General features: G+C 47.5%; 56 protein-coding genes, 1 tRNA gene and 3 pseudogenes (2 of these 60 running past the window's edge). 39 read left to right on the forward strand and 21 right to left on the reverse strand.

Annotated elements, in window-relative coordinates; genetic code table 11:
• Both fabF and H8S52_RS04410 read right to left on the reverse strand, forming a co-directional pair.
• Positions 1–287 carry the start of a beta-ketoacyl-ACP synthase II gene (gene fabF, locus H8S52_RS04405; RefSeq protein WP_117906511.1) on the reverse strand. It extends 976 nt beyond the left edge of the window, so 287 of the gene's 1,263 nt are visible here — the first part of the coding sequence; the start codon lies at positions 285–287; the stop codon falls past the left edge of the window.
• A 23-nt stretch (positions 288–310) separates the two neighbouring features.
• A complete protein-coding gene (locus H8S52_RS04410; RefSeq protein WP_004291965.1) occupies positions 311–547 on the reverse strand; it encodes an acyl carrier protein in 237 nt (78 codons plus the stop codon).
• A gap of 98 nt (positions 548–645) precedes the next feature.
• Between H8S52_RS04410 and H8S52_RS04415 the strand changes: the two genes are divergently transcribed.
• Positions 646–1,272: a phosphoribosylglycinamide formyltransferase gene (locus tag H8S52_RS04415; protein WP_186909368.1), complete on the forward strand. Its 627-nt coding sequence runs from the start codon at positions 646–648 to the stop codon at positions 1,270–1,272.
• Positions 1,273–1,314: 42 nt separating this feature from the next.
• Here the strand turns inward: H8S52_RS04415 and pdxB are convergent, their stop codons facing one another.
• Entirely contained in the window at positions 1,315–2,364 is a 1,050-nt protein-coding gene (gene pdxB / locus H8S52_RS04420; protein ID WP_186909369.1) for a 4-phosphoerythronate dehydrogenase PdxB, read from the reverse strand.
• Positions 2,365–2,476: 112 nt separating this feature from the next.
• Between pdxB and H8S52_RS04425 the strand changes: the two genes are divergently transcribed.
• The 6 genes from H8S52_RS04425 (at position 2,477) to H8S52_RS04450 (ending at position 8,313) form a co-directional block, all read left to right on the forward strand.
• Positions 2,477–3,028, forward strand: a complete 552-nt coding sequence (locus tag H8S52_RS04425) for an ORF6N domain-containing protein (protein WP_118206863.1) — start codon at positions 2,477–2,479, stop codon at positions 3,026–3,028.
• A gap of 99 nt (positions 3,029–3,127) precedes the next feature.
• Positions 3,128–3,844 (forward strand): hypothetical protein, encoded by a 717-nt coding sequence (locus tag H8S52_RS04430; protein WP_022103949.1) that lies wholly within the window; start codon positions 3,128–3,130, stop codon positions 3,842–3,844.
• A gap of 7 nt (positions 3,845–3,851) precedes the next feature.
• Positions 3,852–5,309, forward strand: a complete 1,458-nt coding sequence (locus H8S52_RS04435) for a glycosyltransferase (protein WP_118206876.1) — start codon at positions 3,852–3,854, stop codon at positions 5,307–5,309.
• Between the two features lie 93 nt (positions 5,310–5,402).
• Positions 5,403–6,422: a glycosyl transferase family 90 gene (locus H8S52_RS04440; protein WP_117985552.1), complete on the forward strand. Its 1,020-nt coding sequence runs from the start codon at positions 5,403–5,405 to the stop codon at positions 6,420–6,422.
• A 9-nt stretch (positions 6,423–6,431) separates the two neighbouring features.
• Entirely contained in the window at positions 6,432–7,352 is a 921-nt protein-coding gene (locus H8S52_RS04445; RefSeq protein ID WP_118939859.1) for a glycosyltransferase family 8 protein, read from the forward strand.
• A 55-nt stretch (positions 7,353–7,407) separates the two neighbouring features.
• Positions 7,408–8,313, forward strand: coding sequence for a glycosyltransferase family 2 protein (locus H8S52_RS04450; RefSeq protein WP_186909370.1), 906 nt, complete (start codon positions 7,408–7,410; stop codon positions 8,311–8,313).
• A gap of 7 nt (positions 8,314–8,320) precedes the next feature.
• On the opposite strand, the pseudogene H8S52_RS04455 reads toward H8S52_RS04450, so the two are convergent.
• Positions 8,321–8,718: pseudogene (locus H8S52_RS04455) on the reverse strand (UDP-galactopyranose mutase); the annotation flags it as partial.
• A 17-nt stretch (positions 8,719–8,735) separates the two neighbouring features.
• Positions 8,736–8,798 (reverse strand): annotated as a pseudogene (locus tag H8S52_RS20150) (hypothetical protein); the annotation flags it as partial.
• Here H8S52_RS20150 and H8S52_RS04465 point away from each other — a divergent pair.
• Positions 8,789–9,016: a hypothetical protein gene (locus H8S52_RS04465; protein WP_147341830.1), complete on the forward strand. Its 228-nt coding sequence runs from the start codon at positions 8,789–8,791 to the stop codon at positions 9,014–9,016. The pseudogene H8S52_RS20150 and the gene H8S52_RS04465 overlap by 10 nt on opposite strands.
• Before the next feature lie 12 nt (positions 9,017–9,028).
• Positions 9,029–10,867 carry an ABC transporter ATP-binding protein gene (locus H8S52_RS04470; RefSeq protein WP_117740659.1) on the forward strand — a complete coding sequence of 613 codons (1,839 nt, stop codon included), beginning with the start codon at positions 9,029–9,031 and terminating at the stop codon, positions 10,865–10,867.
• Positions 10,868–11,393: 526 nt separating this feature from the next.
• Here H8S52_RS04470 and H8S52_RS04475 read toward each other — a convergent pair.
• On the reverse strand, positions 11,394–12,038 hold the full coding sequence (locus H8S52_RS04475) for a viroplasmin family protein (protein ID WP_117917152.1): 645 nt from the start codon (positions 12,036–12,038) through the stop codon (positions 11,394–11,396).
• Positions 12,039–12,216: 178 nt separating this feature from the next.
• On the opposite strand from H8S52_RS04475, the gene H8S52_RS04480 reads away from it, so the two are divergent.
• The 6 genes from H8S52_RS04480 to H8S52_RS04505 all read left to right on the forward strand — a co-directional run bounded on the left by H8S52_RS04480 (position 12,217) and on the right by H8S52_RS04505 (position 17,224).
• On the forward strand, positions 12,217–12,819 hold the full coding sequence (locus H8S52_RS04480; protein ID WP_117985988.1) for a nitroreductase family protein: 603 nt from the start codon (positions 12,217–12,219) through the stop codon (positions 12,817–12,819).
• A 57-nt stretch (positions 12,820–12,876) separates the two neighbouring features.
• Positions 12,877–13,404 carry a shikimate kinase gene (locus tag H8S52_RS04485; protein ID WP_060385533.1) on the forward strand — a complete coding sequence of 176 codons (528 nt, stop codon included), beginning with the start codon at positions 12,877–12,879 and terminating at the stop codon, positions 13,402–13,404.
• Between the two features lie 111 nt (positions 13,405–13,515).
• Positions 13,516–15,408: a biosynthetic arginine decarboxylase gene (speA, locus tag H8S52_RS04490; protein ID WP_016661064.1), complete on the forward strand. Its 1,893-nt coding sequence runs from the start codon at positions 13,516–13,518 to the stop codon at positions 15,406–15,408.
• Positions 15,408–16,181, forward strand: a complete 774-nt coding sequence (argB, locus tag H8S52_RS04495) for an acetylglutamate kinase (RefSeq protein ID WP_186909371.1) — start codon at positions 15,408–15,410, stop codon at positions 16,179–16,181. The genes speA and argB overlap by 1 nt, the downstream gene beginning before the upstream one ends.
• Before the next feature lie 61 nt (positions 16,182–16,242).
• A complete protein-coding gene (locus H8S52_RS04500; RefSeq protein ID WP_186909372.1) occupies positions 16,243–16,752 on the forward strand; it encodes an RNA polymerase sigma factor in 510 nt (169 codons plus the stop codon).
• Positions 16,742–17,224, forward strand: coding sequence for a hypothetical protein (locus H8S52_RS04505; protein WP_186909373.1), 483 nt, complete (start codon positions 16,742–16,744; stop codon positions 17,222–17,224). The genes H8S52_RS04500 and H8S52_RS04505 overlap by 11 nt, the downstream gene beginning before the upstream one ends.
• 215 nt (positions 17,225–17,439) lie before the next feature.
• Here H8S52_RS04505 and H8S52_RS04510 read toward each other — a convergent pair whose 3' ends face one another.
• Entirely contained in the window at positions 17,440–18,297 is an 858-nt protein-coding gene (locus H8S52_RS04510; protein WP_118939856.1) for a head GIN domain-containing protein, read from the reverse strand.
• 264 nt (positions 18,298–18,561) lie between these two features.
• On the opposite strand from H8S52_RS04510, the gene H8S52_RS04515 reads away from it, so the two are divergent.
• Entirely contained in the window at positions 18,562–19,266 is a 705-nt protein-coding gene (locus H8S52_RS04515) for a SprT family zinc-dependent metalloprotease (protein WP_186909374.1), read from the forward strand.
• Positions 19,267–19,303: 37 nt separating this feature from the next.
• Here the strand turns inward: H8S52_RS04515 and H8S52_RS04520 are convergent, their stop codons facing one another.
• The gene (locus H8S52_RS04520; protein WP_005656036.1) at positions 19,304–19,699 is read right to left on the reverse strand and encodes a hypothetical protein; all 396 of its coding nucleotides are present in this window, start codon (positions 19,697–19,699) and stop codon (positions 19,304–19,306) included.
• 196 nt (positions 19,700–19,895) lie between these two features.
• Between H8S52_RS04520 and rimP the strand changes: the two genes are divergently transcribed.
• The 10 genes from rimP (at position 19,896) to H8S52_RS04570 (ending at position 33,218) form a co-directional block, all read left to right on the forward strand.
• Positions 19,896–20,363 carry a ribosome assembly cofactor RimP gene (rimP, locus tag H8S52_RS04525; protein ID WP_005656038.1) on the forward strand — a complete coding sequence of 156 codons (468 nt, stop codon included), beginning with the start codon at positions 19,896–19,898 and terminating at the stop codon, positions 20,361–20,363.
• 4 nt (positions 20,364–20,367) lie between these two features.
• A complete protein-coding gene (gene nusA, locus H8S52_RS04530; protein WP_005656040.1) occupies positions 20,368–21,633 on the forward strand; it encodes a transcription termination factor NusA in 1,266 nt (421 codons plus the stop codon).
• A gap of 127 nt (positions 21,634–21,760) precedes the next feature.
• A complete protein-coding gene (gene infB / locus H8S52_RS04535) occupies positions 21,761–24,718 on the forward strand; it encodes a translation initiation factor IF-2 (RefSeq protein WP_186909375.1) in 2,958 nt (985 codons plus the stop codon).
• Between the two features lie 99 nt (positions 24,719–24,817).
• Positions 24,818–25,330 (forward strand): CvpA family protein, encoded by a 513-nt coding sequence (locus H8S52_RS04540; protein ID WP_022103962.1) that lies wholly within the window; start codon positions 24,818–24,820, stop codon positions 25,328–25,330.
• A 33-nt stretch (positions 25,331–25,363) separates the two neighbouring features.
• Positions 25,364–26,818, forward strand: a complete 1,455-nt coding sequence (sufB, locus tag H8S52_RS04545; RefSeq protein ID WP_117858102.1) for a Fe-S cluster assembly protein SufB — start codon at positions 25,364–25,366, stop codon at positions 26,816–26,818.
• A 32-nt stretch (positions 26,819–26,850) separates the two neighbouring features.
• Positions 26,851–27,606, forward strand: coding sequence for a Fe-S cluster assembly ATPase SufC (sufC, locus tag H8S52_RS04550; protein WP_117858104.1), 756 nt, complete (start codon positions 26,851–26,853; stop codon positions 27,604–27,606).
• Positions 27,607–27,694: 88 nt separating this feature from the next.
• Positions 27,695–29,038 (forward strand): Fe-S cluster assembly protein SufD, encoded by a 1,344-nt coding sequence (gene sufD, locus H8S52_RS04555; RefSeq protein ID WP_186909376.1) that lies wholly within the window; start codon positions 27,695–27,697, stop codon positions 29,036–29,038.
• Positions 29,039–29,122: 84 nt separating this feature from the next.
• Positions 29,123–30,334, forward strand: a complete 1,212-nt coding sequence (locus H8S52_RS04560) for an aminotransferase class V-fold PLP-dependent enzyme (RefSeq protein ID WP_117858105.1) — start codon at positions 29,123–29,125, stop codon at positions 30,332–30,334.
• Positions 30,335–30,442: 108 nt separating this feature from the next.
• Positions 30,443–30,763 (forward strand): heavy metal-binding domain-containing protein, encoded by a 321-nt coding sequence (locus tag H8S52_RS04565; RefSeq protein ID WP_005656053.1) that lies wholly within the window; start codon positions 30,443–30,445, stop codon positions 30,761–30,763.
• A gap of 253 nt (positions 30,764–31,016) precedes the next feature.
• On the forward strand, positions 31,017–33,218 hold the full coding sequence (locus H8S52_RS04570; protein WP_060385539.1) for a sodium-translocating pyrophosphatase: 2,202 nt from the start codon (positions 31,017–31,019) through the stop codon (positions 33,216–33,218).
• A gap of 173 nt (positions 33,219–33,391) precedes the next feature.
• Here the strand turns inward: H8S52_RS04570 and H8S52_RS04575 are convergent, their stop codons facing one another.
• Positions 33,392–33,997 carry a lysine exporter LysO family protein gene (locus H8S52_RS04575; protein ID WP_117858107.1) on the reverse strand — a complete coding sequence of 202 codons (606 nt, stop codon included), beginning with the start codon at positions 33,995–33,997 and terminating at the stop codon, positions 33,392–33,394.
• On the reverse strand, positions 33,994–34,272 hold the full coding sequence (locus H8S52_RS04580) for a LysO family transporter (protein WP_117985982.1): 279 nt from the start codon (positions 34,270–34,272) through the stop codon (positions 33,994–33,996). The genes H8S52_RS04575 and H8S52_RS04580 overlap by 4 nt, the downstream gene beginning before the upstream one ends.
• 107 nt (positions 34,273–34,379) lie before the next feature.
• Between H8S52_RS04580 and H8S52_RS04585 the strand changes: the two genes are divergently transcribed.
• Positions 34,380–34,985 carry a ribonuclease HII gene (locus tag H8S52_RS04585; protein WP_005656061.1) on the forward strand — a complete coding sequence of 202 codons (606 nt, stop codon included), beginning with the start codon at positions 34,380–34,382 and terminating at the stop codon, positions 34,983–34,985.
• Here H8S52_RS04585 and H8S52_RS04590 read toward each other — a convergent pair.
• Entirely contained in the window at positions 34,980–35,348 is a 369-nt protein-coding gene (locus H8S52_RS04590) for a helix-turn-helix domain-containing protein (RefSeq protein ID WP_117858111.1), read from the reverse strand. The two genes, H8S52_RS04585 and H8S52_RS04590, sit on opposite strands and share 6 nt — an antisense overlap.
• 302 nt (positions 35,349–35,650) lie before the next feature.
• Here H8S52_RS04590 and H8S52_RS04595 point away from each other — a divergent pair, with 302 nt between their 5' ends.
• The 8 genes from H8S52_RS04595 (at position 35,651) to H8S52_RS04630 (ending at position 43,623) form a co-directional block, all read left to right on the forward strand.
• The gene (locus H8S52_RS04595) at positions 35,651–36,349 is read left to right on the forward strand and encodes a hypothetical protein (protein WP_022103968.1); all 699 of its coding nucleotides are present in this window, start codon (positions 35,651–35,653) and stop codon (positions 36,347–36,349) included.
• Positions 36,350–36,370: 21 nt separating this feature from the next.
• Positions 36,371–37,258 carry a hypothetical protein gene (locus tag H8S52_RS04600; protein WP_005656067.1) on the forward strand — a complete coding sequence of 296 codons (888 nt, stop codon included), beginning with the start codon at positions 36,371–36,373 and terminating at the stop codon, positions 37,256–37,258.
• A gap of 3 nt (positions 37,259–37,261) precedes the next feature.
• Positions 37,262–37,738 (forward strand): hypothetical protein, encoded by a 477-nt coding sequence (locus H8S52_RS04605; RefSeq protein ID WP_186909377.1) that lies wholly within the window; start codon positions 37,262–37,264, stop codon positions 37,736–37,738.
• 15 nt (positions 37,739–37,753) lie between these two features.
• Positions 37,754–38,662 carry a DUF6175 family protein gene (locus tag H8S52_RS04610; protein WP_255469967.1) on the forward strand — a complete coding sequence of 303 codons (909 nt, stop codon included), beginning with the start codon at positions 37,754–37,756 and terminating at the stop codon, positions 38,660–38,662.
• 76 nt (positions 38,663–38,738) lie between these two features.
• Positions 38,739–39,884 (forward strand): inner membrane complex domain-containing protein, encoded by a 1,146-nt coding sequence (locus H8S52_RS04615; RefSeq protein WP_117858118.1) that lies wholly within the window; start codon positions 38,739–38,741, stop codon positions 39,882–39,884.
• 15 nt (positions 39,885–39,899) lie between these two features.
• Positions 39,900–41,201, forward strand: a complete 1,302-nt coding sequence (locus tag H8S52_RS04620; RefSeq protein ID WP_117899448.1) for a plethodontid receptivity factor PRF — start codon at positions 39,900–39,902, stop codon at positions 41,199–41,201.
• Between the two features lie 31 nt (positions 41,202–41,232).
• Positions 41,233–41,862, forward strand: coding sequence for a hypothetical protein (locus tag H8S52_RS04625; RefSeq protein ID WP_022103970.1), 630 nt, complete (start codon positions 41,233–41,235; stop codon positions 41,860–41,862).
• Between the two features lie 81 nt (positions 41,863–41,943).
• Positions 41,944–43,623, forward strand: coding sequence for a hypothetical protein (locus H8S52_RS04630; protein ID WP_186909379.1), 1,680 nt, complete (start codon positions 41,944–41,946; stop codon positions 43,621–43,623).
• Positions 43,624–43,645: 22 nt separating this feature from the next.
• Here H8S52_RS04630 and H8S52_RS04635 read toward each other — a convergent pair whose 3' ends face one another.
• A complete protein-coding gene (locus H8S52_RS04635) occupies positions 43,646–44,572 on the reverse strand; it encodes a magnesium transporter CorA family protein (protein ID WP_060385621.1) in 927 nt (308 codons plus the stop codon).
• Positions 44,573–44,925: 353 nt separating this feature from the next.
• Between H8S52_RS04635 and gpmI the strand changes: the two genes are divergently transcribed.
• The 3 genes and pseudogenes from gpmI to H8S52_RS04645 all read left to right on the forward strand — a co-directional run bounded on the left by gpmI (position 44,926) and on the right by H8S52_RS04645 (position 47,236).
• On the forward strand, positions 44,926–46,443 hold the full coding sequence (gene gpmI, locus H8S52_RS04640) for a 2,3-bisphosphoglycerate-independent phosphoglycerate mutase (RefSeq protein ID WP_016661081.1): 1,518 nt from the start codon (positions 44,926–44,928) through the stop codon (positions 46,441–46,443).
• Positions 46,444–46,467: 24 nt separating this feature from the next.
• Positions 46,468–46,575 (forward strand): annotated as a pseudogene (locus H8S52_RS19900) (four helix bundle protein); the annotation flags it as partial.
• A gap of 79 nt (positions 46,576–46,654) precedes the next feature.
• Positions 46,655–47,236, forward strand: a complete 582-nt coding sequence (locus tag H8S52_RS04645) for a DUF3109 family protein (protein ID WP_005656080.1) — start codon at positions 46,655–46,657, stop codon at positions 47,234–47,236.
• A 156-nt stretch (positions 47,237–47,392) separates the two neighbouring features.
• Here H8S52_RS04645 and gyrB read toward each other — a convergent pair whose 3' ends face one another.
• From gyrB to H8S52_RS04660, 3 genes are all read right to left on the reverse strand, one after another.
• Positions 47,393–49,354 carry a DNA topoisomerase (ATP-hydrolyzing) subunit B gene (gene gyrB / locus H8S52_RS04650; protein WP_005656081.1) on the reverse strand — a complete coding sequence of 654 codons (1,962 nt, stop codon included), beginning with the start codon at positions 49,352–49,354 and terminating at the stop codon, positions 47,393–47,395.
• Positions 49,355–49,564: 210 nt separating this feature from the next.
• On the reverse strand, positions 49,565–49,819 hold the full coding sequence (gene rpsT, locus H8S52_RS04655) for a 30S ribosomal protein S20 (RefSeq protein ID WP_005656082.1): 255 nt from the start codon (positions 49,817–49,819) through the stop codon (positions 49,565–49,567).
• Positions 49,820–49,858: 39 nt separating this feature from the next.
• Positions 49,859–49,930: transfer RNA gene (locus H8S52_RS04660), tRNA-Glu, on the reverse strand.
• 286 nt (positions 49,931–50,216) lie between these two features.
• Between H8S52_RS04660 and recO the strand changes: the two genes are divergently transcribed.
• On the forward strand, positions 50,217–50,945 hold the full coding sequence (gene recO, locus H8S52_RS04665) for a DNA repair protein RecO (RefSeq protein ID WP_005656084.1): 729 nt from the start codon (positions 50,217–50,219) through the stop codon (positions 50,943–50,945).
• Between the two features lie 256 nt (positions 50,946–51,201).
• On the opposite strand, the gene H8S52_RS04670 is transcribed toward recO, so the two are convergent.
• The 6 genes from H8S52_RS04670 to murG form a co-directional block, all read right to left on the reverse strand.
• The gene (locus tag H8S52_RS04670; protein ID WP_005656086.1) at positions 51,202–51,651 is read right to left on the reverse strand and encodes a GatB/YqeY domain-containing protein; all 450 of its coding nucleotides are present in this window, start codon (positions 51,649–51,651) and stop codon (positions 51,202–51,204) included.
• A gap of 67 nt (positions 51,652–51,718) precedes the next feature.
• On the reverse strand, positions 51,719–53,032 hold the full coding sequence (gene ftsZ, locus H8S52_RS04675) for a cell division protein FtsZ (protein WP_118086345.1): 1,314 nt from the start codon (positions 53,030–53,032) through the stop codon (positions 51,719–51,721).
• A 33-nt stretch (positions 53,033–53,065) separates the two neighbouring features.
• A complete protein-coding gene (gene ftsA, locus H8S52_RS04680; protein ID WP_186909380.1) occupies positions 53,066–54,457 on the reverse strand; it encodes a cell division protein FtsA in 1,392 nt (463 codons plus the stop codon).
• Between the two features lie 54 nt (positions 54,458–54,511).
• Positions 54,512–55,249 carry a cell division protein FtsQ/DivIB gene (locus H8S52_RS04685; protein ID WP_186909381.1) on the reverse strand — a complete coding sequence of 246 codons (738 nt, stop codon included), beginning with the start codon at positions 55,247–55,249 and terminating at the stop codon, positions 54,512–54,514.
• Between the two features lie 30 nt (positions 55,250–55,279).
• Entirely contained in the window at positions 55,280–56,665 is a 1,386-nt protein-coding gene (gene murC, locus H8S52_RS04690) for a UDP-N-acetylmuramate--L-alanine ligase (protein WP_186909382.1), read from the reverse strand.
• Between the two features lie 7 nt (positions 56,666–56,672).
• Positions 56,673–57,108 carry the end of an undecaprenyldiphospho-muramoylpentapeptide beta-N-acetylglucosaminyltransferase gene (murG, locus tag H8S52_RS04695; RefSeq protein WP_186909383.1) on the reverse strand. The gene runs 713 nt beyond the window's last position, so the window shows 436 of its 1,149 coding nt (coding positions 714–1,149); its start codon lies beyond the right edge, outside the window — the gene reads right to left on this strand; it ends in the stop codon at positions 56,673–56,675.

Genomic DNA, 57,108 nt, shown 5'->3' on the forward strand with positions numbered 1-57,108 from the left:
TCATTTTCGACATCAAGACCGGAATCTTCTACCGCTTGCTTGGCTACACCGATGGCATATTGGGTATACAAGTCCATCTTGCGTGCCTCTTTGCGGTCGATATATTGATTGGCATCAAAGTTTTTCACCTCGCATGCGAATTGGGTCTTGAAAAGTGATGCGTCGAAATGAGTAATAGGTCCTGCTCCACTAACCCCATTCACGAGATTTTCCCAGAATTCGGGTACTGTGTTGCCAATGGGAGTAATGGCGCCAAGACCTGTTACTACAACTCTTTTTAATTCCATACTAAGATATGAATGGATTAAGATTACTTAGCGTGTTCTTCGATGTAAGATACAGCATCACCTACAGTACCAATCTTCTCAGCTTGGTCATCAGGAATAGAGATACCGAATTCTTTTTCGAATTCCATGATAAGTTCTACAGTGTCAAGAGAATCTGCTCCCAAATCGTTAGTGAAGCTAGCTTCGTTAGTAACTTCTGATTCTTCAACGCCTAATTTGTCGACGATAATCGCTTTCACTCTTGATGCAATTTCAGACATAACTTTAAGTTTTTAATTAATAATTAGTTTTATTTCTTTAAATTTGCGGTGCAAAGGAATGAATATTTATCGTTCCTCGCAAATATTTGATGAATTAAATGCACCTTTTTGCACATTTTTCACGATTTTGTGCAGGATTTGGAGGGTTTATGAGTAAAAACATTGCTATTTTCGCTTCCGGCAACGGGACAAATGCAGAGAATATCATCCGTTATTTCCAAAATAGCGAATTGGTGAACGTAAAGCTGGTTTTGGCTGATAGGGAGACTGCCTTTGTTTTGGAACGTGCACGTAGACTGAATGTTCCGTTTGCCTGTTTGGGTAAGGCCGCATGGGCGGATGGTACGGCTGTCTTGTCTTTGTTGGAAGACGAAGGAGTCGATTTTATTGTCCTTGCCGGTTTCCTTGCACGTGTGCCGGACTGTATCTTGCATGCTTATCCTAATAAAATTATAAATATTCACCCTTCCTTATTGCCTAAATTTGGTGGTAAGGGAATGTATGGCGGGCATGTGCATGAAGCTGTGGTGGCTGCCGGTGAAACGGAGACCGGTATTACCATACATTATTTGAATGAGCATTTCGATGAGGGCGAAATTATAGTGCAGTACAAATGCCCTGTCCTGCCGCAGGATACGGCAGAAGACGTGGCGAAGAAGGTGCATGCGCTGGAATATGAATATTACCCGAAAGTTATCGGCGGTTTGTTGTCGGAAGTGTGCTGATAACCTTTCGGGATATTATCTTTTGCGGAAAGAAGCGGCATGCTATTCCGGATGATTCAAAATTACGTATGCTTCTTTCTCTCTTCTTAAAGGATAGTCTCCCCGTAACTTCTCAAATAGCTCCGGATGCGTTTTGAGTGCATTGCTGTCTTGTCGGGGATCGTACATTTGTAAATAGGCGGCCGATAGGGTATCTGCTGTAATGCGCGGTTGGCTTGGGGCAGGAGGAATAATCTGATAGTCTGCCTGTATATTGAAATACCGGCATAGGGCATCCAGTGACATGCGGGTTGCATTGGCTTTGCCGTCTGCCGAATAGCCGGCGATGTGTGGCGTGCCGAGGAATATCTTATCCAATAAGGTGAGGTTTATGGCCGGTTCATTTTCCCAGACGTCAATGATAGCATCCGAAACCAGTCCTGTGTCCAAAGCGTTCAGCAGTGCACCGGTCTCGATTATTTCTCCGCGTGAAGTGTTGATGATAACAGGCTTCCGCTTTAGCGATTGGAAAAAGGCGTCGTCGGCGAGATGGCAGGTCTTGTATCTGCCTTCCTTATATAAAGGTACGTGAAAAGTGAGTATGTCGCATTCTTCGGCAAGTGTTTGCAGGGACGAAAAGCCTTGTTTCCCTTCTTTGTCCTCACGGGGAAGGTCGTTCAGTAAAACACGCATCCCCAATTCCTGTGCAACTTTTGCAACTTTGCTGCCTACATTGCCTACTCCGATAATGCCGATAGTAACTTCCGGTAAATTGATACCTTTCAGCGCTTGCAGCAAAATTAAAGATGATTGCAGGTATTGGGCTACGGAGGCGGAATTGCAGCCGGGAGCATTTGTCCATGTGATACCGGCTTCGCGGCAGTATTCCGCATCGATATGGTCGAAGCCGATGGTTGCTGTAGCGATAAACTTAACCTTGCTACCTTCCAGCAATTCCCGGTTGCAACGAGTGCGTGTACGGATAATAAGTGCATCCGCATCTTTCACCAAAGAAGGGGTGAAGTCTTTTCCCGGTGCGTAGACTACTTCATCGGCTATTTTTTCAATGGCTTCCTTTATAAAAGGTATTTTATCATCGACAATTATTTTCATGATGCTTTTGTTTTATTGCAGGCAAAGTTAGAAATAATTCATGAGAACAAACATTTCTGATATAATAATGCATACCTTTGACAGATTGTTTAAAACATAAATTGATATACTGATGAAAACACTGATTGGCTTTGAGGAAATAGAGGATAAGATAATTACTCTTCGCGGGCAGAAGGTTCTTTTGGACAGGGATGTTGCCATTTTGTATGGGGTGGAAACGAAACGTGTGAATGAAGCCCTTAGAAACAACCTTGATAAATTTCCCAAGGATTATTGTTTTACGTTGCAAGTATCTGAAAAACAGTATCTGGTCGAAAATTTCGACCGGTTCTCTGTATTGAAACATTCTACAGTTGAACCTAAAGCTTTTACAGAGAAAGGTCTTTATATGCTTGCTACCATTCTGAAAAGTTCTCGTGCTACAAATGCAACGTTTACGATTATCGAGACTTTTGCCAAACTGCGCGAACTCTCCCGTACCTTGAACAACCTGCCGGATGCTTCCGAAGAGCAACAGAAATCCTTGTTGGAGAAAAGCGGTGATTTGTTCACCGATTTATTGGACAATAATCTTCAGGCAACAGACTCGGAAACGACGATTGAGCTGAATCTCGCCGTATTGAAAGTAAAGCATACGGTAAAACGGAAAGCGGATAAGGAATAAATGCGGCAAACTGTTTGGCTGTGTGCAAAATATTGTATAGTTTTGTCAACTTGTGGGAATTTTGCAGCTTGTTGAACAAAGACTAATTAATTATATCCAATGAAGTGTATTCATATCATTACTCCTGTAAAGGACTCCATTGAATTGACGTTGCAAACGGTGGAAGCCATTGTTGCATCCGATTTTCAGACGCCGTTTACCTATACCGTATATAATGACTTCAGCACAGAAGAGAACACGGCTAAGTTGCAGGATGCATCCGAAAAGCTGGGCTTTGAATTGGTAAATCTTGCGGAAATAACGGACCATCCCTCACCGAACTATCTGCTGGTATTGCAAATGGCACAGCAACGTGCCATCGAGGCGGAGGCAGGTTTGATAATCGTGGAGTCGGATGTTGTGGTAAAGAAGAATACATTGCAGGCCTTGTTCAACGGAGCGGCAGAACGGGCGGACTGCGGTATTGCCGCTGCCGTCACAGTCGATGAGAAAGGAGAAATCAACTATCCCTATCTTTTTGCGAAAGGTAAGGAAAACCAGGTGTTTCCGGAGAAAAAGCATTGCAGTTTCTGCTGTTCCTTGCTGACATTGAATTTCCTGAAAGCATTCGACTTCCATCAGTTGAATCCTGAAAAGAACTGGCATGATGTAACTGTTTCGCATCAATCTTTGAAAGAAGGGTTTAAGAATTACCTGTTTACTACGTTGCCGGTATTGCATCAGCCCCATGGCAGCCGTCCGTGGAAACAATTGAAATATAAGAATCCGTTGAAATATTATTGGTTGAAGTATACAAAAGGACTGGATAAAATCTGATATGTTTATGAAAAAACCTTTGGTCTCAGTCATCATGCCTGTTTACAATGCGGAAGAGTATCTGGAAGAAGCGGTCGATTCTGTAATTGCTTCTAATTACTCTCCATTGGAACTGATTTTGGTTGATGACGGTTCTGCGGATAGGTCTTATCATCTGGCGCAGCAGCTGGCGGAAAAGGCGGATACGGGTGTGATAAAGGTATATAAGCAGCCTAATGCAGGTCCTTGTGTCGCTCGTAATTATGCGGTTTCTTTGGCGAAGGGAAAATACATTTTTCCATTGGATGCCGATGATAGAGTAGGTCCTGATTTTTTTGCTGAGGCAGTTGACGTAATGGAGGCAGACAATGGCGTGAAAGTAGTATATTCTCATGCTGAATTTTTTGGAGAGCGTACCGGAGAATGGAAATTAGCGCCTTATTCTCGAAGCCTGCTGGCACGTAAGAACATGATACCGATTTCTGCGATGTATCGTAGAAGCGATTGGGTGCGTGTAGGCGGATACTGTAAGGAAATCATAGCTCGTGAGGATTGGGAGTTCTGGATTTCGATATTGAAGAATGGCGGTGAAGTAGTCCGTTTGTCGCAGGTCGGCTTGTATTATCGCGTTCGTTCCGGTTCCAAACGTATTTCAGACCGTGCATTGAAGCGTCATGTGGTGGATACGCTGAATAAGCGGCATCCCGATTTTTTTGTTCGGGAACTGGGCGGTCCGTTGCATTATCAACGTTCCTGGTCGCGATTGTTTAATACATTCTCCCGTATTATTCATCCTCGTCGGATATTTGTTAATCCGGCATTCAAGGAGTTGTCATCTTTTATGCAGGCGTTACCTGTATTTTTTAAGAATGAGGGTACAACTATCTATAAAGGAAGGAATGAATTGAAGCTGTTTGAACGAGGCGGACGCGAGCTCATCGTCAAATCCTATCAAGTGCCCCATCTTATTAATCGGATTGCCTATAACTCATTTCGGGCTTCAAAAGCGCGTCGTTCTTATCGTTACGCTGAGATGCTACGACAGATAGGAGTAGGTACGCCGAAACCAGTCGGTTTTTATTCTACAGGTACGTGGCTGTTGTTCGGTAGTAGTTATTTTGTCAGTTTGAAGTCTGAATGTCCCTATACTTATCGTGATTTTGCAACACATACTTTTGAGCATCAGGAGGAAATACTGCGTGCCATTGCCCGTACTACGGCTACATTGCATGAACATGGTATTTTACATAAAGACTATTCGGCCGGCAATATTCTTTTCACGGATGAAGGGAACGACATTAAGGTTGAGATAATAGATTTAAACCGTATTCGTTTCGGAACAGTGAATATGGAAGAGGGATGCAGGAACTTTGAGCGTTTGCCCGGTACACATGAGGTGTTTGCAATTTTGGCTGACGAATATGCCAAGAGCCGCGGTTTCGATGTGAAAAAATGTTTGGAGTTGATAGAACAGGCACATAAGTAGCAAAGGGAATATAGTTTTGAAAAATAATGTTAATGGTATAATCAGACGCTGATGTTTATATATAAAATCAAAAGTGTCTAAAAGATATATTTAATGGGTGATAGTCTTTTATATAAGCTCCGCAGCGGTAAACCGCCTAAGATATTCTTTTTTTTGAAAGGATATTTGTTGATGTGTATGCCGACTTGTTTTTTCAGGTTATGTCGAAAGCGCTATTTGGCACAGGTAGAAACACGTTCGGATAAGGATTATATATATGAGCGTGTGAATTATTATAATAAAATGCGGCATCCGGTTGCCTTACCGGATAAAACCTTTCACGAACATAAGTTTGGGTATTATATCTTTCTGGATAAGATACGTAAATTTCGTCCTTCCACTTTTCATAAGGTCTACTACTTCGATTTGCAGGATGTGCTTCGTTGGTTCAGTCAGAAACTTCGTATAGGTTACATTCCCGGTGATGTTTATTTCACCCCGGAGTTCCCTGCTATTGTGAAAAGCAGGTTGCTGAAAAACGACAATGAATATTCAGTTCTTCTTAAACTGGACAAACTACGCCATTTTATGTTTGTGAATGATCCGGTCCCTTTCTCAGGGAAGTCCAATCAGGCTATCTTCCGCGGTAAGATACGTTCGAGCCGTGTCCGTGAGAAATTCCTTCGCATGTATTATGGGTCTGCCATTTGCGACTGTGGTGTGGTAGGCAAGAATGAGGGGTGTCCGGATGAGTGGATGACCTCCAAGAAAACGATTCGCGAGCATTTTGACTATAAGTTTATTATGGCTTTGGAAGGCAATGATGTAGCTTCCAATTTGAAGTGGGTAATGTCGTCCAACTCCATTGCCGTAATGACGCGTCCTACCTGTGAAACCTGGTTTATGGAAGGAAAGCTGATTCCCGATTATCACTATATTGAGATTAAGGATGACCTTTCCGATTTGGAGGAGAAACTGAACTATTACATCGCTCATCCGGCAGAGGCGGAACAGATTGTCGAGCATGCCCATGAATATGTTTCCCAATTTTTCGATGCCGGACGCGAACGGCTGATTTCATTGCTTGTAATGGATAAATATTTTCAGGTAACCAAACAAACGTCAAATTGTTAACACCATTGTATGATACATATTGCTTGTAATATTGATGCTAATTTTATACAGCACTGTGCTGTTACGCTGGTCTCTCTATTTGAGAATAATAAGCGTGCCGATATTTGTGTGCATATTGTAGCTCCGTACCTTTCGGAAGCGGATCAGGCTATTCTACGCAACCTGGCTGCTCCTTATGGCAATGAAGTCTGCTTCTACTATCCTCCGAAAGAGCTGTTGCAATGCTTTTCCATAAAAAAGTTCGGCAAGCGGATTTCCATGGCAACTTATTACCGGTGCATGTTCTCATCTATTCTGCCCGAGAGTTTGGAGAAAGTACTTTACCTGGACTGCGATATTGTAATATTGGGAGATATTTCAGAATTCTGGAACACGGATTTGTCCGGGTGCGGTGCGGCTTGTGTCGAAGATATCGGCAAGGATGAGGATGAGCGTTACGAACGCTTGCACTATGATAAGTCCTGCTCGTATTTCAATGCGGGGGTACTGCTGATTAATCTTGATTACTGGCGGAAACATAAGGTCGATGTGCAGTGTGTGCGGTATTTCGAGACTTATCCGGAGCGTATCCAGTTTAATGACCAGGATTTGCTGAATGTCGTCCTATGCAAGGACAAAGTCTTTGTTCCTTTGAAATGGAACATGCAGGATGGCTTTTATCGCTACGGCATCGACAAGCGGGTGGCCGACTGGCAGGCTTTCCGTGAAGAACTGCTGCATCCTGTCATTCTGCATTATACCAACAAGAAACCCTGGAATTATGACAGTATGCATCCGTTGAGGAATGAATACTATAAATACCTGGATATGACGCCCTGGAAAGGGAAACGACCGCTTTCTTCTGTAAAAGAGCGTTTAAAAAGGTACATTAAGTGCGTGCCTTATTTGTTGGGGCTTAGAAAACCCAAATATGTGAACCTCGGCAAGTAGCAGGCTGCGGTTCGGGATGTATCCTATGAAGCTGTTTGATAACTGATTAAGTGAGATGGTAAAAGTTTCTATTGTAATACCTGTTTATAATCGGAAGAATTTCCTGACTGTATGCATAAAAAGTTTGCTTGCACAGTCTTTTGAAGATTTCGAGATATGTCTGGTCGATGACGGAAGTACGGATGGCACCGGGCTTCTGTGTGATGAACTGGCGGAAAAGGATACTCGCATCAGAGTATTGCATGTGCAAAATGGAGGAGCAGCCTATGCGCGTCAAAAAGGGGTGGAGCTGGCAACAGGAGAATGGGTGCTCTTTGTCGACTCTGATGATACCATGCCTGCCGACGCTTTGCAGCGTTTGTTTCAAGTAACGTCGGAAGATACGGATATTGTAGTCGGTTTTTGCAGGAAAAAGCGCTTGTGGCGGGGAAACAGGTTTTCGCCGGCTTGTTACCGTAAGCTTTTAATCAAGGGCAGGTACAACATTTCGGCTACATGGGGAAAGCTGTTCAGGCGCACGTTGTTTGATGAGTACACGCTACGTACACCCCGGGAGATTGTGATGGGAGAAGACATGCTTATGAATCTGCGGTTGGCGTTTGCGTCATCCAAGCCGGTACGTCTGGTTGGCGGAAACAGTGTCTATAACTATATACAACATGGCGGGAATATAACGCATGTATTCAAACTTACGGCTGATTACGAGCACATCTTCCATAAGGAGAGGCTGCAGGCCATTCCCGAAGAAGAACATGCCCGCTATATGCCTGTAATGATTTACCGCAGGCTGAGGATGTTGCGCCGCATTCTGCGGTGTGCGCAAAAAGACAATACGGTTGAAGAGCTGCGGACTTCTGCTTTTGTGAAAGAGCTGCTTGCAGATATTCATGATACCCGTTATACATTCTGGTGTTATCCGCACTGGAGGCTTTGGCAATTTCTCGCAAGTGCGGGTAAGTAAGGCGGAATCATAAACTCTCTTTTTCCCACAGCTTTAATGCCGCTGCCACCGTATCGTCCATGTCTGCATACGTATATTGCGCCAGTCTACGCCGAAAAGCACTTGCTCCTGTTGCTGTGCAAATTCTTGATATTTCCTGGGAATCAGGATGCTATTTTCGTCGTTTACCGGATAATAAGGCTCTTTCCCCTGTTCAAAATCGTCGGGGTATTCATAGGTGATGACGGTAGAATGTTGTTTGCCGAACTCAAAGTGCTTGTGTTTGATGACACGGGTATAAGGAGTTTCGCGATCGGTATAGTTCACGACTGCATTGTCTTGGAAGTCTTCTATATCCGTGAGGTGTCTGTGTTCGAATCGCAGGCTGAGATATTCCAGGTATCCGCCTGCATAATCGAAGTATTCTTTCCGGCTTTATGAGCCTCATGGGCAAACACGGCTCCGAACAGGCCGCTGCCTACAATCAGGTAATCGTATGGTTTCATTTTCCTTTAGCGTTGTTTTTATCCAGCTACAAAGCTACACAATTATTATCGGGATTGCAGAAAAAGTACCGGTTATTGTGCCGCGTTTTGATAAAAACAGTTGTTTCACATGCAATCGGCTGGTTTTTATCCGCCCGGCGCGCAAAAAAGAACCTGTTCGTTTTATTCTCCCCCTGCTTTGTGCTATCTTTGCGCCCGATACGAACGTAATGAATTAACTGTTTGACCGAATGAAAGAATTCTTCCGACTCCTGCGGCGTTTTGTTCCGCCTTACAAGAAATATCTGATATGGGCATTGTTCCTGAACCTGCTATCGGCTATTCTGAACATATTCTCTTTCGCCCTGATTATCCCTATCCTTCAGATACTTTTCAAGATGGATACCAAGACCTACGAGTTCATTCCCTGGGATGCGGCAGGAATCAATATGAAAGACATAGCGGTCAACAACTTCTATTATTACGTCACCGAGATGATAGCCTCGCAGGGCGGCTCATTGACATTGCTGATTTTAGGCGTTTTCCTGGCGGTGATGACCCTGCTGAAAGCATTCTCCTATTTCGCTTCTTCCGCCGTGATGATTCCCCTCCGCACGGGCGTGGTGCGCGACATCCGTGCGCAAGTGTATAATAAGGTGCTGCACCTGCCGCTGAGTTTCTTTTCCGAAGAACGGAAGGGCGACATCATAGCCCGCATGAGCGGCGACGTTACCGAGGTGGAGACATCCGTAACCAGCTCGCTGGATATGCTGATAAAGAACCCGATACTGATTATAGCCTATTTCGGTACATTGATAGCCATCAGCTGGCAGCTGACGCTGTTCACGCTGCTGGTGCTTCCGGGCATGGGCTGGGTAATGGGTACGGTAGGCAAGAAACTGAAACGGCAGTCGCTGGATGCGCAGGCAAAGTGGAGCGATACCATGTCGCAACTGGAAGAAACCCTGGGCGGATTGCGCATCATCAAAGCTTTCATTGCCGAAAACAAGATGATGGAGCGTTTCAATAAGTGCAGCAACGAATACCGCGATGCCATTAACCGGGTAGCCACCCGTCAGGCATTGGCACATCCCATGAGCGAGTTTCTGGGTACATGCGTCATCGTTATCGTGCTGTGGTTCGGCGGCACGTTGATTTTGAGCAATAGCGCTACTATAGACGCTCCTTCGTTCATTTACTACTTGGTGATACTGTACAGCGTTATCAACCCGTTGAAGGAATTCTCCAAAGCCGGATACAACATTCCCAAAGGACTTGCCTCCATGGAGCGTATCGACAAGATACTCTTTGCGGAGAACCCCATTAAAGAACCCGCCTTGCCGAAACCGCTTTCTTCGCTCAATGATAAGGTGGAGTTCAAGGACATCAGTTTCAGCTACGACGGTTCCCGCCAGGTATTGAAGCATATCAACCTGACCGTGCCCAAAGGCAAGACTATCGCACTGGTAGGACAATCCGGTTCCGGAAAATCCACACTGGTGGATTTACTGCCCCGCTACCACGATGTACAGTCGGGCGAGATACGGATAGACGGGCTTAATATCAAGGATGCGCGCATCGCCGATTTGCGCGGCCTGATAGGAAACGTCAATCAGGAAGCCATTCTCTTTAACGATACTTTCTTCAATAACATTGCTTTCGGCGTAGAGAATGCCACCATGGAGCAGGTTGTGGAAGCTGCCAAGATAGCCAATGCCCACGATTTCATTATGGACACCGAGAAAGGTTACGATACCAATATCGGCGACCGTGGCGGCAAGCTTTCCGGCGGGCAGCGTCAGCGCATCAGCATTGCCCGCGCCATTCTCAAGAATCCTCCCATACTGATTCTGGATGAGGCCACCTCCGCACTCGATACGGAGTCGGAACGTCTGGTACAGGAAGCTTTGGAGCGGTTGATGAAAACCCGCACCACGATTGCCATTGCGCACCGTCTTTCCACAATCAGGAATGCGGATGAAATCTGCGTGCTCTACGAGGGCGAAATCGTAGAACGCGGCAGGCACGAGGAGCTTCTTGCCAAAGACGGCTACTATAAAAAGCTGAATGATATGCAATCTTTGGGATAATACCCCCTCTGTGTTGTTTTTCGTTTTTTCTCGTCACTCATCACCTGTAGCGCTCTATCCCTTTCTCGGAAAGGGATAGAGGAACTGTTGACAACGGTGACGAGCGTGATGACAAATTGTTGGTCGTCACCCTCTGTCGTCATTTTTACCCTTCTTTTCTGTTGTAAAATGCTTATATACAGCTACAAAACGCGCATGATGCAGAACGTGTTAACAGCGGTTAAAATCCTCTGTTTTCAGGGGCGGAGCATCCCAATCTCTGCGTTTTAATGTGACTGTTGCCCGTTGGTTTTGTCGTTTTGGCGCATGTATAATATAGGAAAGCCTGATGCAAAACCTCGTTTTCCAACTGCGGGCTCCCCGGTTGCCGGCTGCGGGCCGTACGGTTGCCGTATGCGGGCTGTCGGGCCCGCAATTGCGGGACGAAGTTTCAGTAGAAGGATAAGGCTGTTTTTGTAGTGGCGTAACGGCATTATCCCCCGTGTATGCGAGGGTTTTGTCATGGGGATATGGGTGTTCCGCCCTGTTATTTTCTTCCGAAGTCCGCGGGTATTTCTCCCCACTGCCTGGTTTCCCATTTCAGGATAGGGGTGGAGTAGGTGTTTTCACGCAGCCACTTCTCGGCGCGCTCTATCAGCAGGAAAAGTTGTTCGGTTTTGGAGTCGCGGGGTAGCTTGGTCTTGCATTTCTTCTGTTTGACCCAACCGATGGCATTGACGCTGTCGCTGTAAATAGGCATGTCGAAGCCTTTTTGCTTCAGTAGGGCAAGGCCATGCACGATGGCAAGAAACTCTCCGATGTTGTTGGTGCCGTACACGGGACCGTAGTGGAAAACCTGCTGGCGGCTGGCAACGTGTACTCCCCGGTACTCCATTGCTCCGGGATTTCCGCTGCATGCGGCATCTACGGCAAGACTGTTTTCGAGGACGGCGGCGGGGTAGGGAGCGTCTGCATTTTGAGACGGCTTGGATGGCGTGCTGCCTGCGGATGTATTGCGCTTGATGTAATCGTAGGGTGAAGCGGCAAAGGCTTGCTCTGCTTCCTCACGGGTGTCGAACGATTTGAACTTTGCCCCCTCATAGCCTTTGGTCTGTAGCTGGCATTCGGTCCAGGATGTATAAATGCCCGGAGTGACGCCTGCCCATACAACGTAGAATTTCTCTTTTTTCATAACTGCGGCAAAGGTACGAATATATTTCACAAATGCGAACAATCGGCTCCGTTCGCTTGTTCTTTTAATTTGAGGAGAAGTGGGAAGTAAAAAAAGAATATCGGTTCAGTCCCTTGACTTTGTAATTTTATATAACTCATTTATCCTTAATAAAAAACAGACAATAAAATAAAAAGATATGAAGAGAACATTTGCAGAAGCGTTGGAACACCGGCGCAGTTATTATTCCATAGGTAGCGACTCTCCTGTTTTGGATGAGGAAGTGGTGCATATTATCCGTACGGCGGTGAAGAACGTACCGTCGGCCTTTAATTCGCAGTCAACAAGAATCGTCCTGCTGCTGGGCGACGAGCATAAGAAACTATGGGATATTGTAAAAAATACGTTGAAGCAGCGCATTTCGCCTGAGGCTTTTGCAAAGACGGAAGCTAAGATTGACGGCTGCTTTGCTGCCGGGCATGGCACTGTGCTTTATTTTGAGGACACGACGGTTGTAAAGAAATTGCAGGATGCGTTTCCCTCTTACAGTGAAAATTTCCCGACTTGGTCGCAGCATACATCGGCCATGCACCAGCTGGCTATCTGGACCATGCTGGAAGATGCGGGCTTAGGAGCTTCCTTGCAGCATTACAACCCGCTGATTGACGACGAGGTGCGCCGTACCTGGAACTTGCCGGAGAACTGGATGCTGATAGCCGAAATGCCTTTTGGCACGCCCACTGCCGAACCCGGCGAAAAGGAGTTCGGGGAGTTGAGCGAGCGAATTAAAATTTTCCGCTGATTGTGAGGTAGTCTCACTGTAGAATTGCTTATCTTTGTACACAAACGGTAAGCAATTATGATACGTATCTTTCTGACCGGTTACATGGGAGCCGGTAAAACAACTTTAGGTAAGGCTTTTGCCCGCGAACTGAATGTACCTTTCATCGATTTGGACTGGTACATCGAGGAACGTTTTCACAAATCCATCCGTGAACTGTTCGTCGAGCGGGGAGAGGCCTCTTTTCGTGAATTGGAGCGGAATATGCTGCACGAGGTGTCCGAGTTTGAGGATGTCATTATCTCGACCGGCGGCGGCACGCCCTGTTTCTTCGACAATATGGACTACATGAACGGACACGGGCAGACCGTGTTCCTGGATGTACATCCCGATATACTGTTCAACCGTTTGCGGGTGGCAACCCATCAGCGCCCCATCCTGCAGGGAAAGACGGACGAGGAGCTGCGCGCCTTTATTGCGGACGCATTGGAGAAACGCGCCCCTTTCTACGTGCAAGCCCGCTACCGTTTCGATGCAGGACATCTGGAAAGCAGGCGGCAGATTGCCGGGTCCGTGCAGCAGTTGCGTAGCCTGCTGGGCGTTTAATCTCTTGTAAATGTGTGTTTTTCGCCCTAAAAGGCAAGATGTTCCAGATTTATATGTATTTTTGTACCCCTTTTTTATAAATAAACTACTAAAACAGCAGAGTAACAAGAAATGAGAAAATGGCGTATTGAAGATTCGGAAGAGCTGTACAACATTACAGGTTGGGGCACTTCGTACTTTGGTATCAATGACAAAGGTCATGTTGTAGTAACACCGCGTAAGGACGGCGTCGGCGTCGATTTGAAAGACCTGGTCGACGAATTGCAACTGCGTGACGTGACGGCGCCCATGCTGGTGCGCTTTCCCGACATTCTTGACAACCGGATTGAGAAGATTTCCTGTTGTTTCAGACAAGCGGCGGAAGAGTACGGCTACAAGGCGGAGAATTTTATTATCTATCCCATTAAGGTGAATCAGATGCGTCCGGTGGTCGAGGAGATTATCAGCCACGGCAAGAAATTCAATCTCGGACTGGAAGCAGGCTCCAAACCCGAACTGCATGCGGTGATTGCCATCAATATGGACTCCGACTCGCTGATTATCTGCAACGGATACAAGGATGAGAGCTACATAGAGCTTGCTTTGCTGGCGCAGAAGATGGGAAAACGCATCTTTCTCGTAGTAGAGAAAATGAATGAGCTGAAGCTGATAGCCAAAATGGCGAAGCAGTTGAATGTAAAGCCCAATATCGGCATACGCATCAAGCTGGCTTCGTCGGGAAGCGGCAAGTGGGAAGATTCGGGCGGCGATGCAAGCAAGTTCGGACTGTCGTCCAGCGAATTGCTCGAAGCGCTCGACTTCATGGCAAGCAAAGGCATGCAGGACTGCCTGAAGCTGATACATTTCCACATCGGAAGCCAGGTAACGAAAATCCGTCGTATCAAAACCGCTCTGCGTGAAGCGTCGCAGTTCTATGTGCAGTTGCACAACATGGGATTCAACGTGGAATTCGTGGACATCGGCGGCGGCCTGGGAGTGGATTATGACGGAACGCGCTCGTCCAACAGCGAGGGCAGCGTAAACTATTCCATTCAGGAGTATGTGAACGACTCCATTTCTACTCTGGTGGATGCCAGCGACAAGAATGGCATTCCCCATCCCAATATCATTACGGAGAGCGGACGCGCTTTGACGGCGCATCATTCCGTACTTATATTCGAGGTGCTGGAAACCACCAATCTGCCCGAATGGGACGACGATGAAGAGGTGACCGAAAACGACCACGAACTCTTGCGGGAGCTTTACGGCATTTGGGATACACTGAACCAGAACAGGATGCTGGAAGCCTGGCACGATGCGCAGCAGATACGCGAAGAGGCGCTCGATTTGTTCAGCCACGGCATCGTGGACCTGCAGACCCGCGCCAAGATTGAGCGTCTGTATTGGTCTATCATGCGCGAAGTGAACCAGATAGCCGGCGGACTGAAGCATGCGCCCGATGAATTCCGCGGTCTTCCCAAACTGCTGGCGGATAAGTATTTCTGTAACTTCTCGCTCTTCCAGTCCCTGCCGGACTCCTGGGCGATAGACCAGATATTCCCCATCATGCCTATCCAGCGTCTGGACGAACGGCCGGACCGGACGGCTACCTTGCAGGACATTACCTGCGATTCGGACGGTAAGATTGCCAACTTTATCTCTACCAAGAACGTGTCCCATTACTTGCCGGTACACTCCTTGAAGAGTAAGGAACCCTATTATGTGGGTGTGTTCCTGGTGGGTGCCTATCAGGAAATTCTCGGCGATATGCACAATCTGTTCGGCGATACGAATGCGGTGCACGTATCCGTGAGCGATAAGGGGTATACGATAGAGCAGGTTATCGACGGTGAGACGGTGGCGGAAGTGCTGGATTACGTGCAGTACAGTCCGAAGAAGCTGGTGCGTACTTTGGAGACCTGGGTGAGCCAGTCGGTAAAGGAAGGACGCATCTCCCTGGAAGAAGGCAAGGAATTTTTGTCTAATTACCGTTCCGGTTTGTACGGATATACATATTTGGAATAATGAGAGAGAAACTGACTGTAATCAAGGTGGGTGGCAAAATCGTGGAAGAGGAAGCCACCCTCTGCAAGTTGTTGGATGACTTTGCCGCCATCGAAGGATATAAAGTCCTGGTGCACGGCGGCGGACGTTCGGCAACGAAAATCGCAGCCCTGTTGGGTATTGAAAGCAAAATGGTGAATGGACGCCGCATCACCGATGCCGAGACTTTGAAGGTGGTGACAATGGTGTATGGCGGATTGGTGAACAAGAACATAGTGGCCGGTTTGCAGGCACGAGGCGTGAATGCGCTCGGCCTGACGGGTGCGGACATGGACGTGATCCGTTCCGCGAAGCGTCCGGTAAAGGATGTGGACTATGGTTTCGTGGGCGATGTGAAGCAGGTGAACGGAGCGTTCCTGAGCGAACTCATCCATAAAGGCGTTGTTCCGGTAATGGCCCCGCTGACACACGACGGCGAGGGACACATGCTGAATACGAATGCCGATACGATTGCCGGAGAAACGGCCAAAGCCTTGTCCGGACAGTTTGACGTGACGCTGGTATATTGCTTCGAGAAAAAAGGCGTGTTGCGCGACGAGAATGACGACGACAGCGTGATTTCCCGGATTACTCCGGAAGAATTTAAGCAGTATGTTGCCGAAGGGGTTATCCAGGGCGGCATGATTCCCAAGCTGGAGAATTCTTTCGAGGCTTTGAATGCCGGAGTCGCGGAAGTTGTAATCACCTTAGCCTCAGCTATAAACAGTGATGGCGGAACCCGTATCAAAAAATAAATCAAAAAAAAGTGGTGGCAGACTGTAACTTTCCGTTTGCTGAACCGTCAATTAATTAGAGATGCAGGAAATCAGTTTTCGTAATGACATTCTCCCTCTGAAAGACAAGCTCTTTCGGTTGGCCCTGAGGATTACATTCGACCGGGCGGAAGCGGAAGATGTTGTGCAGGAAACACTGATTAGGGTATGGAACAAGCGCGACGAGTGGACGCAGTTCGGTTCTGTCGAAGCCTATTGCCTGACAGTGGCAAGGAATCTGGCGATAGACCGCAGCGAAAGGAAAGACGCCCGAGCGGTGGAACTTACCCCCGATATGGAAGAGGCTTCCGAAGCATCGGGCCCTTACGAAAGGCTGGTGAATAAAGAACGAATGGCTCTGATACACCGCCTGATAAACGAACTTCCCGAAAAGCAGCGGCTGATTATGCAACTGAGGGATATGGAAGGTAAGAGCTACAAGGAGATTGCGGTTGTCCTGAGTCTGACAGAGGAACAGGTGAAAGTGAACCTCTTCAGGGCAAGGCAAAAGGTTAAACAACGGTTTATTGATATAGAAGGTTATGGACTTTAAATATATAGAACAACTTTTAGAACGTTATTGGCAGTGTGAGACTTCTCTCGAGGAAGAAGCGCAGTTGCGTACTTTCTTTACAGAAGAGGACGTTCCCGAACACTTGTCGCGTTATAAGGATTTGTTTGTATATCAGCAACTTCAGCAGGAAGAGTATCTGGGTGCGGATTTCGATGCACGGGTGCTTGCCGAGATTGAAGCTCCGGTTGTGAAAGCCAGGCGCATGACATTGACGGCGCGCTTCATGCCGTTGTTTAAAGCCGCAGCCGCAGTGGCAGTGGTGCTTTCATTGGGCAATGTGATGCAACATTCGTTCTTTGCCGATGTAAGAGAGGTGGCTGCCGCCGATACTATCGGCAAACAAATTTCCGCTCCGTCGGTCGCCCTTTCGGGGGATAGGGCCGCAACGCACGAGAAGCAGATATTGGATAGTCTGCATCGTGTAAGCAAGGAGAAGGAAAGCAGACAGTAGATATTTTCATTTGCTTTTAAAATAACATTTTCATTTGCTTTAAATATAATATAGTTAGTGTGCTTTTATTAAAACAAAAACAGAGGCTGTGAAGTTTCAATTCTCTCAAAATTTTATAGAAACTAACTAAGATAAATGGGACGCCGCGTGATGCAGCGTCCCTTTTATTATTGTTGGGGGGAGCGGAAAGTTGCCCCCCTACAGTGTATATGGAATCAGAGCTTGTATAATCCCTTCTTGGGGAAGTCCAGTTCCGGATTGCCTTTATAGCCGATGTTTCCGCTGCCGCTGGTACGTGCTTTCAGGAAGTCGGTGGCGTGGCATTTGATGTCTCCCGAACCGGATACGCTTGCCGAAACGCGTTTTGCCTGCAGGCCGGATGCAAACAGGTCGCCCGAACCCGCTACACGGTAATCGGCTTCCTGGGAAGTTCCCGTCAATACTGCCGTGCCCGATCCTGCCACGGATGCTTCGGTGCCGGCGGCCGATACGTTGTCAAGCTTCAAATCTCCGGAACCGGCTATGGATGCCGTGAGATTGGCGCAAGTGATGTTGCTGCCTTCTATGTCGCCCGACCCTGTCACGGATACGTTAAGATTGCCGGTGCAGGTTATGTTGTCCGCGTCGATGTCTCCCGAACCCGCTACGGATACTTTCAGGTTGTCTGTTTTCAGTCCGTTGGCTAACTTTACATTACCAGAGCCGGCAACGGAGATGTTGTTGAGTGTCTCGGAAGAGACGCGTATCTCCAGCTTGTTATAAGATACGCTGACGCCTTTCTTGAACTTGATATTCAAGGTGTTGTTGGCAACGTTGATGTCCAGAAGGTCTACGATATTGTCGGACGTATATATCTCTACTTGGGGCTTTCCCGCCTTTTGGGTGTAGATAACATCCGGACTGCCTGCCAGGTTCACACCGGTGAAGTTGTCTACTTTGATAGCTTTGGTTACATAATTCTTGCTTGCTTTGACTGTTTTTCCGTTGAATAGACCGGAGTTGTAGTTGCAGGTGCAAGCTGTTGTGTTTAATGCGAAGATACCTGATACGATGATTGCTGTTAATGTTTTCATGTTCAATTTATTTTAAGTTTTCTTGTTCATTAGACGTAGTCTTCTTTCAAAAAGTTGCAGGGATTATGACTTTTTACCGGGAACTTCTTGTTGCCGGTTCTTGTTCAAATTCTATGCCATAAGCATAAATCTTTGTTTATTAGGATGTAATGAAGAGAATACGGTGTCCGCTTTTGAACACATTGTTCGTTTTTGGTAGACAGCCGTTTGCTTTTTCGGACGATTCTTCGTTCTTTTGCCCTTATTTCAAGGAGGAAAGAACAGATGATAACGGAGCATGTTTTAGAGGATAAGGAGCTGGGACGTTTGTTGGTACGGGTGAATGTCCGTGCCCGGCGTCTGACTTTTCGTACGCGTGAGGATGCCATTCATGTAACTGTTCCGCCGGGCACAACCATCGGGGAGGTAAAGAATGCTGTGGAGCAACTGCGTCCCCGGTTGAGGGCCGCCCGAGAGAAGCAAAGCCGTCCGCTGATTGACTTGGATTATCGGATTGATACGGAATTCTTCAAGTTGAGTTTGGTCGGCGGAGAACGCGACCGTTTCCTTTCGCGCTCGGAACTGGGGGAGATGCAGATTATCTGTCCGCCGGATGCAGACTTCTCAAATAAGGAGTTGCAGGCTTGGCTGCGTAAAGTGATTGAGGAAGCCTTGCGGCGTAATGCCAAGATTATTCTTCCGCCTCGGCTTTATGCACTCTCGTTGCGGCATAATCTTCCTTATAAGAGTGTGAAAATAAACTCCAGCAGCGGGCGTTGGGGAAGTTGTTCCGCCCGTGGAAACATCAATCTGTCCTATTTCCTTGTCCTATTGCCCAAACACTTGATAGACTATGTGCTGCTGCACGAGTTGGCGCATACCCGTGAAATGAATCATGGCGAGCGCTTTTGGGCGTTGCTTGATGGCATGACGGATGGCAAGGCGCAACTGCTGCGCAGCGAGCTGAGAAAGTATAGGACAGACTTCTGAAGCAGGCCGGTTATAGTGGGAGAGGCACGGAAGCGGGCTACTGTGCCAGCAGTTTCACTTCATCGCCGTCTTTTTCAAAACGATAGTTACCGCCTTTTTCGCTCAACTCAAACAGAGAAAGTCTGTCGGTTGCCTTGTCCACTATCATCAGTGCGCTTTGCTCGGCAAACCGTTTTACCTCGATATTGAAAGGCTCTTCACCGATGCGCCGGTCTGCCAGTACGCTGTCATTGAGAAGGATGGAGATGGAATCGCCGGCAAAACCTTTCACCAAAGTGATGTTGTAGGTTTCGGCAAAATGGCGTTCGCCCTCTTTCTGCCGTTGCAGGCGCATGCTCATGTAGACGAAGATAACGACAACGAATATTACGGCAAAAGCAAGGATGCCGTTGCCTATCATGAATTGTTTGTTGGTATTCAGGTGATGTGCCATGACGATTGAGTTTAAAGAACCCTGCAAATGTAGTGATTAATTTTGAATGGAAGATAAATTCGGGCAGGAGTGCTAAATATTCTTTTTTTCTCCTATTATTTTGTAGTCGAACAGATTATTTATATCTTTGCAACCGAAACGGATGAAAGGTGGAGGGGCGATTGAGCTCCTCTTTTTTGTTCCTAATGGTTAATCTATGATAGAAAAGAAAACAGTTTGTCAGATTGTAGACGAGTGGCTGGAAGATAAGGAGTACTTCCTGGTGGAGGTCATAATCAGCCCGGATGACAAGATTGTGGTGGAGATAGACCACAAAGAAGGTGTTTGGATTGAGGATTGTGTAGAGTTGAGCCGCTACATAGAGTCCCGGTTGAATCGTGAGGATGAGGATTACGAACTGGAAGTCGGTTCCGCCGGTATCGGACAACCGTTTAAAGTGCTGCAACAGTACGTCAACCACATCGGCAAGGAAGTGGAAGTATTGGCAAAAGACGGCCGCAAGCATTGCGGAGTGTTGAAAGATGCCGACGAGCGGCAGTTCACCGTTACTGTTCAGAAGAAAGTGAAAGAGGAGGGAGCCAAGCGTCCTAAAATGGTGGATGAGGATCTGACCTTTACATACGAAGAGATAAAATATACTAAATACTTAATTAGTTTTAAATAAGACTATGGCCAAGAAAGAAGAAACTATCAGCTTGATAGATACCTTTTCGGAATTTAAAGAACTGAAGAATATTGATAGAACCACCATGGTGAGCGTGCTCGAAGAGTCGTTCCGCAGTGTGATTGCAAAGATGTTCGGAACCGATGAGAATTACGACGTGATTGTGAACCCGGACAAGGGTGACTTCGAAATATGGCGTAATCGTGAAGTTGTGGCGGATGAGGACCTTGAAAACCCGAACCTGCAGATTTCTTTGAGCGAAGCCCGGAAGATTGACGCTTCGTACGAGGTGGGAGAGGAAGTGACGGATGAGGTGAACTTTGCGAAGTTCGGCCGCCGTGCTATTCTGAACTTGCGCCAGACATTGGCTTCCAAGATTTTGGAACTGGAAAAAGACAGTATTTACAATAAATACATTGATAAGGTGGGTACTATTATCAATGCAGAGGTTTACCAGATTTGGAAAAAGGAAATGTTGCTGCTCGATGACGAAGGCAATGAACTGCTGTTGCCCAAGACCGAACAGATTCCGAGCGACTTCTACCGTAAGGGTGAGACTGCCCGCGCCGTGGTAGCTCGCGTCGACAACAAGAACAACAATCCGAAGATTATCCTGAGTCGTACGTCGCCCGTTTTCCTGCAACGTCTGTTCGAGATGGAAGTACCCGAAATCAATGACGGACTGATTACTATCAAGAAGATTGCCCGTATTCCCGGTGAGCGTGCCAAGATTGCCGTTGAGTCATACGATGACCGTATCGATCCGGTAGGCGCCTGCGTCGGTGTGAAGGGTAGCCGTATTCATGGTATTGTCCGCGAGCTTCGCAACGAGAATATCGATGTTATCAACTATACGTCGAATATCCAGTTGTTTATACAGCGCGCCCTCAGCCCTGCCAAAATCTCTTCCATCCGTCTGAACGAGGAAGAGCACAAGGCGGAAGTCTTCCTGAAACCGGAAGAGGTGTCGCTGGCTATCGGTAAAGGCGGTTTGAATATCAAGCTGGCCAGTATGTTGACTGAGTACACCATTGACGTGTTCCGCGAATTGGATGAAGCGGTAGAGGATGAAGATATCTACTTGGATGAATTCCGCGATGAGATTGACGGTTGGGTAATCGATGCCATCAAGGCTATCGGTATTGATACCGCCAAGGCTGTGTTGAATGCACCGCGCGAGATGTTGATTGAAAAGACTGACCTGGAAGAGGAAACGGTGGACGAAGTATTACGCATTTTGAAATCGGAGTTTGAAGAAGGGGAAAATTAGTGATTAGGGGTTAGTGATAAGTGATTTTTGGTATGTATAATAAAATCATCACTAAACACTAATCGCTAACCCCTAATCGCTAATCACTAACCACCACTTCTTTCTCCATTATTCATTAAATTAAAGTATGACGATAAGGTTAAATAAAGTAACAAGAGATTTAAATGTAGGAATCACGACGGTAGTTGAGTTCTTGCAAAAGAAGGGATATGCCATTGAAGCAAATCCCAATACGAAGATTACCGACGAGCAGTACGACTTGCTTGTGAAAGAGTTTAGTACAGATAAGGATCTTAAATTGAAAACGGAGCGTTTCATTCAGGAACGTCAGAGTAAGGAACGCAACAAGGCATCGGTGGCTATTGACGGTTATGACAAGGAAGCACAGGAAAAGCCGAAAACCGAAGAGGTGGTAAAGGCTGTGGTTCCCGAAGATGTACGTCCGAAGTTTAAGCCTGTCGGGAAGATTGATTTGGATAAACTGAATCGCAAACATACTGTGGAAAAAGAGGAAGAAGCGGTGGAACCGGAGATGCCGGTGGTTGAAGAAGTAAAGGTGGAAGAACCTGCACCTGTTGTCGAGGCTCCGAAACCGGAACCCGTTCCCGAACCTCAGCCCGAGCCGACACCTGCTCCGGTGGTTGAACCTGCTCCGGCGGCAGAAGAAGAAAAACCTGCGCCGGTGGCTGCAGAACCCGTATCGGTTTCTAACGAAGAGCCTGCTCCCGTTGCAACCGAAGAGGCTGTTTCGGAAAATAAAGAAGAAAAAGAAGAAATATTCAAAATACATCAGCCTGAGTTTGTATCGAAGATTAACGTCATCGGACAAATAGACCTCGCTGCGCTGAATCAGTCTACACGTCCGAAGAAGAAATCGAAAGAGGAAAAGCGCAAGGAGCGTGAAGAAAAAGAAAAGCAGCGTCAGGATCAGAAGAAGCTGATGAAGGAAGCCATTATCAAGGAGATTCGTCGTGACGATAATAAGACGAAAGATGGCAACGATGCCAATGGCAAGAAAAAGCGCGTCCGCATTAACAAGGAAAAGGTGGATATCAACAATGCATCCAACTTCCAGCGTGGCGGAAACGATCGTCTGAAAGGCGGCCAGCAAGGGGGTAATAACCAACAAGCCGGTAAGAACAAGAATAAAGACCGCTTCAAGAAACCTGTAATCAAGCAGGAAGTAAGTGAAGAGGATGTGGCAAAGCAGGTAAAGGAAACTTTGGCACGCCTCACTTCCAAAGGCAAGAATAAGGGTGCGAAATACCGTAAGGAGAAACGTGACATGGCATCCAGCCGTATGCAGGAGCTGGAAGACCAGGAAATGGCGGAAAGCAAGATATTGAAGCTGACCGAGTTCGTGACTGCCAATGAGTTGGCGAGCATGATGGATATTTCCGTTACGCAGGTTATCGCTACTTGTATGAGCATCGGTATGATGGTTTCCATCAACCAGCGTCTGGATGCGGAAACAATCAATCTGGTAGCGGAAGAATTCGGTTTTAAGACAGAATATGTAAGTGCGGAAGTGGCTCAGGCAATCGTTGAGGAAGAAGATGCCGAGGAAGATTTGCAGCCTCGTGCTCCGATTGTAACGGTGATGGGTCACGTAGACCACGGTAAGACCTCGTTGCTCGACTATATCCGTAAGGCAAATGTTATTGCCGGTGAGGCGGGTGGTATCACGCAGCATATCGGTGCTTACCATGTGACATTGGAAGACGGGCGCAAGATTACGTTCCTCGATACTCCGGGTCACGAAGCGTTTACCGCCATGCGTGCCCGCGGTGCCAAGGCAACGGATATCGCCATCATCATTGTGGCTGCCGATGACAACGTGATGCCGCAGACCAAAGAAGCTATCAACCATGCCATGGCTGCCGGTGTGCCTATCGTATTCGCTATCAATAAGATTGATAAGCCGACTGCCAATCCCGATAAGATTAAGGAAGAACTGGCTGCCATGAACTTCCTCGTTGAGGAATGGGGTGGTAAGTACCAGTCTCAGGATATTTCAGCCAAGAAAGGTATCGGTGTAAGCGATTTGATGGAGAAAGTATTGCTGGAAGCCGAAATGCTGGAACTGAAAGCAAACCCCGACCGTCGCGCTACCGGTTCCATCATCGAGTCCTCATTGGATAAGGGTCGTGGTTATGTGGCTACGGTACTCGTGTCCAACGGTACTTTGAAGATGGGCGATATTGTGCTTGCAGGTACAAGCTACGGTAAGGTGAAAGCCATGTTCAACGAACGTAACCAGCGCATGAAAGAGGCAGGTCCTTCGGAACCGGCTTTGATTCTCGGCCTGAACGGTGCGCCGGCTGCAGGCGATACATTCCATGTAATCGAGACTGAACAGGAAGCACGTGAAATTGCCAACAAGCGCGAACAGTTGCAGCGTGAGCAAGGTCTGCGTACACAGAAGATGCTGACGCTGGATGAAGTGGGCCGCCGTTTGGCATTGGGCGACTTCCACGAACTGAATATCATCGTGAAAGGTGACGTGGACGGCTCCGTTGAAGCGTTGAGCGACTCGTTGATTAAGCTGTCTACCGAACAGGTACAGGTAAACGTTATTCACAAAGGCGTCGGCGCTATCTCCGAATCGGATGTATCTCTGGCTGCCGCTTCGGATGCGATTATCGTAGGATTCCAGGTTCGTCCTTCGGGTGCTGCCGCCAAACTGGCAGAGCAGGAAGGTGTGGACATCCGCAAGTACTCTGTCATCTACGATGCCATTGAAGAGGTGAAGGCTGCTATGGAAGGTATGCTGGCGCCGACTTTGAAGGAACAGGTGACGGCCACTATCGAGGTGCGCGAGGTATTCAACATTACCAAAGTGGGTCTTGTGGCAGGTGCCATGGTGAAGACCGGAAAGGTGAAACGCAGCGACAAGGCCCGTCTGATTCGCGACGGCATTGTTATCTTCACAGGAAATATCAATGCATTGAAGCGCTTCAAGGACGATGTGAAGGAAGTTGGAACGAACTTCGAATGCGGTATCAGCCTGACAAACTGCAACGACATCAAGGTAGGAGACATCATCGAATCTTACGAAGAAGTGGAGGTAAAGCAGACTCTGTAAGCAATATATAAAATCTTCAGGCGCGGATTACACGGATTTCACGGATTGGTTAAGAAAAACCGTGTTTGTCCGTGTAATCCGCGCCTTTTTAATATAGTTATGGCTGTTGTAGATAGTATAATCTTGGTAATAATCGGTGCCGGAGCGCTTGTAGGTTTTATAAAAGGTTTTGTAAAGCAGTTGGCTACCTTGTTGGGACTGGTTGCCGGTCTGGTGGCGGCAAAGACTTTGTATGCTTCCGTTGCCGAGAAAGTGTTTTCCAGGATTACCGATTCAATGACAGTGGCGCAAGTGCTGGCATTCATTGCTATCTGGGTAGCGGTGCCTCTGGCTTTTGCGTTGATAGCTTCGCTGCTGACGAAGGCGATGGAAGCCGTGTCGCTCGGTTGGCTGAACCGTTGGCTGGGTTCCGGGCTGGGAGCGCTGAAAGCACTTCTGCTGGTGAGTTTGCTGGTGGGCGTTATCGAATTTATAGATTCGGACAATACGCTGCTCAGTCAAACAAAAAAGAAAGAATCGGTGTTATATTATCCCATGAAGTCATTTGCCGGAATATTCTTTCCTGCAGCAAAGGCTGTTACGGAACAGATTGTGAATGGAGATGTGGTTTGATTCGTAACTTGTAATTTTATAATTATAGAAACAATGCAACAAGAAGAACCCAATAAATATGTAAAGGAACTCACTCAGGAGAAGTACAAGTACGGTTTTACGACCGACGTGCACACAGACATCATCGAGCGTGGTTTGAATGAAGATGTGGTGCGGCTGATTTCCGAGAAAAAAGGAGAACCCGAGTGGTTGCTGGAGTTCCGCCTGAAAGCGTACCGCCATTGGCTGACGCTGGAGATGCCTGCATGGGCGCATCTCCGTATTCCTGAAATAGACTATCAGTCTATCTCATACTATGCCGACCCTACCAAGAAGAAGGACGGACCCAAGAGCATGGACGAGGTAGACCCGGAGCTGGTCAAGACATTCAATAAACTGGGCATTCCTCTGGAAGAGCAGATGGCACTTAGCGGTATGGCGGTGGATGCCGTGATGGACTCTGTATCCGTAAAGACTACCTTTAAGGAGACGCTTATGGAGAAAGGCATCATCTTCTGTTCGTTCAGCGAAGCAGTGCGCGAACATCCTGATTTGGTACAGAAGTACTTGGGCTCGGTGGTGGGCTATCGCGACAACTTCTTTGCGGCACTGAACTCTGCGGTGTTCTCCGACGGTTCTTTCGTCTATATTCCAAAAGGGGTACGTTGTCCGATGGAGTTGTCCACTTACTTCCGTATCAATGCCCGCAATACCGGACAGTTTGAAAGAACGTTGATTGTGGCGGATGATGATTCATACGTTTCCTACCTGGAGGGGTGTACGGCGCCGATGCGTGACGAAAACCAACTGCATGCCGCCATTGTGGAGATTGTGGTGCACGACCGTGCGGAAGTGAAGTACAGCACTGTCCAGAACTGGTATCCGGGTGATGCCGAAGGCAAAGGCGGCGTGTATAATTTCGTAACGAAACGCGGACACTGCAAAGGGGTAAATAGCAAACTGTCCTGGACGCAGGTGGAAACCGGTTCGGCCATTACCTGGAAATATCCGTCCTGTATTCTTTCGGGCGATAACTCCACGGCAGAGTTTTACAGCGTGGCGGTAACCAATAATTACCAGCAGGCAGATACCGGTACAAAGATGATTCATCTCGGAAAGAATACCCGCAGCACTATCGTCAGCAAGGGTATCTCCGCCGGACGGAGCGAAAACTCTTACCGCGGTCTGGTGCGCGTTGCCCAAAAAGCGGACAATGCCCGCAACTATAGCCAGTGCGACTCCTTGCTGCTGGGCGATAAGTGCGGTGCGCATACGTTTCCCTACATGGATATCCATAACGAGACGGCCATTGTAGAGCACGAGGCAACCACCAGCAAGATTAGCGAAGACCAGATATTCTATTGCAACCAGCGCGGCATCTCTACGGAAGATGCCGTAGGACTGATTGTGAACGGTTATGCAAAGGAGGTACTCAACAAGCTGCCTATGGAGTTTGCCGTAGAGGCTCAGAAATTGTTAGCTATTTCACTCGAGGGAAGCGTAGGATAGCTATTGGAATTCAAAATTCAAAATTAAATATCATGTTAGAGATAAAAGACCTGCATGCCAGCATCAATGGCAAAGAGATATTGAAAGGCATCAACCTCACGATCTGCGACGGTGAGGTGCATGCCCTGATGGGACAGAACGGAGCCGGAAAGAGTACACTGAGCAATGTGCTGGTGGGACATCCTGCATACGAGGTGACACGCGGTACGGTAACTTTCAACGGTAAGGACCTTTTGGCTATGAGTCCTGAAGACCGTGCGCATGAAGGTATTTTCCTTTCGTTCCAGACACCGGTGGAGATACCGGGGGTTTCGATGGTGAACTTTATGCGTGCCGCTGTCAACGAACAGCGTAAATACCGTCATCTGCCCGCCCTGTCTGCCAGCGAATTCTTGAAACTGATGCGCGAGAAACGCGCCATTGTCGAACTGGACAACAAACTTGCCAACCGTAGCGTGAACGAAGGCTTCAGCGGCGGTGAGAAGAAACGCAACGAAATCTTCCAAATGGCTATGCTGGAACCTACTTTCGCCATTCTCGACGAAACGGATTCTGGGCTTGATGTAGATGCTTTGCGCATTGTAGCCGATGGCTTCAACAAACTGAAGACTCCCCAGACCAGCGCAATGGTCATCACCCACTACCAACGCCTGCTGGACTATCTGAAACCGGATACCGTCCATGTACTGCTTGGCGGACGCATCGTGAAGACAGGCGGCCCCGAACTGGCTAAGGAGATTGAAGCACGCGGCTTCGATTGGATTAAGAAAGAAGCGAGTGAATTATAAATTATGGATTATGAATTATGAATTATCCTGCAGCATGATGATGCGCAGCCCGTTCATAATTGTAATTCAAAACTCATAATCAGATAACATGAGTGTAGAGCAACAATATATAGACCTTTTCTCCCAGACGGAGGCGATGATATGCCGTCATAGCGCCGAAGCGCTGAATGCTCCGCGTGCCGCTGCATTTGCCGACTTCGAGCGGCTTGGCTTTCCTACCCGTAAGACGGAGAAATATAAATATACCGATGTCAGCAAGTTCTTTGAACCCGATTACGGACTGAACCTGAACCGGTTGGAGATTCCGGTTAATCCCTACGAAGTATTCAAGTGCGATGTGCCGAATATGAGCACTTCCCTTTACTTTGTTGTGAATGATGCTTTCTATAACAAGGCTTTGCCGAAGTCGCATTTGCCTGAGGGCGTTATCTTCGGTAGCCTCAAGGAAATGGCGGAGCAGCGTCCGGAGTTGGTGAAGAAGTACTACGGTAAGCTGGCAGATACTTCCAAAGATGGAGTGACGGCTTTCAATACAGCCTTTGCGCAGGACGGCGTATTGCTGTATGTTCCCAAGAACGTGGTGGTGGAGAAACCTATCCAGTTGGTGAACATTCTGCGCGGCGATGTCAACTTTATGGTGAACCGCCGTGTGCTTATCATTTTGGAAGAGGGTGCGCAAGCCCGTCTTCTGGCGTGCGACCACGCCATGGACAGTGTGAATTTCCTTGCTACGCAAGTGGTAGAGGTATTCGTTGGGGAGAACGCCACTTTCGACTTCTATGAACTGGAAGAGACGCATACCAGTACGGTACGCATCAGCAGTTTGTATGTCAGACAAGAAGCTAACAGCAACGTTTTGCTGAACGGAATGACTTTGCATAACGGTACTACCCGTAATACAACCGAAGTTATGCTTGCCGGCGAAGGTGCTGAACTGAACCTTTGCGGGATGGCTGTTGCGGATAAGAACCAGCATGTGGACAACAATACCACCATAGACCATGCAGTGCCCAACTGTACCAGCAACGAACTCTTTAAGTATGTGCTCGACGACCAGTCTGTCGGTGCTTTTGCAGGTCTGGTACTGGTACGTCCGGGTGCGCAGCATACGAGTTCCCAGCAAACGAACCGTAATCTTTGCGCCACTCGCGAAGCGCATATGTATACCCAGCCGCAACTGGAGATTTATGCCGATGATGTGAAGTGCAGTCATGGCGCTACGGTAGGCCAGCTCGATGAAAGCGCCCTGTTCTATATGCAGCAGCGCGGTATCTCCGTGCATGAGGCACGTTTGCTGCTGATGTTCGCTTTTGTAAACGAGGTGATTGACACAATCCGCCTGGATGCCTTGAAAGACCGTCTGCACCTGCTGGTGGAGAAACGTTTCCGCGGTGAACTGAACAAATGCCGCGGGTGTGCAATATGTAAATAATGGAGAATTATGAATGAAGAATTGCCATGCGGGTACTGATGCTGCGTAGCTTATTCTTCATTCATAATTCATAATTTAAAAGATATGGACCTTCAAAAGATAAGAGCTGATTTTCCGATACTTTCCCGTGAGGTATATGGTAAGCCGTTGGTTTACTTTGATAACGGTGCGACTACGCAGAAACCCCGTCAGGTGGTGGATGCCATTACGGATGAGTACTATTCGGTCAATGCCAATGTGCATCGCGGTGTGCATTTCCTTTCGCAGCAGGCTACGGAGTTGCACGAGGCATCTCGCGAGACGGTACGGAAGTTCATCCATGCCGGCAGTACGAATGAAATCATCTTTACCCGCGGCACGACGGAAAGTATCAATCTGTTTGTGTCCAGCTTCGGTGAAGAGTTTATGCAGGAGGGGGATGAGGTGATTCTCTCCGTCATGGAACATCACAGCAACATCGTTCCCTGGCAATTGCTGGCTGCCAAAAGAGGGATTGCCATTAAAGTTATCCCGATGAATGACAGAGGCGAACTTTTGTTGGACGAGTACAAACAGTTGTTTTCCGAACGTACGAAGATTGTCAGCGTAGCCCATGTATCCAATGTGCTGGGTACGGTGAATCCCGTAAAGGAGATGATACGCTATGCCCACGGGCAAGGCGTTCCCGTGCTTGTGGACGGAGCCCAGTCCATTCCGCATATACCGGTGGATGTGCAGGATTTGGATGCGGATTTCTACGTTTTTTCCGGTCACAAGGTGTACGGTCCTACCGGTGTGGGTGTGCTTTACGGTAAAGAGGAATGGCTCGATAAGATGCCCCCCTATCAGGGTGGCGGCGAAATGATACAGCACGTATCGTTCGAACGGACTACTTTCAATGAACTTCCTTTCAAGTTCGAGGCGGGAACACCCGATTATATCGGTACGACAGGGCTTGCCAAAGCGTTGGATTACGTTTCTGCCATCGGTATGGAGAAGATTGCCGCCCATGAACATGAACTGACTACATATGCCATGACACGTTTGAAAGAGATTCCCGGTATGCGCATCTTCGGTGAGGCCGAAGAGAAAGGGAGTGTTATCTCTTTCCTCGTAGGCGATATTCACCATTTCGATATGGGCACTTTGCTCGACCGTTTGGGCATTGCCGTACGTACGGGGCATCACTGCGCACAACCGTTGATGCAGCGTCTCGGCATTGAAGGAACGGTGCGTGCTTCATTTGGCCTGTATAATACGAAAGAGGAGATAGATATATTGGCAGCGGGCATAGAGCGTGTGAGCCGTATGTTTTGATGCTTGCCGGATGAAATTGCGTATTTAATTTTTTTTTTTGACTATTGCTGCAACTTTTCTTCCTCTTTGTGCGTCTGATAAGTTGCAGCTAACTTAAAAATAAAGATTATGTTAATAACAACGACTTCAGTGATTGAGGGTGCAAAGATAACCCGTTATTATGGCATCGTATCCGGTGAAACAATTATCGGTGCCAATGTATTCCGTGACTTTTTTGCCAGTATCCGCGATGTGGTAGGCGGACGCAGCGGTTCGTACGAGGAAGTGCTTCGTGAGGCTAAAGATACGGCGCTTCGCGAGATGCAGGAACAAGCCCGTTTGTTGGGCGCTAATGCAGTGATTGGCGTTGACCTTGATTACGAAACGGTAGGCGGCAGCGGCAGTATGCTGATGGTGACTGCTTGCGGTACGGCTGTGACAGTAGAATAAAGAGAGTGCGGCAAAATAAAAACGCTTGCGGTTTATTTCTTTCAGGCACGGAATTACACAGGATTTCACGGATTAACTTTATTCTTTTCCGTGAAATCCTGTGTAATTCCGTGTCTGAAGGAAATCATCAAGTACGTTCTGATATATTCTTTTGTTTTCCAGTCTTTGGCATAAATTCGGTTAATCGTTTGCTTATTTCATTTCAAATCAATACTTTTAAGCTTTCGTTCAACCTTTTAATACGATTTATGCTATGGACCAATTGCTTTTCTGGCTGGTACCGGCCGCTTCCGTTCTGGCGCTTTGCTTTGCCTGGTATTTCCATCGTCAGATGATGAAAGAGAGTGAGGGAACTCCTCAAATGGTTAAGATTGCCGCTGCTGTGCGCAAAGGCGCCATGTCCTATCTCCGTCAGCAATATAAGATTGTGGGATGGGTGTTTCTGGGACTGGTGATTCTCTTCTCGATTATGGCTTACGGTTTCGGAGTGCAGAACTCCTGGGTTCCGATAGCTTTCCTCACAGGCGGATTCTTCTCCGGCCTTTCCGGATTTCTCGGTATGAAGACGGCCACGTATGCCTCGGCGCGTACGGCAAACGCCGCCCGTAACTCATTGAATGCAGGTTTGCGCATCGCTTTCCGCAGCGGTGCGGTAATGGGGCTGGTTGTAGTGGGGCTTGGCCTGCTCGATATTTCCTTCTGGTATCTGCTGCTCAATGCGGTTATCCCTGTGGATGTGATGACACCCACTCATAAACTTTGTATTATCACCACTACGATGCTGACGTTCGGTATGGGAGCTTCCACACAGGCGTTGTTTGCACGCGTGGGTGGCGGTATCTATACGAAAGCCGCCGATGTAGGTGCCGACCTTGTGGGCAAAGTGGAAGCCGGCATCCCCGAAGACGATCCCCGCAATCCTGCAACCATTGCCGACAATGTAGGCGATAACGTGGGCGATGTTGCCGGTATGGGGGCCGACCTTTACGAGAGTTATTGCGGCTCCATTCTTGCTACGGCGGCTCTTGGCGCAGCCGCTTTTATCCATTCGGGGGATACGCTGATGCAGTTCAAAGCCGTCATTGCCCCGATGCTGATAGCCGCTGTGGGGATTATCCTTTCCATTATAGGCATCTTCTCCGTGCGTACCAAGGAGAATGCCGGGATGAAAGACCTGCTGAACTCCCTTGCTTTCGGTACGAACCTGAGTTCGGTGCTGATAGTCGTTGCCACTTTCCTTATCCTTTGGCTGTTGAAGCTGGACAACTGGGTGTGGATATCCTGCTCGGTGGTTGTGGGGCTGGTGGTAGGCATCGTTATCGGTCGTTCCACGGAATACTATACTTCCCAATCCTACCGTCCTACCCGGAAACTGAGTGAGAGCGGCAAGACGGGGCCGGCTACTGTCATTATCTCGGGTATCGGTCTGGGTATGCTCTCTACTGCCATTCCGGTAATTGCCGTAGTGGTGGGCATCATTGCTTCCTATCTTTTTGCTTCCGGTTTCGACTTTGCCAATGTAGGTCTGGGACTTTACGGCATCGGTATCGCTGCCGTAGGCATGCTTTCCACGTTGGGCATTACGCTGGCCACGGACGCTTACGGTCCTATCGCCGACAATGCCGGCGGCAATGCGGAAATGTCCGGTCTGGGCGAGGAGGTGCGTAAGCGTACCGATGCGCTCGATTCTTTGGGCAATACGACAGCCGCTACGGGTAAGGGCTTTGCCATCGGTTCGGCTGCATTGACGGGACTTGCCCTGCTTGCATCCTACATCGAGGAAATCCGTATCGGACTGACCCGTCTGGGCACTACCGACATCTTTGTGGGTGGTGAAGCGGTGTCCGTACAAGATGCCACTTTCTTCGATTTCATGCATCACTACGATGTAACGTTGATGAATCCCAAAGTTCTTTCGGGTATGTTCCTCGGTTCGATGATGGCTTTCCTGTTCTGCGGACTGACGATGAATGCCGTAGGTCGTGCCGCTGCCCATATGGTGGATGAAGTACGCCGCCAGTTCCGCGAGATAAAGGGTATCCTTACAGGTGAGGCCGAACCCGATTATGAACGTTGCGTAGCCATCTCCACGAAAGGCGCGCAACGCGAAATGGTAGTTCCCTCGCTGATAGCAATCATTGCTCCCATCCTGACCGGACTTGTCTTCGGTGTTCCCGGTGTGTTGGGACTGCTTATCGGCGGACTTAGCAGCGGATTCGTACTTGCTATCTTTATGGCGAATGCCGGCGGTGCGTGGGACAATGCCAAGAAGTATGTCGAGGAAGGCAATTTCGGCGGCAAAGGTAGCGAAGTGCATAAAGCCACGGTTGTAGGCGATACGGTAGGTGATCCGTTTAAGGATACTTCCGGTCCGAGCCTTAATATCCTTATCAAACTGATGAGCATGGTGGCCATTGTTATGGCGGGGCTGACTGTGGCTTGGAGCCTGTTCTAAACATACGCGATTCGTTCCGTAAGACGAAATCATTCATCCCGTGAGACGGATTTATTCATCTCACGGGATGATTTTTGTCGTTTCGCGGGACGAATATATTTGTCTCATGGGATGGATTTATCACGATAATATCCTAATTTCTACGTTCGAAGCAGCGCTTTGTCTGTAATCACCTATATCGAACAGAACAAGGTCACCAGAAACGGCACGCTGAAATCCACTACAAATCCGTGAAATATGGAGACTACGACAAACTGCTGTCCTGCGGTACGGGTGATTATCGGGAGTGTGGTATCCATCGTTGTGGCGCCGCCGGCAGAGATGGGAGCCAGGTTGCCAAACCAGCGTACCAGTAACGGTGCTGCCAGCAGGGTAAGTATCTCGCGGCTGATATTGGCGAGTAGGGCGATAGTTCCGAGTTCTGCTCCTTTGTATTCGGTAATGAAGATACTGGAGAGTGAATAATATCCGAATCCCGAACCTACGGCCAGGCAATCGGTCAGGGAACGGTGCGTCAGGATGAGGCTGACCGCTGCAGAGCCTGCCAGCGTGCCCAGTATCGTCATAATGGGCAGAAATACCAGCCGGGGATTGAGCGAACGGAAATTCTTCAATGTCTGCGGGTCGTTACCCACACTCAATCCTACACTGAACATCAGGGCGCAAAGTGCATAGAAGCTGATCTTGCTATCCATGACTGCATCAACGGGTATCAGGTGGAAAATTCCGCAAAGCGTACCCAAAACAAAGAAACCGATTATGATAAGGCTGCCTTTCATGCCGTTTTTCCTTTCTTCCTATATAAAGCTTTCCACAGCGCCCAGGCAGCAATGACACTGCCCAACGTACTGCCCAAAGTCAGTATCACGGCTTCGATGCCTATGGTGTGCAATCCTTTGATAATTTGCTCGTTGCCGCCAACTTCAATGCCGAGGATGAACAGCAGCGCCCAGATTAATACCGTGATGACAGTATGAATCTTATGTAAACTTCTTTTCCGTAAGAGATAGCCCAGCAATATTCCGGTGAGCATCAGTCCGATAATCGTAAACATCTCTGTTGTATTTTAATTTGCCGGCAAAGATAGTCATATTTATTCTCTTTAAAAATCCGGTTTACTTATGAAAAGGTTTATCTTTGCGCATTCTAATGTAGTGATGTATGCTGTTACCTTATTTAAATAAAGAGCTGATAGAAGCGGGATGTGACGAAGCGGGGCGCGGCTGCCTTGCCGGTGCTGTTTATGCCGCAGCCGTTATTCTTCCCAAAGATTTCAAGAACGAACTGCTGAACGATTCCAAGCAACTGACCGAAAAACAGCGGTATGCCCTGCGCGAAGTCATTGAGAAAGAAGCGTTGGCATGGGCGGTGGGGATTGTTTCTCCCGGGGAAATAGATAAGATAAATATCCTCAATGCTTCTTTTCTTGCCATGCACCGTGCTGTTGACCGGTTGCAGCTACGTCCGCAACATTTGCTTATCGACGGCAACCGTTTCAAGAAATACCGGGACATTCCGCATACCACCGTTGTGAAAGGCGACGGCAAATACCTTTCCATTGCAGCTGCTTCCATTCTTGCCAAGACCTATCGCGACGATTATATGAACCGGCTGCACGAAGAGTTCCCTTATTACGACTGGAATCATAATAAGGGATATCCCACAAAAAAGCACCGTGCAGCTATTGCCGAACGGGGAACCACTCCTTACCACCGCATGACGTTCAATTTGCTGGGTGGCGGGCAGTTGGAGCTTCCTTTCCTATAATTTTTGTTCCAATAAGTCTATCCGTTTGGATAGCAGGTCGATAATTCTGGTGTTGGCCTTGATGAGTTCACGGAGGTCATTCAGGTCATCTGTGCTATCATTGTTGCTGTTTTTGCAACTGTTGTCTGTATCCGGATTCATATTTTTGTCTATGTGACTGAATAGACTTAACGCAGAGATACCCAGTACCTTTGCGATTTTGTCTAATCTTGTCAGTGTTAAATCCGTTTCACCATATTCAATTTTACAGTAGGCACTTGTAGAAAGATTTAGTTTTTCGCTCATTTGTTCTTGTGTCAGGTTCTTCTCCAAGCGCAGCAGCTGCAGTTGTTGTCCTGCGATTTTCTTTAGTTTTGTGTTCATTCTGATAGTATTTTGGTTAATAGTAGGTGTTTATTGGGTAAATATAATAAAATTAGTGTACATACGCAATATTAAAATGCGCTTATCTTTGTAAACGAAAAAAAAAGTTATCTGAGATGGATTGATAAGATGTGATATCATGATTAAGCAGATTGGAAACTGACTGTGAAGCGTATTTTCAGATTTAGTAAAAAGCCGTTCACAACTATCAATATTTTTTAGGCGAAAAGGGAGATTTACACATTTATTATAAACCCTGGAGCAGAAGTGTTATTTCTGTTTCACATTAAAAATTACAGGTTATGAAGAAATATTTATTGGTTTTATTGGGTCTGTTTGTTTTGACTACCACTACTTACTCTCAGGAATTAACGGAGAAAGAGAAAGCAAGACAAGAAAAAGAAGCACGAAAACAAGCAAAAGAGAATGCCAAGAAAGAAGCTAAATTGAAGAAAGCAGCCAAGAAGGATGCTAAAATAGCTGATTTGCGTGCAGATTATGAAGAATTTTTGGCAGAGTGGGAGCCTATCGAAGCCAATATAGGCATTGCAGAAGTTGATACATTTTTTATACACACGAATGAATTGTTTGCTTTGCTGCAACGGGTAGAAGAGAATACCGCTTTTATAGAGATGGTTCCCGAACCTTACTTTGATGAAGAAATGGGAGTGACGGATACGATTTGGAATGCCAAAAACAAGAATACAAACGAACCCATTGCCAAGAATGATGCGCTGAAAGTATATAGTATCGCTACTCTGAATCTTACAGAGGCTGCTGCCCGCGGAGTCTCCCTTACTGCTGAAAGCGTATCGGCACTGGCATCTCTGACTTCGGACCCATTGAAAGCATTGACAATCGGAAAGAAAGTGAAACAGGCAACAAAAGCTATTAAGATGTCTGTAAATGTAATTCCATTGATTCAGCGTAATATCAAAGAGAACACGGAGAAACTGAAGTATAAGAAAGCCAACGAGGGGCAGGAAGTGAAAGAAGAATAGTTGTAAACAAGGGACAGCACGATGAAAAAGATATATTTATTGTTTGTAATGCTTACTCTTGCTTTGGGTGTTTTTGCCCAAAGTAAGGGTAAGAACGCAATGACCTTACGTCTTGTAGATATAAAGGTTACGGACGGTACTTTGGTGAATATTGCCAAAGAGCAGGAGGCCAAAGGTAATACCAAACCTATGGATATGATTCGTATCTATGAGGGGAATGTACGTGCCAAGCTGGATGAAGTGGCAAAGGCGAGCGGGCGTTTTGAGATATCCGATGAAAACGCATTGGAAGCCCTCACACGGGATGCAGAGGCCAGCCTGTTTATGAAGATGTCCAGAGCGGAAAAGATAGAGTACGTATCTTCCAAGCAGAATGACTATACGCTTTCCTGTGATATAAACAGTTGCCAGTTCACCCGCAGGGCAGGTGGAGCAGGTTATTCCTGTGTACTTCGCCTGAAAGTAAGCATCAGTGATGCGCGCGATTCTACGGCGGCAGCATTGATTTCGCGTGAGTTTATCAGCGATATCAAGAAAACCGCTATCCGCCCCAACCGGGACGCCGCTTGTCAGGAAGCTCTGGCTACTTTAACGGAACCTTTGACGGACTTCTTTTTGAATAATATCCCGGTATACGGGCTTCTTGGTTACGAAGGAGATGAATATGTCATTACCTGCGGTGAGAGCCTGAATATAAGAAAAGGAGATCAGTTCCAGGTTTCTTTGATAAAATATAGTGGTGGGGAGCGTCAGAGCGAAGTGGTTGGTGCTGTAAAGGTACAAGACTTGCGCGCTTCTACATCTGCGGTTTCTTTCACCGAAGGTAAAGACCGTATAATAGAATTGATACCTACATTGGATGCCAACAGTTTCCTGCAATGTAGACTGTTACTTTTAAAATCCCGTTGATATATGAAGAAGATATTGATTTTTTCTCTTTTCTGTTTACTGTGCTTCACGACCTCTTTTGCCCAAAAGGTAAAACCGGTGAATTATGGCGGATCGGTTAATTTGATGGAAGTAAGGGGACGTGGAGGAGATGCCGTCGTGGTACTCCGTACGTTGGGATATGGTAAGAACGATGCTTTGGCGCAGGAGGATGCGGAAGTGCGTGTAATCCGTGCTTTGCTTTATTCGGGTTTTTCCAAGGATTATCCGGCTGTGATTTCGATGACGGAGTCGGAGGCGGAAGCGAAAAGCCAGGGCAAGTTGCTTGCTTTTTTTGAGAACAAGGAGTATAAGGATTGTATAAGTTCGGTGAAGCCCATGGGAAAACTGGACAAAGTGAAAGGTGAGAAAGTAAAGAAGAAGCCTTTTGATATTGCAGTCAACTATTATGTTTTGAAGAATAAGATAGCGAATATGAACTTCGATTCGTTCGGTTTTTGATTAATATAGATGATTATGAGAATAGTTGTTTCTTTTTTAAGTCTGTTCCTACCTCTTTATCTGTTAGCCCAAAACGGTCAGGCGAGACAGCCGAATGTAATGGTGGTTCCGTTTGTAGAACCCGGAGAAGGAGAGAACGACCGGATAAAAGATGCGGTTCTGAATGATGAAGCTGTGCTGTTGGCTCTTTCCAAGATAAAGGAAGAGTTTAATTTACGTAATTTCAAGACGATTGACTTTATGACGGAGTTCCAGCGGGTACAGAACCGTGCTTATGCGGCCTCTGCATTGAATGCCAAATCTACCGGATTGCAGGCGTATGTGGATGGCGCACGGGCGGATATATATGTGACGGTGAAAATTACCAAAGAAGATTTTGCCGGAGGAGCTTCCAATGTCACCCTTTTGATGGAGGCTAAAGAGCGTGAGACTGGTTTTTCGTTGGCAAATGCCAGTATTGTGAGCGACCGTTTCCGTGCGTCTAAAAAAGAGCTGACCGAATATGCCTTGGAAGACATCTCTGTGAATTTCTTTGACCAACTGAAACAGGCATTCCGTGATATGGTAACCAATGGCCGGGAAGTGAACATAACCCTCAATGTCGATGAAAACTGTGACTTTGATATGGAAAACGATGCTGTCGGCACAAGAGATATGACGTTGAGTGATGAACTTGACGAGTGGGTACTTGAAAATGCTTTCAAAGGCAACGGCGAAATCCGTTCGGGAGGTAACGGTCTGAATGTCTATATGCGTGTGCCGGTATATGACCCTGATACGGGAAGACCGCGTTCCATAAAATCGGAAACGGGCAAGCTGAGAAGGTTTGCATCGGGATTGTTGAAAGACAAAGGCTATACGGTTAGCGAGAAAGCCGCTTCCGGACAGTACATACAGCTTTTAATTCAGAATTCCAGGGAATAACATTGGACTGGGTGTCCGGCAGGTGTTTTTATGGATAAGATACACAGCCGGACATCTGTCTTTTAATAATTATGATATGAAGAAATTCTTATTTCTATTGATTGCAGGATTTTGTACCGTTCAGCTTTCGGGACAGACAATCAACTTCTCCGTACAACCGTTGTCCGGGGAAAGCGAGTTGTCCGAAGCATCGCAAGAAATGCTTCAAAACAAGTTGAGACAGATTATCACCCGAAACAGTGCGGGAGCGGCAAACGACTATAATGTCTTTGTCATAGAACCGGTAATAACGGTTTTAGACAAGCAGTCCACTTCGGGGTTGATGCGTAATACCACGCTTGTAAAGGGAGAATTGACGCTGGTTGCCAAGAACAAGATAGACGGCAGCATGTATCACAGTGCCGTTGTGTCCGTATCCGGGCAGGCTGCAGAAGGCGCCGACCCCTATAAAGCCATGATTTCCGCTCTGCGTACAACCGATCCGGTTTACACCCGTTTTATCCGTATTGCCCGGCAGAAGATACAGGATTATTATGCCGCTAATTGCGCTACTATTCTTCAGAAGGCACAAAGCCTTTACAATTTGAAGAAATACCCGGAGGCATTGAGTTATCTTTCTGCCGTGTCGGAGAGTGTGCCTTGTTATGAGCAGGCTTCCGTGCTCCAGACGGAGTTGGCGCAGTATGTGCCCGATGTACAGCCGGATACGGTGATTATACAGAAAGTGATAGAGAAACCTGTTGAAGTGGAGAAAATAGTGGAGGTTGAAAAGATAGTGGAAAAGCCGGTTGTGGTTGAGAAGGTAGTCGAGAAACCTGTGATTGTTGAGAAAGTGGTCGAAAAGCCCGTTGCGCAGGAAACTCCGGCAGCCCGTTGCGAAATTACCCTTTCCACAAACAGGCTGCAGTTCAAGGTCTTGAAGTGCACAGGCAATGCTACCCAGCAGCGTATCACGATTTTGGCGGAAATGACCAATGTGGACACAGGCCGTAATACGGATGAGTTCTTGCGATTTACTTCCGCCTTTACAGACAGTGGTACGGAATGCAAGAACTTCGAGATACAGAACGGGGCATGGATGAAGATGCCGCCCCGTGTAACGGTACGGCGGGAGTTTTATGTAACGAACGTATTCGACAGATTCTCCCTTTTTTCTTATATAGAGTTGTTGGTAGCGGATACAAAAGTATACATTCGTAATCTGCCGGTTCAATGGCAATAAAAAGATAAAAAGCGTATGAAACGATTGATATGGATGATTTTCATCACATTACTGGCTGCGGGTGTCGCAGCCCAGACCAAAGTGGTGGAAAGGAGTGCAAAGAAAGTGCCGGGTTGGCTGAATACGGCGGTGGAAGATTATCTGGTAGTGTCGGTTACGGCCGGCTCGTTGGCAGAGGGGCAGACGAAAGCGTTGACCGAGATAACCGAACGTATCATTCAGTCGGTAGCCAGCAATGTAACGGTGTCCAAGAAGAATACTCTTTCGGAAGTCAATGTGAATGGAAACATAGAATCTTCGGATGCTTTTACGCAGATATCCAGGATAAAGTCTGCCAATCTTCCTTTTCTGAAAGGGATTTCCCTTTCCAATGTCGAAGAAATCTATTGGGAGAAAGTCCAGGACAAAGCCACGAAAAAAGAACATTATAATTATTCGGTAAAGTATCCTTTTTCGCGTTTGGAGCAAAGGAAGCTGACTGCGGAATTTGAAGCGTTGGATGCTGGGCAGGTGGCCCGGTATGAAGCGTTGGAGCAGAAGATAGGGGCAATCGAATCTGCCGATGAGATAAGCCGTGCCATAACGGAACTGAATACCTTGTCCGAGTATTTCTTCGATGATGTACGTTTGAGCCGGGTAAAGGGGCTGACTGCCCGCTACAGGCAGTTGTACGATGCGCTTACACTGACGGGCACTTTCCTTGAAAGCGGAAAGTATCAGTGCCAGCTTCTGTTGGATGGTAATCCTATAAAGGTGGCGGCCAAACCCAAAGTTACGTCCAACTGCGCCGGTCAAATCAGCGTCCGTCCTGCCGACGGGATGTTCCTCATTACGTACAGTGCGGAAGACTGTCTGCCTGAAGAAGAGAACTTCCTGAACATCTCACTGACAGTCGGCGGCAAGCGTTTGCAACATAAAGCTTTCCTGAACGAGGCAGGAACGGGAAGCATGGCTTTCTCTGTCGTACCGGAAGGGAAACTGGTGCTGACGGCCGATTCCGTGGCGGACAGAAAGATATTCAATATCAATATCCGTCTGACATTGAACAACAGGGGCGGTACTCCTTTCGGGTTGAAGGCGTTGGAACTTCATGTTCCCGAAATATCCGCTCCTATTATATTCGATGATATAGATGGCGTTTATAAAACCAAAGGTATTATACAGATAAAGGCATTGGCAGAGGGTGAATTTACAGTCGGAGAGAAAAAGAAGTCGCTTTTCTCCTTTGTGCAGGGTGCCATAACATTCGTCAATCCGCAAACGGGTGCCGTAGAGCGCTCCCAGTTGTCTTTACCTTATGTCACAAACTGGGAATGAGTATATTATTAACAATTAAAAAGAAATGATTATGAAAAGAAGTTTTGCGTTTTTTGCGCTTGTCTGCGCTATATTGTTCGGTTGTGCGGCAACTGCCGGTGCACAGTCCAAAGCTCTGAAAAAGGATGTCAAGAAAAGGGTGAAAGAGTTGACCAAAGAGGGATGGAAGCCATTGGCAAGTTCTTCTACGCTGGAGTATGCTTTTTCCAAGTACCGCACGTATCTGGAGGAAGATCCGGAAAACCGCATCGAACTGGTAGGTATTGCCATCGGCAAGAATGTAAAAATAGGCAGAGAGAATGCCATAATGAACGGCATTACCAGCTATGCGTCCAGAGCCAAAGCACAGGTTGTAGGCAAGATGAAAGGGTTGATGTCTTCCGAGGCGTCTTCTACTCCGGAAGAGGAGATTGACAAGTTCGGCGCGGCTTATGAATCGGGTGTCAATACAAAGATTGCCGGTCTTGTGAAGCAGCACCTTGTATTGGTGAAAGAAAACAAGGACGGCAGCAAGGAATTCAATGTATATATGTCTATCGATGAGGCCAAAGCAAAGAAAGCCAGGGAAGAGGCTGCGTTGGCGGCTAAAAAACAGGCGGCTTTGGGTGTACTCTCCCAGCAAGTGGAGGAGTTTATCGGCGAACCGGTAGAGGCTGAGTAATCTATATGGATTTATAAAGGTTGTTCCTGTGGCACAGTGCTCCGGGTGCAACCTTTTTCGGTTATTTAAAACGATGCGACCATGAAGAAAACAATATCTTTTATTGCAGGGCTTTTATTGGCTCTTACGGGAATGGCTCAGGAGAACAAAGGCGGCATATCCGGTTTTATGAAAGAGGAGCTGGAAGACTTCGATAAATTTATGGATGATGCCAATAAAGACTTCATCAACTTCATGCGTGAGCCCTGGAAGGAGTTTGAAGCGGAGAAGCCGGTTTTGAAGCGGGTGAAGCCCGAACCGGTGAAGCCGGTTGTATACGATGAAAAGACTGCGCCGAAGAGTGAAAAGCCGGTTTGCCTGACGATTGAAGAAATACTCGATATGACAACTTCGGAAGGGAAACAGAAGCCGGTAGTACAGCTTAATGAGGTGGACAGAATTGTCTTTGACAAGCCCGAAGTGATAGTTCGGAAGAAGAAAGACCCGAAAGTCATCATTATCGAAGAGAAAGCTGCGGACAAGCCGGCGGTGCAGCCGGAAAAGAAACCGGTGGTCGAGGTTGTCGAGGCCGAACCGGAAGCAGAACCTGCTCCTGTTGTTGAAGTAGGCCGATGTCCGGAGCCGGCGGCAGAACTCCGGTTACCGGTCTCCTCAACTTCAACGTCCCCATTGTACAGGGGCGAATCGGGACGCAGCAAGATAACGTATGGTGGTCTGGCTTTTTATTTGAATAACAGCCTGAACCGTAAATGCAGCCTGAACGGACTTAATGAGAATGCCATTGCAGATGCCTACGAGGCTTTATGCAACTCCGATTACAAGCCGTTATTGGCAGATTGTGCGCAGATACGGAAAGATTTGCGGCTGAACGATTGGGGAGTTTTTACATTGGTGAGGCAGGTAGCCGATACTTATTGCGGTACGGCCAATGAAAGCATTGTAATGCAACAGTTCCTGCTCAATGAAATGGGTTACAAGGCACGTATGGCAAGAAAAGCCACGGAAGATAAAATGATGTTGTTCGTTGCTACGGATTGTTCTATCTATGCGCATCCTTATATAACCTTAAACGGTCAGAACTACTATAATTTCAGCGGCAATAATGAACAATGCCAGTTTTATATGTGTCAGAAAGACTCTCCCAAGGCAAAGAACAGTGTAGGAATGCAATTGAAAGAGGCTCCGTTGTTTCCGGGTACAGTCGTCAGTTCCACTCACCAGGCAAAGGGAAGCGCTGCCAAGGTTACGGTGGATGTTCCGAAGGCTTTGATGGATTTCTATAAAGCTTATCCCCAGTGCGATTACAGCGTCTACTTCAATGCTCCGGTCAATGCTGCCATGGAAAACCGGATATTGTCTTCATTGGCTCCTTTGGTGCAGGGACGGAATGAGGCGGATGCGGCAAACATTCTGATAAATTTCGTGCAGACCGCTTTCCAATATCAGACAGACGGCCAACAGTTCGGATACGAGAAGCCGTTCTTTGTCGAAGAACTGTTCTACTATCCCTATTCCGATTGCGAGGACCGTGCGATGCTGTTCTCTTATCTGGTGCGGAAACTCTTGGGACTTGATGTCGTACTGCTGGATTACCCGGAACACATCGCCACTGCTGTCCGCTTCAATGGCAATGTTTCCGGTGATTATCTCATGGTGAACGGCCGGAAATATATAGTTTGCGACCCTACCTATATCGGTGCTTCTATCGGTATGACGATGCCCAGGTATAAAACGGTGTCTGCAAAGGTGTTGAAATACTGATGTCTGTAGCGTACACGTATTTTCAGAACCATTTGATTTTTCTGAACCATATAAAGGTCACGGCCGATAATATTGCGGACAGCAGCACAATGAACACAAACGCATGTGGAAATCCTTCTAGGTGTATATCCACGTTCATACCGTAGAAACTGGCTATCAACGTAGGTATCATCAGGGTAATGGAGAGGCTTGTCATGCGTTTCATGATAGCATTCACGTTGTTGGAAATAATGGAAGCGAAAGCGTCCATTGTCCCTGTAAGGATGTCGCTGTAGATGTTTACCGTGTTGTACGCCTGCTTCAGTTCGATAACAACATCCTCCAGCAGTTCCAAATCAAGATAGTCCGTGTCTTGGAAGATGTTTTTCAACCGTCCTATCATGACTTCGTTGCCGCGGATGGAAGTGTTGAAGTACACCAGCGTCTTTTGCAGTTTCATCAACTGGAGAAGGTCCTCGTTGCGGATGCTCTTTTCCAGTTCCTTTTCGGCGGTGGCCACATCGTTATTGATTTGTTTCAGATATTTCAGGAACCATACGGCGGAGGAGTATATGATTCGTAAAATCAGTGTCAGCTTATTGTTGACTACAATCCCTTTGCGACGGGTATGCTGTATGAAGTCCGGTATCAGTTCGGTGTGATGATAACATACGGAAACGATGATATCGTTGTTTGTAATGATGCCGATGGGCACAGTGATAAACGGGATGCCGTGCTGGTTGCTCTGCATCGGAATGCGCAGAATGGTCAGCAGCCAGTTGCCTTCGGTCTCCGTGCGCGGACGTTCGTCCGTATCGGCTATGTCTTCAAGGAATGATTCGGGAACTTTCAGTTCTTGGGTAAGGAATTGGAAATCGCTGTCGTCCGGGCACTCCACGTTTACCCAGCAGTTAGGTTTCCATTCGGCTTTTTCTACGAAGCCGTTTTCGCTGTAGAGATACTTTCTCATTGTTTTGCCTCCTTTCTTTAGTCCGAACAGAGGCATTGCGACCAACGTCTCCGCTCGCTTTAATTGTAAACACTATTGCACGTTCGTGGGTTTGAATCGTCCATAATTTCAGTTGATTTTATTTAAAAGCCATGCAAAAGTATGAAAATCATATTGGATTTCATGCGTCGGCATGGCTTTTTTAGGATTTCTTGTTGTTTATGGAAAGCGCTCCTTTGTGCAAATGTTATTTTTACTTTCCGAATGACATAGTTTGGCCGCTATTTTGTACCTTTGCAATTGGAAAAACGGATTGTAAATCAATTCCCTTCTTCCATATAAGTAGAGATTGTACAATTAAAAAACTAATAATTATGAGCAAGAAAGCCCTTTTAATGATTCTTGATGGCTGGGGTATCGGCGATCAAGGTAAAGATGATGTGATTTTCAATACGCCTACTCCCTATTGGGACAGCCTGTTGGCCACTTATCCGCACTCGGAGTTGCAGGCAAGCGGCGAGAATGTCGGTTTGCCCGACGGACAGATGGGTAACTCGGAAGTAGGTCACCTCAATATCGGTGCAGGACGCATCGTATACCAGGACTTGGTAAAGATTAACCGTGCTTGTGCCGACGGCAGCATCCTGAAGAATAAGGAAATCGTTTCCGCTTTCTCTTACGCGAAGGAGCACGGTAAGAACATCCATTTTATGGGACTCACCAGCAATGGCGGTGTGCACAGTTCTTTCGACCATCTGTTCAAGCTTTGCGATATTTCAAAGGAATACGGCATCGAGAATACATTTATCCACTGCTTTATGGACGGTCGCGACACCGACCCGAAGAGCGGTAAAGGTTTCATCGAGCAGTTGACGGCACATTGCGAAAAGTCAGCCGGTAAGATTGCTTCCATCGTAGGCCGTTTCTATGCCATGGACCGCGACAAACGTTGGGAACGTGTGAAAGTGGCTTATGACCTGTTGGTAAACGGAGAAGGTAAGGTTGCTTCCGACATGGTCCAGGCCATGCAGGAGTCTTACGATGAGGGCGTAACCGATGAGTTCATCAAACCGATTGTAAACGCGAACTTCGACGGTACTATCAAGGAAGGTGACGTAGTTATCTTCTTCAACTATCGTAACGACCGTGCCAAGGAACTGACTATCGTGCTTACTCAGCAGGATATGCCCGAGCAGGGAATGCACACTATTCCCGGTTTGCAGTATTATTGCATGACTCCGTACGATGCTTCCTTCAAGGGTGTGCACATTCTCTTCGATAAGGAAAACGTACAGAATACCTTGGGCGAATACTTGGCAGCCAACGGCAAGACCCAGCTCCATATTGCCGAAACGGAGAAGTACGCCCACGTAACATTCTTCTTCAACGGCGGTCGCGAAACTCCGTACGATGCGGAAGAACGTATCCTTGTTCCGTCTCCGAAGGTGGCTACGTATGACCTGAAGCCGGAAATGAGCGCTTACGAAGTAAAAGATAAACTGGTTGAGGCCATTAATACCAAGAAGTTCGATTTCATCGTAGTGAATTATGCGAACGGCGATATGGTGGGTCACACCGGTATTTACGAAGCCATTGAGAAAGCCGTAAAAGCTATCGACGAATGCGTGAAAGATACGGTGGAAGCTGCCAAAGCCAACGATTACGAGGTAATCATCATTGCCGACCACGGTAATGCCGACCATGCCCTGAACGAGGATGGTACGCCGAATACGGCCCACTCTTTGAATCCCGTTCCGTTTGTTTATGTCACGGCCGATAAGAATGCTAAGGTAGAGAACGGTGTATTGGCGGATGTAGCTCCTTCCATCCTGCATATTCTGGGTATGAAGCAACCTGCTGAAATGACTGGTAAAGACTTGATTATAAGTTGATAATTGAGAATTAAAAATTAAGAAATGATAGCAAGGGATAATGTTATCCATGCTAAGTCGTATGCGTTTGCTATTCGAATAGTAAACGCATACAAGTTTTTAGCGGATGCTCAGAAAGAATTCATATTGTCTTAGAAGAAGCGGATGAAACAATCTTTAAACAGGTGAACATTTATTTTTTAATGCTCAATTTTTAATTTTCAATTTACTAATGTTACAGATAGATGATGTTGTAGTTTCTTTTGATGTACTGCGCGAGAAGTTCCTTTGCAATCTGGATGCTTGCAAAGGAGAATGTTGCATTGAAGGGGATGCCGGTGCTCCGGTGGAATTTGAGGAGGTAGAGAAACTGGAAGAGGTACTGCCTGTGATTTGGGATGAACTTTCTCCGGAAGCGCGTGCCGTGATAGATGCACAAGGAGTGGTGTACACGGATGAAGAGGGCGATTTGGTAACGTCTATCGTTAATAACAAGGACTGTGTATTTACTTGCTATGACGGGAAAGGCTGTTGCTATTGTGCCATAGAAAAAGCGTATAGAGAAGGTAAGACGGACTTTTACAAACCCGTTTCCTGCCATCTTTATCCTATCCGCATAGGCGATTACGGGCCTTATAAGGCGGTGAACTATCACCGTTGGGATGTTTGTAAGGCGGCTGTCCTGTTGGGGCGGAAAGAGGATGTGCCGGTATATAAGTTCTTAAAGGAACCTTTGATACGTAAATTCGGTGAAGATTGGTATGCCGAGCTGGAACTGGCTGCCGAAGAGATGAAGAAGCAGGGAATGATATAAGAAAAGCTCCGGTCAACAGGTATTTCCTGTCCGTCCGGAGCTTCTTCGTTGTAAGATGTGAGGTTGGTAAATAAAAAATTGAGGATTGAGAATTAAGAATTAAAATGATAGCATGTCTATTTTTCAATTCTTAATTCTCAATTTTTAATTTCCTGATTATGCGTCAATATTTGCATAGGTTGCGTTCTTTTCGATGAAATCGCGGCGCGGGCCTACGTCTTCACCCATCAGCATGGAGAAGGTATAGTCGGCTTCGGCAGCATTCTCAAGATGCACTTGCTTCAGCATGCGGTTTTCCGGATTCATGGTTGTCTCCCACAATTGTTCCGGATTCATTTCACCCAAACCTTTGTAGCGCTGGGTGTGGACCGCATTTTCCGAACCGCCGCCGTAAGTATCGATAAACTTCTGGCGCTGTTGGTCTGTCCAGCAGTATTCTTTCACCTTGCCTTTGGTGCAGAGATAGAGCGGGGGAGTGGCAATGTACAGATACCCTTGCTGTATCACCTGCGGGAAATAGCGGAAGAAGAGCGTCATGATCAGCGTGTCGATGTGAGAACCATCGACGTCGGCATCGGTCATGATGATTACTTTCTTGTAACGCAACTTGTCTATATTGGCTTCCTTGCTGTCCTCTCCGTCTACACCGAAGCGGATGCCCAAAGCCTGAATGATATTGTTTACTTCATCGCTTTCGAATGCTTTGTGCCACATGGCCTTCTCTACATTCAGAATCTTACCGCGAAGCGGCAGGATAGCTTGGAAAGTACGGTTACGTCCTTGTTTGGCAGAACCGCCTGCAGAGTCACCCTCGACGAGGAACAATTCGCATTCTTCCGGGTCTTTGCTGGAGCAGTCGGCCAGTTTGCCCGGCATGCCGCCACCGGACATCGGTGACTTGCGTTGTACGGACTCGCGCGCCTTGCGTGCAGCCACGCGTGCCTGTGCTGCCAATATCACCTTGTCTACAATCATTTTGGCCTCTTTGGGATGCTCTTCCAGGTAATAGGAGAGTGCTTCGCCTACAGCCTGGTCCACAGCTCCCATAACCTCGTTGTTACCGAGCTTTGTCTTGGTCTGTCCTTCAAACTGCGGTTCGGCCACCTTGATGGAGATAACTGCGGTCAGACCTTCGCGGAAGTCATCGCCGGAAATCTCTACTTTTGCCTTTTCCAGCATCTTGTTGTCTTCGGCATATTTCTTCAAGGTACGGGTCAGCGCACGGCGGAAGCCGGCCAGGTGCGTACCGCCTTCGATGGTATTGATATTGTTTACATAAGAGTGGATATTCTCGTTGTAGGAAGTATTGTACATGATGGCTACCTCTACCGGCGTACCTTGTTTTTCGGTGTTGATGTAGATGACATCGTTCACCAGATGTTCGCGGGAAGAATCTATATAGCGCACAAACTCCTTCAAGCCCTCTACGGAATAGAAAACTTCTTGCTTGTAGCTTCCGTCTTCTTCTTTTACGCGGAGGTCGGTCAGCGTAATTTTGATGCCGGCGTTCAGATAGGCCAACTCGCGCATGCGGGTTGCCAGAATATCGTAACTGTAGACCGTTTCAGTAAAGATTGTAGCATCCGGCCAGAACTGCTGGCGCGTACCGGTGATTGCGGTAGTGCCGACTTCCTTTACCGAATATAGCGGATGGCCGCATTCGTATTCTTGCTGGTAGATTTTTCCGTTGCGGAAAACCTGCGTCGTCATGTGCGTGGACAATGCGTTTACACAAGATACACCGACGCCGTGCAAACCACCGGAAACTTTGTAGGAACCCTTGTCGAATTTACCGCCGGCATGCAGCACGGTCATGACAACTTCGAGAGCGGATTTCTGTTCTTTTTCGTGAAAGTCTACCGGAATACCGCGTCCGTTGTCTTGTACGGTGATAGAGTTATCTTCGTTGATGGTAACTTCGATGTGGTCGCAATAACCGGCGAGCGCTTCGTCGATGGAGTTGTCTACAACCTCGTAAACCAAGTGATGGAGTCCCTTGGAACTAATGTCGCCGATGTACATGGCAGGACGCTTACGTACAGCCTCTAAACCTTCCAGTACCTGGATGTTACTGGCCGAGTAATTGCTTTCGCCGTTTATCTTTTCTTCTTCAGTCATAATCTAATTTCTCTTATTGTAATAACAAAGCAAAAATAGTGAAAATCCTTGATATATCATGCCGGCGGCTTGATAAATTTGGGCTGTTTACAGCTTTTTAGCACCGTGAGGATTTGTTTGTTTTGAGGGTATTGTCCGGGAATGATACAAACGCAGAAAAGTCCGAACTAAAAAGTCCGGACTCCCATATCTTTTGTGTAACTTATCAGCTTAACCGAGTTTGTTGATATAAACTGCCAACTTTGACTTCAGGTTGTTAGCCTTGTTCTTGTGGATTACGTTAGTCTTAGCCAACTTATCCAACATCTTTGTGATACCAGGATACATTGCTGTTGCTTCAGCTTTATCTGTAGTAGCACGAAGCTTACGAACAGCATTTCTCATGGTCTTGCCATAATATCTGTTGTGAAGTCTTCTTGTCTCTTCTTGTCTGATTCTTTTCAGTGATGATTTGTGATTTGCCATCTCGACTAATCTTTTTTAATTCGTTTATCTTTTTAATTGTAGCCCGTGGGGGAATCGAACCCCCCTTTCAAGAATGAAAATCTTGCGTCCTAACCGATAGACGAACGGGCCATCCTTGTTGAGCGTTTCCGCTCTTTGCAACCGTTTTTCCTTTCGTTTGCGGTTGCAAAGGTAGAAACTATTTTTGAATTGGCAAACATTTCTGATAAAAATTTTGCAGAATTTCTTCTGCGTTCCCTCTTGTATATGGTTTTATCTATTGATAATCAGGTGTATAATGATGTTTTAAATTTTCTGTATTTGCTTCATTTTTTTTATTCCTCTTCTTTAAGTTCCGTAGTTTCGCGCTTTTTTTGTAGCTTTGTTAGCCGGATTGAAACTTGATTAAAGGACGGAAATGTTACAGAAAACGCAAGGAATCGTATTGCATTCTTTGAAGTATAAGGATACTTCTATTATTGTAGACATCTATACCGAGGTGTCCGGACGGGCTTCTTTCCTGGTTCCGGTGTCCCGTTCGCGCAAGGCTGCGGTGAAGTCGGTACTGTTCCAACCTCTGTCTTTGGTGGAGCTGGAAGCGGATTTCCGTCCGAATACTTCTATATATAAGGTGAAAGAGGCAAAGTCTTTCTATCCTTTTACTTCGATTCCTTACGACCCTTATAAATCTGCCATCGCTTTGTTTCTGTCCGAATTCTTATATCGTGCGCTGCGCGAGGAGGCGGAAAACCGTCCTTTATTCGCTTATTTGCAGCATTCCATTGTCTGGTTGGATGAATGCGGCAGTGGCTTTGCCAATTTTCATCTGGTCTTTTTGATGCGTTTGTCGCGTTTTCTCGGATTGTATCCGAACTTGGAAGATTATCACGGCGGCGATTATTTTGATTTGCAGAATGCCTGCTTTACCCCGTTGCGTCCGCAATTGCATTCCGACTATATAGCGCCGGAAGAGGCGGCACGTCTCACAAGGCTGATGCGCATGAACTACGAAACAATGCATCTCTTTGCCATGAGCCGCATGGAGCGTGCCCGTTGTCTGACGATTATGAACGAGTATTACCGTTTGCATCTGCCGGATTTTCCCGTACTAAAGTCTTTGGAAGTCTTGAAAGAGTTGTTTGATTGAGCTCCGTTTCAAAGGGCATTCCGTTTCCTTACGTGTTTCCTGGAGTTTCCTGTAGAGAAACGCGCGTTTCCCTTAAGGGAAATTTCAGTTTCCTTAAAGGGAAATTCTCGTTTCTATGAAAGGGAACGGGCGTTTCTTCCGGGGGAAACGGGCGTGTCATAGGCATGGAAACAATAAAAAGCCGTACTTCAAACTGCTCTCCAACCGGAGGGGAGCTTGAAGTACGGCTCTGTACGTATTGGGTTGGGCAGAACGCTTATCCCAGCAATTCCTTTACTTTGGCCGAGATGGCACGTCCTTCGGCAAGCCCGGCAAGTTTCTTGCTGGCTACGCCCATTACCTTGCCCATATCCTTACCGCTGGTAGCGCCTGTTTCGGCGATGATTTCCTTCAAGGCAGCTTCCAGTTCTTCGGGAGACATCTGCTTGGGCAGGTATGCTTCCATAACCTTTACTTGCGCCAGTTCTGCATCGGCAAGGTCCTGGCGGCCTTGTTGTACGTAGATTTCGGCGGCGTCCTTGCCTTGCTTTGTCAACTTCTGAATGATTTTCAGGGCGTCGGCATCGGTCAGGGTATCATTGGCTCCCGGAGCGGTCTTGGCTTCGAGGAATACTTTCTTAATGTTTCTCAGGGTTTCCAAAGCTACTTTGTCTTTGGCTCTCATTGCGTTTTTAATGTCTTCGCTGACTCTTTCAAATAAATCCATATTGTTCTTTATTGTTTTACTGTTTACAATGTACTGTTTCCGGCTGAAGTCCGGAACGGCAGTCGGTTTAGAAAGTGATTATGCCGTTGCCGCCGCTTTCCGCTTCCTGCGCTTCTTCGGTGGCGAGTATGCCGGCTTCTTCCGCCTTGACCTTGATTGCCGCCAGGGTACTCTTGTCGCGCTGGTAGGTAGGGGAGTTCTCCACCATGCTGATGATGTCGGCGTTGTCCAAGTCTTCGGGGTTGAAGATATAGATATGCCGGCGGCGCAGACGCTGATACTTGGTGTTGGCATCCTTTCCGTAATAGGTTTCGCGGCGTGAGCGTCTTTGCTCTTCCTCTTCCTCCAGTTCGGCAAGGCGCTTCTGCTCTTCTGCGGTACGCTGGGTGATGCGGTCGTCCATCTCTTTCATGTGGATGTCCTGGATGCCGAAGCCGGTGGCAAGCAGGGTAATCTTGACCTTTTGCTCCAGTTCCGGGTCTTCCGCCATACCAAATTTGGTTTCGAAGTCGCGGTTGAAGCGGTTCATAAAGTCTTTTATTTCATCCATTTCGCTCATCATCAGTTCATGGTCGGGACTGTAGGAGATATTAAGCAGTACTTTCTTAGAGTTGAAGATGTCGTTATTGTTCAGCAACGGAGAATGCTGTGCATTCTTGATGGCTTCGCTGACTCGGCTTTCGCCTTCGCCGTAACCGGTACTCATAATAGCTACCCCACCATCTTTCATGACTGTTTTTACATCGTTGAAGTCGAGGTTGATGATGCCTCGCATAGTGATGATTTCAGCAATGCTCTTGGCTGCAATCAGCAAGGTGTCGTTTGCTTTGGCAAATGCGCTGGTTACGGAGAGGTCTGGATAGATTTCACCCAGTTTTTCATTGTTGATGACAAGCAACGCATCTACGTGTTTACTGATTTCTTCCACACCGTCTAATGCTTGGTCTATCTTCTTGTCTCCTTCCCAACGGAAAGGAATAGTAACGATACCAACAGTCAGTATGTCCATTTCTTTGGCAATCCGGGCAATGGTAGGAGCTGCACCGGTACCTGTACCACCACCCATACCGGCAGTGATGAAGACCATTTTCGTACCATCGTTCAACATCCCTTGCACTTCGTTTATGCTTTCTTCGGTCGCTTCTTTCGCTTTCGCGGGGCGGTTTCCGGCTCCTAATCCTTCGTGCCCCAGTTGCAGTTTAACTGGAACCGGAGATTCTTCCAATGCTTTGCGGTCGGTGTTGCAGACAACGAAAGCGACATCATGTATGCCTTCCCGGTACATGTGGTTTACGGCATTACCGCCACCGCCACCTACACCGATAACTTTGATGATTTTCGGTGAATCGGTCGGAAAATCGAATTGTGCTATATCGTCCATGAGTAATAGTTTATTCTGTTGTTAAAACTTATGTTACATTTTCTCTCCATCTCCTAGAATTTCTTCCTGAATTTTATCGAAGAGCCCCCAAAACCTGTTTGGTTTTGTATTGCCGGGTTTCTTCGTACCTGTACCGGTTTTGGTGCCCGACGTGGGTTTGGAAGGTTCGGGCTTCTTGGGGGCTTCTTTGACCGTATCTTTACCTGTATCAAATCCGATGACAGTTTGTGTGTCATTCGGGTCGTTGGGCTTTTCAAGGATCGGTTTCACCTCCTGCAGGCAGCAGTTTTCGTTGCCTGCGGCAAGAAGGCCGAGCAAGGTATTCTGCATACCGTCCTTGGTCAGTACGTCACTGAATCCGTGAACGGTATCATGCACGAAGCGCATCGTCTTTACTTTCTCTATTTTGCTTTGCTTGCGGAAAGCTTCCTCGATATTCTTCAGGTTTGCTCCGCCTCCGGTGAATACGACTCCGGAGAACAACTTATCCTCATAACCGGAGAGCTGCAACTGGTTCCATACGTTGGCAAGGATTTCTTCGGAGCGTGCTCCGATGATGTTGTTCAGCGTGGCCAGCTCAATGGCGCGTCCGTCTTCCAGTGCACATACGGCGGGTGTCTCGCTCTCTTCCTCTTCCTCGTAGAGGGCGTTGCCGTATTGCAGTTTCAGCTTTTCGGCATCCTGCTCTTCCATCTGCAGGGACGTGATGTCACGGGTAATGGTGTTGCCACCCAGCGGCAATACGCTCAGGTAACGGAGAATATTGTTCTTGTAGACTGAAATGGTGGTGGTATCGGCGCCGAAGTCCACCAGTGCACAGCCCGAACGCATCTCGTTTTCCGTTAAAACGGCGTTTGCCAACGCTATCGGAGCGATAAGCAGGTCGGCTATCTCCACCTTTGCCTGCTCGAAGCTGTGTTCCAGGTTCTTCTTGAGTGAGGCGCGTGCCACGATGTTGAGGAACTGTCCTGTGATGTGCTGGCCTGCCACGCCCACCGGGTCGGCTTGCAGGGTATTGTCTATCTTGTATTCTTGGGGGGCCACATCCAGTACACTCATGTCTGCCAACGGCACTTCAAGGTTCTCGTCACAGATGGAGTCTACCAGCTCTTGCGAGATGATGCCTTCTTCGTCCAGTGTACGACTCACCGCGTTTTTTACTGTGCGCAATGACTGTCCGCCGATGCCTACATATACTTTGGCAATGGAGTTGTTGAGCTGGTTTTCCAGCTTGTTGGTGATGGAAGCCAATGCCTGTGCTGTCTTGTCGATGTTGTAGATGACCCCCTTGTGGATAAACGAGGACGCATCTTCGCGTGCATAGGCCAACACCTGAATGCTTCCGTCACTGTTCTTCTTTCCTGCGATACCGGAAATCTTGGAAGAACTCAACTCAATAGCGGCGATGAAATCTGTTGTTGCCATAACTGTTTTATTTACTATTTTACTATTTACTGTCTACTATTTGCTGCGCGGTAACTATTCTCTTTTCGTGCAGATAATCTGGTTACCAAACTCAACACTGATACGGGAATATTTGTTCCAGCCTACCTTGTTCAATCCTTTTTCGTAGAATACCTTTACCCGTTTCAGCTTCCGTTCGAAGTCGTCCAGTTTACCGAGGTAGATGACATGGTCGCCTACGCGCGGTACCAGCTCTATGTTTTTGTCGGGCAATACATGAATCTGCTCGATTTGCGCGTTCCAGAACGAATTCTTTTGCAAAAATACACCAAACTTATATAAATCCCTCATGGCAAACGACTTTTCTACGTTTCCGGTCACAATGGCACGGTGCGCAACGCACTTTGCATCGGGCGGCATTACCGTGCCCTTATTGTCCAAATAGTAGTTCTCGCCGTTGGCGCTCATTATCCTCAGGATAGGGATGCGCTGGGTTACTTCGATACAGAGTTTGCCGCTCGGCGTCTTGTAACATTCCACTTCGTCGATGAGCGGATGCTTGGAGAGCGCCTGCTCCAACGTTTTGGTGCGGATACGGTCCAAGTGCTTGCCTATGGGACTGACGCCTTTCTTTTCGAGCATGGCGGCTACTTCCTTTTTCGTGATGAAGCCGGCATATACCGTGTCTTTGATAACCAGCTCCACATCACGGCACACTTGACCCGCCGGCTTCCGGTTGAAAGCGGTAACGGCCACTATCAGGTAGACAAGGACGAGCAACAGGACGATAGAAAGTAGAATCCTTTTAATCATAGGCTTATTTGCTGTTTACTGTTTTACGGTTTACGCTTTGCTGCGCTGTTCGAGCAGCCGGGCTATGGAAGGTACATAGTTGTCCAGGTCTCCGGCTCCCAGCACTATCAGCACTTCAACCGGTTTCTTCGAGAGCAGGTCGGGAATGTCTTCCTTCCTGCATATACACTTTTCGATGCCCGGGCGCAGGTTGTCGTATATGAGTTGGCTGCTGACACCGGGAATGGGTTGTTCGCGGGCAGGGTATATCTCTGTCAGAATCACTTCGTCCAGTAGCGAGAGGCTGTCTGCAAAGTCTTTGTAGAAGTCTCTGGTACGGGTATAGAGATGGGGTTGGAAGATAGCCGTTATCTTCTTGTCCCGGTAAAGTTCGCGGATAGACTTCACGCTTTGCGCGATTTCGGCGGGATGATGGGCGTAGTCGCTGAGGAATACGAGTCTGTCCGTCTTTATCTTGAAGTCGAAACGGCGGTCTACGCCGCGGAAACTGGCCATTCCCTGTCTGATTTCCTCATCGGTGACCCCGTTCAGGTGTGCAAGCGCCATGGCTGCCACGCCGTTCTCTATGTTGATGCCGATAGGTACACCGAGCCGGATATCGTTGATGCGGGTGTCCGGAGCAATGAAGTCGATGACGATTTCACCGTTTCCGATGCGGATGTTCTCGGCATGGAAGTCTCCTTCGTCGCGGGAGTAGGTATAAGTTCTTACGCCCGGCTGTACATCCGGCTGCAAGGCAAGTCCCTTCCGGATAATCAGTGCCCCTCCCGGTTGGATAAGGGTGGTGTAGTGGCGGAAGCTTTCAAGATAAGCCTCGCGCGTGCCGTATATGTCCAAATGGTCGGGGTCGGTAGAGGTGATAACGCTCATATAGGGAGAAAGCCAGTGGAACGAACGGTCGAACTCGTCGGCTTCGATTACGGTGTACGGACTGGTCGGAGATAAGAGCAGGTTTGTTCCGTAGTTCTTGGAGATGCCTCCGAGAAAAGCCGTGCAGCCCACATGCGACTGGTGGAAGAGATGCGCCGCCATTGTACTTGTGGTGGTCTTGCCATGCGTACCGGCAACGCAGAGTCCTTTGCTGCTGCGGGTAATCGTGCCCAATACCTGGGAACGTTTATGTATCTCGAAACCATTCTCCCGGAAATAGACCAGTTCGGCATGTTCCTGAGGAATGGCAGGGGTGTACACCACCAGTGTGCTTTCCTTATCCTTGCAATTTTCAGGGATGAGACCGGTGTTTTCCTCATAATGTATTTGTGCACCTTCTGCAATGAGATGCCCGGTCAGTTCGCTCGGCGTACGGTCATATCCCGCCACGAACTTGCCTTTGGATAGAAAATAGCGTATCAGTGCGCTCATGCCGATGCCGCCGGCACCGACGAAATAAACGGATTTTATGGTTTCTATATTCATGTACTTGTCATTTAATAAGTTTCAGCACCTCTTTGGCGATGACGGTTGCCGAGTCGGGCAATGCCAATCGGGCGATGTTGTTGCTCAATTCTTTCAGTTTATCACTGTCTTTTACCGTATCCAGTGCTGCGGGCAGGAGTTTCTCTTCGGCTTCCGCGTCCTTTACGTAGATGGCGGCGTCTTTATCGACGAGCGCCAGTGCGTTCTTGGTCTGGTGGTCTTCTGCCACATTGGGCGAGGGGACAAGGATTACAGGCTTGTGAAGCAGGCAGAATTCCGAAATGGAGCCAGCGCCGGCACGGGAGATTACCAAATCGGCAGCCGCATAGGCCTTCGCCATGTCTTTGATGAAATCCGTCACATACAGGTTGGGTATGGCATTGATGTGCGGGTGGTGTACGGCTTCACCGGTTACCGCGGTGATGGCGTCCCTTACCTGGTCG

The sequence above is a fragment of the Bacteroides sp. NSJ-48 genome, from assembly GCF_014287405.1.
GTDB classification, from domain to species: Bacteria; Bacteroidota; Bacteroidia; order Bacteroidales; family Bacteroidaceae; genus Bacteroides; species Bacteroides stercoris.

Coding starts and splice junctions, on each gene's coding strand:
- H8S52_RS04410 (WP_004291965.1), bottom strand. CDS start 547: ATGTCTGAAATTGCATCAAGAGTGAAAGCGATTATCGTCGACAAATTA.
- H8S52_RS04415 (WP_186909368.1), top strand. CDS start 646: ATGCACCTTTTTGCACATTTTTCACGATTTTGTGCAGGATTTGGAGGG.
- pdxB (WP_186909369.1), bottom strand. CDS start 2,364: ATGAAAATAATTGTCGATGATAAAATACCTTTTATAAAGGAAGCCATT.
- H8S52_RS04425 (WP_118206863.1), top strand. CDS start 2,477: ATGAAAACACTGATTGGCTTTGAGGAAATAGAGGATAAGATAATTACT.
- H8S52_RS04430 (WP_022103949.1), top strand. CDS start 3,128: ATGAAGTGTATTCATATCATTACTCCTGTAAAGGACTCCATTGAATTG.
- H8S52_RS04435 (WP_118206876.1), top strand. CDS start 3,852: ATGAAAAAACCTTTGGTCTCAGTCATCATGCCTGTTTACAATGCGGAA.
- H8S52_RS04440 (WP_117985552.1), top strand. CDS start 5,403: ATGGGTGATAGTCTTTTATATAAGCTCCGCAGCGGTAAACCGCCTAAG.
- H8S52_RS04445 (WP_118939859.1), top strand. CDS start 6,432: ATGATACATATTGCTTGTAATATTGATGCTAATTTTATACAGCACTGT.
- H8S52_RS04450 (WP_186909370.1), top strand. CDS start 7,408: ATGGTAAAAGTTTCTATTGTAATACCTGTTTATAATCGGAAGAATTTC.
- H8S52_RS04465 (WP_147341830.1), top strand. CDS start 8,789: ATGGTTTCATTTTCCTTTAGCGTTGTTTTTATCCAGCTACAAAGCTAC.
- H8S52_RS04470 (WP_117740659.1), top strand. CDS start 9,029: ATGAAAGAATTCTTCCGACTCCTGCGGCGTTTTGTTCCGCCTTACAAG.
- H8S52_RS04475 (WP_117917152.1), bottom strand. CDS start 12,038: ATGAAAAAAGAGAAATTCTACGTTGTATGGGCAGGCGTCACTCCGGGC.
- H8S52_RS04480 (WP_117985988.1), top strand. CDS start 12,217: ATGAAGAGAACATTTGCAGAAGCGTTGGAACACCGGCGCAGTTATTAT.
- H8S52_RS04485 (WP_060385533.1), top strand. CDS start 12,877: ATGATACGTATCTTTCTGACCGGTTACATGGGAGCCGGTAAAACAACT.
- speA (WP_016661064.1), top strand. CDS start 13,516: ATGAGAAAATGGCGTATTGAAGATTCGGAAGAGCTGTACAACATTACA.
- argB (WP_186909371.1), top strand. CDS start 15,408: ATGAGAGAGAAACTGACTGTAATCAAGGTGGGTGGCAAAATCGTGGAA.
- H8S52_RS04500 (WP_186909372.1), top strand. CDS start 16,243: ATGCAGGAAATCAGTTTTCGTAATGACATTCTCCCTCTGAAAGACAAG.
- H8S52_RS04505 (WP_186909373.1), top strand. CDS start 16,742: ATGGACTTTAAATATATAGAACAACTTTTAGAACGTTATTGGCAGTGT.
- H8S52_RS04510 (WP_118939856.1), bottom strand. CDS start 18,297: ATGAAAACATTAACAGCAATCATCGTATCAGGTATCTTCGCATTAAAC.
- H8S52_RS04515 (WP_186909374.1), top strand. CDS start 18,562: ATGATAACGGAGCATGTTTTAGAGGATAAGGAGCTGGGACGTTTGTTG.
- H8S52_RS04520 (WP_005656036.1), bottom strand. CDS start 19,699: ATGGCACATCACCTGAATACCAACAAACAATTCATGATAGGCAACGGC.
- rimP (WP_005656038.1), top strand. CDS start 19,896: ATGATAGAAAAGAAAACAGTTTGTCAGATTGTAGACGAGTGGCTGGAA.
- nusA (WP_005656040.1), top strand. CDS start 20,368: ATGGCCAAGAAAGAAGAAACTATCAGCTTGATAGATACCTTTTCGGAA.
- infB (WP_186909375.1), top strand. CDS start 21,761: ATGACGATAAGGTTAAATAAAGTAACAAGAGATTTAAATGTAGGAATC.
- H8S52_RS04540 (WP_022103962.1), top strand. CDS start 24,818: ATGGCTGTTGTAGATAGTATAATCTTGGTAATAATCGGTGCCGGAGCG.
- sufB (WP_117858102.1), top strand. CDS start 25,364: ATGCAACAAGAAGAACCCAATAAATATGTAAAGGAACTCACTCAGGAG.
- sufC (WP_117858104.1), top strand. CDS start 26,851: ATGTTAGAGATAAAAGACCTGCATGCCAGCATCAATGGCAAAGAGATA.
- sufD (WP_186909376.1), top strand. CDS start 27,695: ATGAGTGTAGAGCAACAATATATAGACCTTTTCTCCCAGACGGAGGCG.
- H8S52_RS04560 (WP_117858105.1), top strand. CDS start 29,123: ATGGACCTTCAAAAGATAAGAGCTGATTTTCCGATACTTTCCCGTGAG.
- H8S52_RS04565 (WP_005656053.1), top strand. CDS start 30,443: ATGTTAATAACAACGACTTCAGTGATTGAGGGTGCAAAGATAACCCGT.
- H8S52_RS04570 (WP_060385539.1), top strand. CDS start 31,017: ATGGACCAATTGCTTTTCTGGCTGGTACCGGCCGCTTCCGTTCTGGCG.
- H8S52_RS04575 (WP_117858107.1), bottom strand. CDS start 33,997: ATGAAAGGCAGCCTTATCATAATCGGTTTCTTTGTTTTGGGTACGCTT.
- H8S52_RS04580 (WP_117985982.1), bottom strand. CDS start 34,272: ATGTTTACGATTATCGGACTGATGCTCACCGGAATATTGCTGGGCTAT.
- H8S52_RS04585 (WP_005656061.1), top strand. CDS start 34,380: ATGCTGTTACCTTATTTAAATAAAGAGCTGATAGAAGCGGGATGTGAC.
- H8S52_RS04590 (WP_117858111.1), bottom strand. CDS start 35,348: ATGAACACAAAACTAAAGAAAATCGCAGGACAACAACTGCAGCTGCTG.
- H8S52_RS04595 (WP_022103968.1), top strand. CDS start 35,651: ATGAAGAAATATTTATTGGTTTTATTGGGTCTGTTTGTTTTGACTACC.
- H8S52_RS04600 (WP_005656067.1), top strand. CDS start 36,371: ATGAAAAAGATATATTTATTGTTTGTAATGCTTACTCTTGCTTTGGGT.
- H8S52_RS04605 (WP_186909377.1), top strand. CDS start 37,262: ATGAAGAAGATATTGATTTTTTCTCTTTTCTGTTTACTGTGCTTCACG.
- H8S52_RS04610 (WP_255469967.1), top strand. CDS start 37,754: ATGAGAATAGTTGTTTCTTTTTTAAGTCTGTTCCTACCTCTTTATCTG.
- H8S52_RS04615 (WP_117858118.1), top strand. CDS start 38,739: ATGAAGAAATTCTTATTTCTATTGATTGCAGGATTTTGTACCGTTCAG.
- H8S52_RS04620 (WP_117899448.1), top strand. CDS start 39,900: ATGAAACGATTGATATGGATGATTTTCATCACATTACTGGCTGCGGGT.
- H8S52_RS04625 (WP_022103970.1), top strand. CDS start 41,233: ATGAAAAGAAGTTTTGCGTTTTTTGCGCTTGTCTGCGCTATATTGTTC.
- H8S52_RS04630 (WP_186909379.1), top strand. CDS start 41,944: ATGAAGAAAACAATATCTTTTATTGCAGGGCTTTTATTGGCTCTTACG.
- H8S52_RS04635 (WP_060385621.1), bottom strand. CDS start 44,572: ATGAGAAAGTATCTCTACAGCGAAAACGGCTTCGTAGAAAAAGCCGAA.
- gpmI (WP_016661081.1), top strand. CDS start 44,926: ATGAGCAAGAAAGCCCTTTTAATGATTCTTGATGGCTGGGGTATCGGC.
- H8S52_RS04645 (WP_005656080.1), top strand. CDS start 46,655: ATGTTACAGATAGATGATGTTGTAGTTTCTTTTGATGTACTGCGCGAG.
- gyrB (WP_005656081.1), bottom strand. CDS start 49,354: ATGACTGAAGAAGAAAAGATAAACGGCGAAAGCAATTACTCGGCCAGT.
- rpsT (WP_005656082.1), bottom strand. CDS start 49,819: ATGGCAAATCACAAATCATCACTGAAAAGAATCAGACAAGAAGAGACA.
- recO (WP_005656084.1), top strand. CDS start 50,217: ATGTTACAGAAAACGCAAGGAATCGTATTGCATTCTTTGAAGTATAAG.
- H8S52_RS04670 (WP_005656086.1), bottom strand. CDS start 51,651: ATGGATTTATTTGAAAGAGTCAGCGAAGACATTAAAAACGCAATGAGA.
- ftsZ (WP_118086345.1), bottom strand. CDS start 53,032: ATGGACGATATAGCACAATTCGATTTTCCGACCGATTCACCGAAAATC.
- ftsA (WP_186909380.1), bottom strand. CDS start 54,457: ATGGCAACAACAGATTTCATCGCCGCTATTGAGTTGAGTTCTTCCAAG.
- H8S52_RS04685 (WP_186909381.1), bottom strand. CDS start 55,249: ATGATTAAAAGGATTCTACTTTCTATCGTCCTGTTGCTCGTCCTTGTC.
- murC (WP_186909382.1), bottom strand. CDS start 56,665: ATGAATATAGAAACCATAAAATCCGTTTATTTCGTCGGTGCCGGCGGC.